The organism is Flavobacterium azooxidireducens, from assembly GCF_023195775.1.
Classification (GTDB): Bacteria; Bacteroidota; Bacteroidia; order Flavobacteriales; family Flavobacteriaceae; genus Flavobacterium; species Flavobacterium azooxidireducens.
This window is the reverse complement of record NZ_CP096205.1, coordinates 2364533-2415000: the sequence shown is the minus strand read 5'-3', so window position 1 is coordinate 2415000 and position 50468 is coordinate 2364533. Positions and strand designations below refer to the sequence as shown.

The window sequence follows — 50468 nt, the reverse complement described above, 5'->3', positions numbered from 1 at the left end:
GAATATCGGAGTCGAACCGATGACCTCCTGCGTGCAAGGCAGGCGCTCTAGCCAGCTGAGCTAATCCCCCGTCTTTTAGTTGCCAGTTAACAGTTATTAGTTAACAGTACTTATAACGGCTCACTCAACCCCTAGAATTTCCTTTAAGCCTAAAATAGTAGTCCCGCCCAGACTCGAACTGGGGACCCCTACATTATCAGTGTAGTACTCTAACCAGCTGAGCTACGAGACTCTGTATTTTTGCTTAATTGTATTATTTGAATTAACAGCGAGAGTAAAATCAATCTCTTGATTATTTTCTTTTACCCAGAAACTTCTTATGTCTCTAGAAAGGAGGTGTTCCAGCCGCACCTTCCGGTACGGCTACCTTGTTACGACTTAGCCCCAGTTACCAGTTTTACCCTAGGCAGCTCCTTGCGGTCACCGACTTCAGGTACCCCCAGCTTCCATGGCTTGACGGGCGGTGTGTACAAGGCCCGGGAACGTATTCACCGGATCATGGCTGATATCCGATTACTAGCGATTCCAGCTTCACGGAGTCGAGTTGCAGACTCCGATCCGAACTGAGAACGGTTTTGTAGATTCGCTCCAACTTGCGTTGTGGCTGCTCTCTGTACCGTCCATTGTAGCACGTGTGTAGCCCAAGGCGTAAGGGCCGTGATGATTTGACGTCATCCCCACCTTCCTCACAGTTTGCACTGGCAGTCTCGTTAGAGTTCCCGACATGACTCGCTGGCAACTAACAACAGGGGTTGCGCTCGTTATAGGACTTAACCTGACACCTCACGGCACGAGCTGACGACAACCATGCAGCACCTTGTAAATTGTCCGAAGAAAAAACAGTTTCCTGTCCTGTCAATCTACATTTAAGCCTTGGTAAGGTTCCTCGCGTATCATCGAATTAAACCACATGCTCCACCGCTTGTGCGGGCCCCCGTCAATTCCTTTGAGTTTCAAACTTGCGTTCGTACTCCCCAGGTGGGATACTTATCACTTTCGCTTAGCCACTGAGATTGCTCCCAACAGCTAGTATCCATCGTTTACGGCGTGGACTACCAGGGTATCTAATCCTGTTCGCTACCCACGCTTTCGTCCATCAGCGTCAATATATTGTTAGTAACCTGCCTTCGCAATTGGTATTCCATGTAATATCTAAGCATTTCACCGCTACACTACATATTCTAGTTACTTCACAATAATTCAAGCCCTACAGTATCAATGGCAGTTTCCTAGTTGAGCTAGGAGATTTCACCACTGACTTATAAGGCCGCCTACGGACCCTTTAAACCCAATGATTCCGGATAACGCTTGGATCCTCCGTATTACCGCGGCTGCTGGCACGGAGTTAGCCGATCCTTATTCTTACGGTACCGTCAAGTCACTACACGTAGTGGTGTTTCTTCCCGTATAAAAGCAGTTTACAATCCATAGGACCGTCTTCCTGCACGCGGCATGGCTGGGTCAGAGTTGCCTCCATTGCCCAATATTCCTCACTGCTGCCTCCCGTAGGAGTCTGGTCCGTGTCTCAGTACCAGTGTGGGGGATCTCCCTCTCAGGACCCCTACCCATCATCGTCTTGGTAAGCCGTTACCTTACCAACTAACTAATGGGACGCATGCTCATCTTGTACCGATAAATCTTTAATATCATGTTGATGCCAACTCGATATACTATGAGGCATTAATCCAAATTTCTCTGGGCTATTCCTCTGTACAAGGTAGATTGCATACGCGTTACGCACCCGTGCGCCGGTCTCAAAGGAGCAAGCTCCTTCTACCCCTCGACTTGCATGTGTTAGGCCTGCCGCTAGCGTTCATCCTGAGCCAGGATCAAACTCTTCATCGTATATTTTTTTGAGCTAATTGCTTAGCTACATTTTTTTAGACGAAGTTTAACTAGGTATATTCTTTAATCTTTCGATTAACCTTACTCTCTCTTTTTTTTCGATTCTATTTTCCGGACAACTCTCGAGTTGTCCCTACCGATAAAATCGTGCTGTCAATTCAATATGTCTATGAACGTGTCTTCTTGTTTTTCTTAAATGCTCCTGCGATTAAAATCGTAAGCTAGTCATCTAAGCGGGTGCAAAAGTACAACTTCTTTTTGATTAGGCAAGCTTTTCGAAAAAAAAATTTATTTTTCTTTTTTTCTGACAAGTCTCGACTTGTCACTACACCTTTTTTTGTCGTTTGTGGAGGGCAAAGATACTACTCTTTTTTCTCTCCTACCAAATCTTTTTATAGATTTTTTTTAACTTCAATTTTCTGTAGAACGTCGCTCTGAATGCGGGTGCAAAAGTAGTACTCTTTTTGGGCTTTCCAAATCTTTTTTAAACTCTTTTTGAAAGTTTTTTTTAACTCGTTGGTTGTGAGATGGAAATAATCGAAAGTTTTTTGTTTAGCGTTTGGGGTTTCTCACAGAAAGCACGGAATACACAGAATAGGATTGCTTCGCTATGGTTGTTTGCCACTAAGAAAGAAAGGCACGAAGCTTTTGACTAGTGGCTCCAGTTTTGCCTGCTTCGCAGGAGATTCCTTCGCCAGTTCGCTATCGCTCGTGTCCTATTTCGACTTCGTCTTCTTGCGGAATGACAAAACTGCAACTGATGACTGAAAACTGCAAACTGACCACTGCTCCCCTAGCCCCGATTGAAATGGAAAGCCTTGTGAAGGATTGTTGTATTTTTTCTTGGCGAAAAAAAGCGACCAACGGAAGCTCTTTTTTGGCCTTAGAAAAAAACAACAAGACAAACAAGCTTGGAATGGAAAGCGGGAAATGGCTTCTGAAAATTCTTGTTTTAATATTACCTATATATATTGTGTGGGATTTTGTAATCTTATATATTTGCAGTCCATAAAAATTTAGGCATGATAAAAATTAGTTTACCTGACGGTTCGGTTAAGGAGTTTGAGAAGAATTCGACTCCGATGGATGTTGCGAGAAGTATTAGTGAAGGTTTGGCGAGAAATGTGATTTCTGCGTCTTATAACGGCACTATTGTGGAAACGACGACGGAATTGACCACGGACGGTTCACTCATATTATATACGTGGAATGACAAAGAAGGCAAAAAGGCTTTTTGGCATTCGACTTCGCACGTGATGGCTCAGGTTTTGGAGGAGCAATATCCGGGAATTAAGTTAACGCTTGGTCCGGCGATTGATAATGGGTTTTATTATGATGTGGATTTTGGTGATACGAAAATTACGGAAGCCGAATTTAAAGCGATTGAAGACCGAGTTTTAGAAGTTTCGAGAGAGAAGCACGAGTTTAAAATGCGTTCGGTTTCGAAAGCGGAAGCTTTAGAAGTGTATAAAAATAATGAATATAAGACGGAATTGATTTCGAATTTAGAAGACGGAACGATTACGTTTTGTGATCACGCTAATTTTTTTGATTTGTGTCGTGGTGGTCATATTCCGAATACGGGATTGATTAAGGCGATGAAAATTATGAGTGTTGCCGGTGCGTATTGGCGTGGTGACGAAAAGAACAAGCAGTTGACACGTGTTTACGGTATTTCGTTTCCGAAGCAAAAAGAGTTGACAGAATATTTGGAATTGCTGGAAGAAGCCAAACGCAGAGACCACAGAAAGTTAGGAAAAGAGTTGGATTTATTTGCTTTTTCGCAAAAAGTGGGTCAAGGTTTGCCGTTATGGTTGCCAAAAGGTGCTGCTTTGCGTGATCGCTTGGAGCAATTTTTGAAAAAAGCTCAGAAAAAAGCGGGTTATGAGCAAGTGGTGACGCCACATATTGGTCAGAAAGAGTTATATGTGACTTCGGGACACTATGCTAAATATGGTGCTGATAGTTTTCAGCCGATTCACACTCCGGCAGAAGGTGAAGAATTTTTGTTGAAGCCGATGAATTGTCCGCATCACTGTGAAATTTACAATACAAGACCGTGGAGTTATAAAGATTTACCGAAGCGTTATGCAGAATTTGGAACGGTTTATCGTTATGAGCAAAGTGGTGAATTGCACGGATTGACACGAGTTCGCGGATTTACGCAAGATGATGCCCATATTTTTTGTACACCAGACCAATTGGACAGCGAGTTTAAAAAAGTAATTGATTTGGTTTTGTATGTTTTCAGTTCGTTAGGATTTGAGAATTTTACGGCTCAGATTTCGTTGAGAGATCAAGAGAATAGAGAAAAATATATTGGTAGCGATGAAAATTGGGAAAAAGCAGAAAATGCTATCATCAATGCAGCTCGAGATAAAGGTTTAAATACGGTTGTAGAATATGGCGAAGCTGCTTTTTACGGACCGAAATTAGACTTTATGGTGAAAGACGCTTTGGGAAGACAATGGCAATTGGGAACGATTCAAGTAGATTATAATTTACCGGAGCGTTTTGAATTGAATTATAAAGGAGCGGATAATGAAATGCATCGTCCGGTGATGATTCACCGAGCACCATTTGGTTCGATGGAACGATTTATTGCGATTTTATTGGAACATACAGCAGGAAATTTCCCACTATGGTTAATGCCTGAGCAAGCTATAATCTTGTCTTTGAGCGAGAAATATGAAAATTATGCCGAAAAAGTTTTAACTTTGCTAGAAAATCACGAAATTCGCGGCCTGCTTGACAACCGCAACGAGACAATTGGCAAGAAAATCAGGGATGCGGAAGTGAAGAAAATTCCGTTTATGATTATCGTTGGCGATGAAGAAGAGAAGAACGGCACGATTTCTGTTAGAAGGCACGGTCAAGAAGGAAAAGGAAATATCACGGTTACAGTTGAAGAATTTGCTAAAATTGTAAACGAAGAAATAAGCAAAACATTAAAACCATTTGTAGTTTAACTTAAAAATTAAAAGTCATAGCAATTAGAAACAACAGGGGATATCAACCCAGAGTAGAAAAGAAGGCAGCACATAGAATTAACAATTTAATTCGTGTTCCCGAAGTGCGATTGGTAGGTGAAAACATCGAGCCAGGGGTTTACAAAATCTCTGAAGCTTTGCGTTTAGCCGAAGAATTCGAGGTGGATTTGGTAGAAATTTCTCCCAATGCAGAGCCACCGGTTTGTAAATTAATGGACTACGGTAAATTTATCTACGAGCAAAAGAAAAGAGATAAAATGCTCAAAGCCAAATCGACTCAAATTGTAGTGAAAGAAATTCGTTTTGGACCACAAACGGATGAGCATGATTATGAGTTTAAAAAGAAAAATGCTGAGAAATTCTTAAAAGAAGGAGCAAAATTAAAAGCTTTTGTATTCTTTAAAGGACGTTCGATTATTTATAAAGAACAAGGTCAAATTCTTTTATTACGTTTGGCTCAAGATTTAGAAGATTTAGGAAAAGTGGAAGCTTTGCCTGTTTTAGAAGGAAAGCGAATGATTATGTATCTCGCTCCTAAGAAGAAGAAGTAAGCAGTTTTCAGTTTTCAGTCGCAGTAAGCAGATGAAAAATGAAAGTAAAATAAGTAAGTAAGTTGAATCACAAATAAATTTGGGAAATTATGCCTAAAATGAAAACAAAATCCAGTGCTAAGAAGCGATTCAAAGTAACTGGCTCTGGAAAAATCAAGAGAAAGCACGCTTTTAAAAGTCACATTTTGACTAAAAAATCTAAAAAGCGTAAATTAGCTTTAACTCATTCGACTTTGGTTCACAAAACCGATGAGAAAAGCATTAAACAACAATTAAGAATCATCTAATTTAGTTTGCAGTGATCAGTACTTAGTAAGTAGTTTTAGAACTGAATACTAAAAATCTGAAAACTGAACACTTTGTTAAAAATTCTTTAGGTTAAAAATTATTTAATAACCTTGGAGTACGGCCGATAAGTTCCCTTGATTAAATTCGGGACGCCTGCTACAAAAAAACAAGAAAATTATGCCAAGATCAGTAAATTCGGTTGCTAAAAGAGCACGAAGAAAAAAAGTATTAAAGCAAGCCAAAGGTTTCTTTGGTAGACGTAAAAACGTTTGGACGGTTGCTAAAAACGCGGTTGAAAAAGCCATGGTTTATGCATACCGTGACAGAAGACAAAACAAAAGAAACTTCCGTTCGTTATGGATCATGCGTATCAACGCTGGTGCTCGTTTGGAAGGAATGAGTTATTCTCAATTCATCGGAAAAGTAAAATCTAACGGTATCGAATTGAACCGTAAAGTGCTTGCAGATTTAGCAATGAATCATCCGGAAGCTTTTAAAGCAATTTTGAATAAAGTAAAATAAACGTTTTAACAATCCGATTTTAACTTACTTATATAGAAAAGAGTTGTCTGAAAAGGCAGCTCTTTTTTTATTATCTTTATACGGTATTATACTCTTTAAAATCTCAACTTATGTTACGAGTAATTTTAGGCTCTGTTTTGGTAATTATAACGATGCTACTTGTTCCTTCAGTAGAAAAAGCGTTGTTTTTCCTACCACTCATTTTTGCACTTTCAGTAAGTTTAGTGAATACTGACAAACTCAAACTAAACAAAGCTATGGGAATTGTTTTAAGTGTTGGTCAAAGTTATTTGGTTTTTCTTGGATTAGGTATTGTGATTTACTTTTTTGATGAATGGATTCAAAACATTACCAATGGAGATAGTTCAGAATTAGAAGGCGTAGCATTGATAACTATTGGCGGTTATTTAGCAGCATTGTTGCTCTTTTATTTCCACTCATTTTTGTTTAAAGTAATCGATTTTAAATTTAGTTTTTGGGCAATTAGTATATGCCACACACTTGTTGTAATTGTGATGTTTGTTTTTTCTAAAAATGAATATCTTCAGTTTGGAGTAGAAAAATTTCCAGCCTATTTAATTTCATGGTGCATTTTCATTAGCTTAGCCTATAGTATTTCGCTTAATAAAGAACTTTTCTACAAATCATCAAAAGTATTAACCAGCGAGTCTCAAAATGCTTAAATCAATGGTGCTTTTCTTCTAAATTCAAGAAAAATAATTAATTCTGATTTCGAAATTTCTCCGTAAAAAAATGTTTTTAGGATATACTTAATCTTTCTATCTTTGAGAAAAATATAAACTCATGCCACAAATTACGATTCTTTCACATCAGGAAATTGAGCATAAAATTAAACGAATTGCTTATCAAATCTACGAAACATTTGTAGATGAAGAAGAAATTATTCTTGCCGGAATTGCTAAAAATGGATATATTTTTGCAGAAAAATTGGCGGCAGAATTAAGCAAAATTTCTTCATTAAAAATAGCATTGTGTGAAGTTTATATTGATAAGCAAGATCCGTTTAAGCCAATAACTACTTCCCTTTCGAAAGATGATTATCAAAACAAAGGCATAATTCTGGTTGATGATGTTTTAAACTCCGGTACAACATTGGTTTATGGTGTGAAGCACTTCTTAGATGTTCCGTTAAAAAAATTCAAAACAGCAGTGTTAGTGGATAGAAATCACAAAAAATATCCGGTAAAAGTCGATTTTAAAGGCATTTCGCTATCTACTTCACTACAAGAACATGTGCAAGTGGTTTTTGAAAATGATAGTAGTCATGCTTATTTAAGCAACTAATTTCTTAATTTCCTCCACAACATCTTCAATTGATTTGTCGTCAGTAGAAATTATATATTTTGCTTGATGATAATAAAAACTTCTATCAAAAAGATGTTTGGCTATAAATTCTTTTAAGTCCTCCTCAGCCATTTCTGAAATAATTGGTCTAGCTGATTTGTTTTTATTCAAACGTCTATAAAGCTCTTCTACGGAAGTTTTTAAATATACTGAAACTACACCCTCATTTTGCAAGAAAAGGTGATTATTCGCATAGCAGGGCGTTCCTCCACCCAAACTCAAAACAAATTCGTCGTCCGATTCAATTAATTTTTTAAAAACTTCATGTTCTAATTTTCTAAAATAAAGTTCTCCTTTGGTTTTAAAGATAGAATTGATTGATAAATTTTGTTCATTTTCAATTAAAACATCCAAGTCCAAATGATTTTTTTTTAAAACATTTGATAGTTTTGAAGCAATGATACTCTTTCCTGAACCCATGTAACCAAGTAAAATAATTTTTTTTTGCATAATAAATCCCTGTATAATAAGGCATTAAGAAAGATTAAATTAAAAATACAAATTTAAGACAATTTTGCTTTGAAAAATAAATAATAAGACCGTATATTTGCACCCGCATTCAAGAAATTGTATTTGACTCGATAGCTCAGTTGGTAGAGCACAACACTTTTAATGTTGGGGTCCTGGGTTCGAGCCCCAGTCGGGTCACAAAGAGATGTTGCAGTGCAACATCTTTACAGGTTTTGAAGGATGCATTGACTCGATAGCTCAGTTGGTAGAGCACAACACTTTTAATGTTGGGGTCCTGGGTTCGAGCCCCAGTCGGGTCACAAAAGAGACGTTGCAGTGCAACGTCTTTACTTTTTTAGGTTACAAGGCCACGTGGAGAAATTGGTAGACTTGCCATCTTGAGGGGGTGGTGCTGAAAGGCGTGTGGGTTCGAATCCCATCGTGGTCACATAATAAACTTTAAAAAACGTTAAGTGTTCTTAGCGTTTTTTTGTTTAATAAATTGAATTTCTAAGCCCAATTTAATTTCATTTTGCAATCGATTATCCTTCAAATTTCAATTATTGTATTATTTTTCCTTATTAATTATATAAATTTCTAAAATAAACAATAAAAAAATAGTTCATTAATTAATAATTACTAATTTTGTTTAACAAATATAGTGAAAGAATGAACAATGTAAAAAACGTTTTCAGTATCAAAGATCTTGAAAATTTATCTGGCATCAAAGCTCATACAATTAGGATATGGGAAAAACGATACAACGTTTTAGAACCAATGCGAACAGACACCAACATTCGCTATTATGATTTACCGGCTCTTCAGAAGCTTTTAAACATCACATTGCTTCACAACCACGGCTACAAAATATCAAAAATATCAAAACTAACTCCTGATAAAATAAGTATTTTAGTTAGAGAAATCGTGAATGAAAAAAGCGTTAAACATCATGCCATTAATGCGTTCAAAATGGCCATGATGAATTTTGATCAAACGTTATTTTTTAATACTTATACTAATTTACTATCCGAAAAATCATTTCGAGAGGTTTTTTATGAGATTTTCATTCCGCTTATGAATGAAATTGGTTTGCTTTGGCAATCTGAAACCATTTCACCCGCTCATGAACATTTTATCAGTTATTTGGTAAAGCAAAAATTATTAGTCAATACCGAAAAAATTCAGCTTTTAGAACCAACCAAAGACGATCGTGTATTTGTACTTTTCCTTCCATTGAACGAAATTCATGAACTAGGATTGATGTATCTTAACTATGAAATTATTCTAAATGGATATAAAACGATATATTTGGGAGAAAGTGTTCCCATTGAAAGTTTAAAAGACATTAAAAAATATTTTGACAAAGTAACTTACATATCATATATGACCGTTGAACCATCAAAAGATGATATCAATAATTATCTAAAAGAAATTCATACCGAAATTTTAGAAAGTCATGGATCTGAATTATGGACAATTGGCAGACTAACCGAATTTATAAAAGAAGAACAACATCCCAATGTAAAAGTGTTCAGCTCGATTTTAGAAATGTCAAATAATCTTTAATTTTTACTTAAATCTTTTTTTTGTTTAACTTTTTACCTATATTTGTTAAACAATATGAAAAAAGATATATTTATAATCGGATCCGGATTTTCAGCTTTAGCTGCTTCTTGTTATTTAGCTAAAGAAGGTAACACTGTTACTGTTTTTGAAAAAAATTCCACTATTGGCGGCAGAGCCAGGCAACTCAAAAAAGAAGGTTTTACATTCGATATTGGTCCAACTTGGTATTGGATGCCGGATGTTTTTGAACGTTTTTTTAATGATTTTGGGAAAAAGCCTTCCGATTATTACGAGTTAATTAAACTTTCTCCGGCCTATCAGGTTTATTTTGGTATTCAAGATTTTGTAACTATTGCAGATAATTTAAAAGACATCATCAAAACCTTTGAAAGTATAGAAAAAGGAAGCGGTGCCGTATTAGAAAGATTCATGTCCGAAGCAAAAAGTAATTATGATATTGCTATAAAAAATTTAGTTTACAGACCGGGAGTTTCGCCACTTGAATTAATTACGCCAGAAACTGCTTTAAAAGTAGGGCAATTTTTTTCAAACATTAGTAAGGAAGTTAGAAAGCGATTTAAGAATCAAAAATTAGTTCAAATACTTGAATTTCCGGTATTATTTTTAGGAGCAAAACCTCAAGATACGCCGGCATTTTACAGTTTTATGAATTTTGCCGATTTCGGAATGGGAACTTGGCATCCTAAAAACGGAATGTATAGCGTGATTTTAGCCATGGAAGCATTGGCTAACGAATTAGGCGTAAAAATTCAAACCAATTCAAATGTTGAAAAAATAATTGTAAAACAAAAAAAAGCAGTCGGTATCAAAGTGAATGGTGAAGAAAAGTTTTGTGATGTTGTACTCAGTGGTGCAGACTACCATCATTCGGAAACATTACTGGATATAGAACACCGAGCTTATTCTGAATCGTATTGGGAAAAGAAAACGTTTGCTCCTTCTTCCCTCCTCTTTTATGTAGGTTTTGATAAAAAAATTGAGAAAGTAGAACATCATACCCTATTCTTTGATGTATCTTTCGATAAACATGCCGAAGCGATTTATGATAATCCAGCATGGCCGGAAGAACCGCTATTTTATGCTAGTTTTCCATCTAAAACAGATGATTCTGCAGCACCTACTGGTAAAGAAGCCGGAATATTTCTAATTCCACTTGCACCCGGAATTGATGATACGGAAGAGATTAGAGAAAAGTATTTTAATATTATCATCAACCGATTTGAAAAACTAACAGAGCAATCTGTCAAAGAGAATGTTATATTTAAAGAATCGTATTGTGTGAATGATTTTATAAAAGACTATAATTCATACAAAGGAAATGCCTACGGAATGGCCAACACATTATTTCAAACTGCATTTTTAAGACCAAAACTGAAAAGCAAAAAAGTTGAAAACTTGTTTTTTACCGGTCAGCTAACAGTTCCAGGTCCGGGAGTACCACCTTCTTTAATTTCAGGGAAATTGGCTTCTGAATTGATCCAAAAAAATTCAACAAAACGTTAAAAATTCTTGCTATGAAATCTATTTTTGACAATATATCTTATGAATGCAGTAGAAATGTAACTAAAACGTATAGCACATCATTTTCTTCTGCAGTAAAAATGTTGGCTCCTTCCATCCGTCAGGATATTTATAATATTTATGGTTTTGTTCGATTTGCCGATGAAATTGTAGATTCATTTCATGATTATGATAAAGAAACCTTATTTACTTTATTTGAAAGTGATTTACAAAATGCTCTTCACCATAAAATTAGTTTAAATCCTATTTTAAATTCATTTCAACACACTGTAAATCGTTATGACATTCCAAAAGAATTGATAGACGCGTTTATGAAAAGTATGAAATTAGATTTGCATAAAACGGAATATAAAACTTCTGAAGAATACCAAGAATATATTTATGGATCGGCAGATGTAGTTGGATTAATGTGTTTAAAAGTGTTTGTAAATGGCAACGACAGTAAGTTTGATGAACTAAAAGAAAGTGCTATGCGGTTGGGTTCTGCTTTTCAAAAAGTGAATTTTTTGAGAGATTTGAAAGCAGATTACGAAGAGCTAAATAGAACGTATTTCCCTAACACAGATTTAAGTCAGTTGGATGAAACATCAAAACAAATCATTATTGCTGAAATCGAAGCCGATTTTGAAGCCGGTTATGAAGGAATTCGTAAATTGCCAATTGAAGCAAAATTTGGTGTTTACACAGCGTATGTTTATTACAAAAAATTACTTTCTAAACTTAAAAAAACACCTTCATTAGCCATAAAAAACACCAGAATTAGAGTTTCTGACTATCAAAAAGTAGGATTATTGGCAAAATGTTACATTAATTACAGATTAAAAACAATATAATATGCACATTGCGATTCACATTTTAGTCTTCTTTTTAACCTTTTTCATGATGGAATTCATGGCTTGGTTCACACATAAATATGTTATGCATGGATTTTTGTGGCATTTGCATGCCGATCATCACAAAAAAGATCATGATTCATGGTTTGAACGAAATGATGCGTTTTTTATTTTTTATGCTATTGTGAGCATTAGTTTCTTTTTGCTTTGGAAATACAACATTTTAGAAATCGGTTTAGCCATTGGAATAGGAATCTTTGCTTATGGATTAGCTTACTTTTTCGTACACGATATTTTTATTCATCAACGCTTCAAATTATTTAGAAATGCCAACAATATTTATGCAAAAGCTGTGAGAAGAGCTCATAAAATGCATCACAAACATCTTGGCAAAGAACATGGAGAATGTTTTGGAATGTTGGTTGTACCGTGGAAATATTTCAAAAAATAAAAAAATCCACATCAAAAAATAGCAAATTCACATTAATTAATAACTTGCAGAAAAAGTAAACGGTTTTTGAAAAATAATTTAGCATAAACTATTATTTTTTACTTACTTAGCAAAAACAATTTTTATGCATTTCAAAACCATTCTATTTCTCTTTTTTTTGGGAAATTTGTCTGTTTGGAGTCAAAAAAACATTGACCCAACTCCCAATGATATTGAGCTCGCCAAAACCATTCGCGGAAAATACAGTAAGCAAGATGTTGCTATTTTAGAAAGTACTGAAATCGTAAATTTTGGTTTCAACAAATCAACTTCAAATGTCACGGTAGATTTATCTGTTAAAGAACTTTTGATGAACATCAATCACCGAGCAGATATCTATAAATATGAGTTTTATGATAGTTCGTCAAAAATTGAAACTTTTTTATTGAAGTATCGGAATGAAAAAACTGCAACATTTCCCGTTAAAGATGAATTCTACAAGGATAAAGACTTGTTTTACAACGATGCTCGGGTGAAACATGTTCAAATTGATTTTCCGGTTCAAGGATACACCTATAATTATGCGATGAACAAGAAATTTGAAGATGTAAAATATTTTACTTCGCTTCATTTTAATGATGAATTTCCTGTAATTGATAAAAAAATTGAAATTACAGTTCCGGATTGGCTGGAAGTTGAATTAAAAGAAATGAATTTCAACGGACACAATATTATCAAAAGCCAAACAAAAGACCCTAAAAACAAATCAACCACTTACTTATACACATACAAAGATATTCCTGCTGTTTTTGATGAACAAAGTAGTCCCGGAAGATCTTATTTATATCCGCATATTTTGGTTTTAGCCAAATCGTATGATTATAATGGAAAGAAAAGTAATCTTTTTAAAACCACTGCTGATTTATATGGTTGGTATAAATCGCTTGTAGATCAGATGAAAGATGACACTGAGCAATTAAAAAGTAAAGTAACAGAACTTACTGCAAAAGCAACATCAGACGAAGAAAAAATAAAAAACATCTTTTATTGGGTGCAAGACAACATCCGTTATATTGCCTTTGAAGATGGTATTGCCGGATTTAAACCGGACGATTCACATCAAGTTTTTTCCAAACGATATGGCGATTGTAAAGGAATGGCAAACCTGACAAAACAAATGCTCAAAATTGCCGGTTTTGATGCTCGATTAACGTGGATTGGAACTAAACACATTGCTTACAACTATTCTATTCCTTCTTTGGTTGTTGATAATCACATGATTTGCACCGTTTTTCAGAATGGGAAGAAAATTTATCTTGACGGAACCGAAAAATTTAGTTCATTAGGAAATTACGCCGAACGAATTCAGAACAAAGAAGTGATGATTGAAAACGGAAGTGAATTCATTATCGACAAAGTTCCTTCGAGTTCTGCCGAATTAAACAAAGAAACATTTAGAGCAAAATTAGCTATAGAAAAAGACAAATTGAAAGGAACGTGTAACCGAACATATAATGGCGAAAGCAAAAGCATGTTTTTAAACATTTACAACAGTTTTGAAACCGACAAAAAAGCACTCGCACTAGAAAATTTTTTGGCTAAACAAGATAAAAACAATAAAGTAAAAGAGATTAAATCAAGTGATTTAAAAAACAGAGACGCAAAACTCACGATTGATTACACCTTAGAATCTTCCAATAGAATTAGTGAATTTGATGACGAAATTTACTTAAATTTTGAATTTATGAACGAATACAAAAGTTTTTCGTTCAAAGAGCGTGAAACTGACTATGAGTTAGACTATAAAACTTGGTATGATTCCGAAATAACCATCACACTTCCGGAAGGTTATAAAATAGATAAATTACCTGAAAATTTGAGTCAGAAAAACGAAGATTATGAGATAGAAGCAAGTTTTTCGTTAAAAGGAAAAGACCTTGTTTATAAAAAAGTATTCGTTTTTAAAAATGCCATCATCCGAAAAAATCAACAAGAATCGTGGAATGCGGCTCATAAAAAATTAACCGAACTTTATAACTCATCCATTACTTTATCAAAATCATAGTCAAAATGAAAAAAATTCTACTTATCTGTTTTTTTGTAACCACTTCGTTATCTGCTCAAGAAGATAAAATACGTGATTTCTTTTGGGGAAAAGACGATCCGCATTCCAAAACAATGACTATTCCTGATAAATGGAAAAACGAATCGGCGGTAATGATTTATAAATATGAATTTCACGATTATCATAAATTCGGATCAAATGTTAATTATACTTCTGCTTTGCGTAATAGAGTAAAATTGCTCGATGAAGCTGCGGTAAAAGAGTATTCTGAATTCACATTTAAAGAACGATTTTCTTCAGACAAAGGCTGGAGCAGACGTGCCGGAAAAAACATTTTAGGCATAAAAGTGGTAAAGCCGGATGGTAAAGAAACAATTATTAATGTAAGCAAAGAAGCCGTTGATGCCGATAAAGAGAAAAAAATTGCCATTCCAAATTTAGAAATTGGCGATATTATTGATTATTATTTGCATTCCGAAGAGCCCTTTAAATCGCAATTGGAAATGGGGTTTGATCCGGTAGAAAGAACCTTGGGCGATGTTTACCCAATTATGGATTACAAGTTAATTTTTCAAACAGAAAATGATTTTTTCTTAAACTTTGCCACCTATAACGGAGCACCGGAACTCAAAGAAATTCCGAGTAATAAGGGTGGCGAACGTCATTATGAATTTGCAGCCAAAGACATTGAAAAAAATGAATTTCCAAGATGGTTTTATCCTTTAATCGAATTGCCTTGTTATAAATTTCAGGTGTTTTTTGCCCGTTCAGGTAAATTTGAAAAAAGAGCAGAAGCCTTTCTTTCGGAAAAAGAAAGTATAGTAAAATCAACCGTTTCTAAAGAAGATGTTTTTAACTATTATAATACAAAATTCAGACCTTACGGAGATTTAGGTCACATTGAAAAATTCCTAAAAGGAAAAAGTTTCAGTTCTGATGAAGAAAAAGTACGAGAAGTTTATTATTTCACAAGACATCAATATTTTACACAATATATAGAAGCTTTTGTTGCGAAAGATGCCAACATTTTCTATCCATTTGATTTATATCCAAATGCTATATTTTTTCAAAAGGAAGAGGAATTTATTAATCACTTCATGGCGTTTCTAAAAGACAACAAGATTCCGTATGATATCGTGATTGGTACAGCTCGTTATAATGGTCCTATTACCGATTTACTGATACAACAGAATATTACCATTCTACTTCGTGTGAATACGGCAAATCCTGTTTACCTTGAATTTTTTACACCTTTTTCTTCTGCAGATCAATTTAATTATCAACTTGAAAACACAAAAGCCTATTTACTTCAAATTTCTAAAAATAAAAAAGTGGTAGATTCTGAGATGATTACACTTCCCGGTTCAACCAAAAAAGACAATATTTCAAGAAGTATAACTAAAATTAAACTTAACGAAGATTTAACCAGCATTAAAGTAGACAGAGAAAATTTTAATTTTGGTCAATACAAACCCAGTGAGCAATCAAATAAATTATACTTTTTTGATTATGTGTATGATGATTATCAAAAATATGGTACTACTTCGTTATTGGAAAAAGTAAAAAACAAAAAGAAAAAAGACCAATATCAAAAAGAATTTGATGCATTAATTGCTAAATATAAAGACAAACAAAAAGAAAACTTTACAAACAGCGTGAAAGAAGAATTTGGTCACGATATAGAAGATTATACCATGGATGTTGAAAATTCAGGAAGATTTGGAAGTAAAGAACCAATGGCGTACAAAGAATCTTTCACAATAAAAGACCATTATATCAAAAAAGCCGGCAATAATATAATTCTGGAAGTAGGAAAGTTTTTAACTTCTCAGATTGAACTTTCTGAAAAAGAAAAAAACAGAACAAACAACGTTTATATGAGCTTTCCAAGACAAATTGAACATGAAATTCAGTTTGAAATACCGGAAGGTTACACTGCTTCGGGGTTGGATAAATTTAATAAAAATGCAGAAAATGAAACCGGCGGATTTGTGAGTTCAGTTTCGCAAAATGGAAATTTAATTACCATCAAAACTACAAAATCATATAACAATTATTACGAACCAAACAGCAATTGGAACAAGATGATTGACTTTTTAGAAGATGCTTTTCAGTTTACTCAGGAAAAAATTCTGTTGAAAAAGAATTAAAATTAAATGCCCCGTTCGATTTAAACGGGGCATTTTTTTTATCTACTCAAATACATTTTTCTTCTCGAATACAATTCATAGAATTGATCGTCTTTCAAATCTTCAATAAACAGAATACTTTCTCCCGTTGATTTCATTTCCGGGCCTAATTTTTTGTTTACGCCGTGAAACTTACCAAAAGAAAAAACAGGTTGTTTGATGGCATATCCTTTAAGTTGTGGATTAAAAGTAAAATCGGTTACTTTATTTTCACCTAACATTACTTTTGTAGCATAGTTTACATACGGTTCACCATAGGCTTTTGCAATAAAAGGAACTGTGCGAGATGCTCTTGGATTTGCTTCGATAATGTAAACGGTGTCGTCTTTAATGGCAAATTGAATATTGATTAATCCAACCGTTTTTAAAGCCAATGCAATCTTTTTTGTATGATCTTTTATCTGTTGCATCACAAATTCACCTAAATTAAACGGTGGTAAAGTGGCATTACTATCTCCTGAATGCACACCACAAGGCTCAATGTGCTCCATGATTCCGATGATGTAGACATTTTCTCCATCGCAAATGGCATCGGCTTCGGCTTCAATTGCTCCATCTAAATAATGATCTAAAAGCAATTTGTTTCCCGGAATATTTTTTAATAAATCAATTACATGTTCCTCTAATTCTTGCTTGTTGATGACGATTTTCATTCCTTGTCCGCCTAATACATAAGAAGGTCTAACCAACAACGGAAAATCTAAAACATCAGCCAAAGCGGAAGCTTGATCGGCATTTTCAGCCACACCAAATTGTGGAAAAGGTATTTTTAATTCGGATAAAAGTTCAGAAAAACGTCCTCTATCTTCAGCCAAATCCAACGCATCAAAACTAGTTCCGATGATTTTTATACCGTAACGATCTAGTTTTTCAGCTAATTTCAAAGCCGTTTGTCCTCCTAATTGAACAATCACTCCTTCCGGTTTTTCGTGTCGGATGATGTCATAAATATGTTCCCAAAAAACAGGTTCAAAGTATAGTTTATCGGCTGTGTCAAAATCGGTTGAAACGGTTTCCGGATTGCAATTGATCATAATTGTTTCATAGCCACATTCTTTGGCTGCCAAAACGCCGTGAACACAAGAATAATCAAATTCGATTCCTTGACCAATTCGGTTTGGACCTGAACCAAGGACAATAATTTTTTTCTTTTCTGATACTACGCTTTCGTTGTGAACATATTTTTCGCCTTCAGCAGTTTCAATTTCAGCCTCAAAAGTGGAATAATAATAAGGTGTTTGAGCTTTAAATTCTGCCGCACACGTATCAACTAATTTATACACACGACTAATTGATAATTCTTCTCTTTTGGTATAAACCTGACTTTCTAAACAACGAATCATATGAGCGATTTGTCTGTCTGCAAAACCTTTTTGTTTCGCTTCAAGCAACAATTCTTTCGGTAAAGTTTCGACAGAATATTTAGAAATTTCTTTTTCTAATAAATGAAGTTCTTCATATTGTTTTAAAAACCACATATCAATTTTAGTGATTTCATGAATTCTACTCAAAGGAATTCCGATTTGAATAGCATCATAAATCACAAAAACGCGATCCCAACTGGCATACGTCAGTTTTTCAATGATTTGTTCGTAATTTTTATATCCTTTCCCATCGGCACCCAAACCATTTCTTTTAATTTCAAGTGATTGGGTAGCTTTATGAAGAGCTTCTTGGAACGAACGACCAATTCCCATCACTTCACCAACCGATTTCATTTGAAGACCTAATGTTCTGTCTGCTCCTTCAAATTTATCAAAATTCCATCTCGGAATCTTCACAATTACATAGTCTAATGTTGGTTCAAAAAGTGCCGAAGTAGATTTGGTAATTTGGTTTTGAAGTTCATCCAAATGATAACCTAAAGCTAATTTAGATGCAATTTTAGCAATTGGATAACCCGTCGCTTTTGATGCTAATGCCGAAGATCTTGAAACACGTGGATTGATTTCAATCGCCACTATATCCTCTTTTTCATCAGGAGAAACGGCAAATTGTACGTTACATCCTCCGGCAAAATTTCCGATACTTCGCATCATCAAAATCGCCATATCTCGCATTTTCTGGAAAGTTGTATCCGATAAAGTCATCGCCGGAGCAACAGTAATACTATCTCCGGTATGAATTCCCATCGGATCCATATTTTCAATCGAACAAATAATAACAACATTATCATTTTGATCGCGAAGTAATTCTAACTCATATTCTTTCCAACCCAATAAAGCCTTGTCAATCAACACTTCGTGAATAGGTGAAGCTTCTAAACCTCTGGTTAATAATTCGTCAAATTCTTCTTTATTATGAACAAATGCAGCACCTGAACCACCTAAAGTGAATGAAGGACGAATCACCAATGGAAATCCGAATTCTTGAGCAATTTCTTTTCCTTTTAAGAAAGAAGTGGCAATTTTTGCCGGTGCTGCTCCTACTCCAATTCGCTCTAATAATTGTTTAAACTGCTCTCTGTCTTCCGTAATATTGATGGCATTGATGTCAACGCCAATTAATCTTACATTAAAATCGGCCCAAATTCCTTTTTCTTCGGCTTCTAAACATAAATTTAAGGCTGTTTGACCTCCCATAGTTGGAAGAACCGCATCAATATTTGGATGCTTTTTTAGAATTTCGATAATAGATTTTGTCGTTAATGGCAGTAAATAAACATGATCGGCCATGGATGGGTCGGTCATAATAGTTGCCGGATTGGAGTTTATTAAAATAACTTCAATTCCTTCTTCTCTAATGGAACGTGCGGATTGTGAACCGGCGTAATCAAATTCGCAAGCTTGCCCAATAACAATTGGGCCGGAACCTATGATTAATACCGATTTTATTGAATGATCTTTAGGCATATTGTTGTGTTATAGTAGTTTAGTTGTTTTTTGAGATGACAAGTTATAAAAAAAAGGCGTTACTAAAAAAAGTAACGCCTTTATTATGATTATTGCTAATCATTATTTTTTGTGTCTTGGTTCGCAGGAAACAGTCAATTTGTGTCTTCCTTTAGCTCTTCTTCGAGCAAGGACTTTTCTACCATTTGCAGTAGCCATTCTATCCATAAACCCGTGTTTATTTCTTCTTTTTCTTTTCGATGGTTGAAACGTTCTCTTACTCATTGTTTTGTATCTTTAAAATCGTGTATAATTTTCTTGTGTTGGGTTTCCTAAAAACCGAGTGCAAATATACAAAGACTTTTTTTTCTCACAAGCAGTTTTATAAAAATATTTTCAATTCGTTTTATTACCTTTGCAAACACAAAAAACAAAGTCATAATTATGTTTCACAAAAATATCAAATTAGTTCTTGCTGCGGTTCTTGTAGCCCTTGGAATTTGGCAGTTTACCGAAAATAATATCGGTAATGGTATCTTTCTTATTCTGTTAACTGTATTTCCAATTTTTTTATACTTTAAAAACGAATTTATTCTTTTAGCCTTCCTAAAGTTGAGAAAACAAGATTTTGCAGGTGCTAAAAATTGGTTAGACAAGATAAAAAGTCCTGAAACTGCTTTAGTAAAGAAGCAACAAGGCTATTATAATTACCTTCACGGATTGATGCTTTCACAAACAAATTTGAATCAAGCAGAGAAATTCTTTAAAAAAGCAATTGAATTGGGCTTATCAATGGATATGGATTTAGCAGTAGCAAAATTAAATTTAGCCGGAATTGCCATGTCAAGAAGAAGAAAAATTGAAGCAACCAATTTATTAAACGAAGCTAACAAGCTCGACAAACAAAATATGCTGAAAGAACAAATCACGATGATGAAACAGCAGCTGAAGAAAATATAATTCAAAATAAAACTTAATATATTTAAAAATCGATTTGTAACTAAATACAAATCGATTTTTTTTATCGTTATAATTCAAATACCACTAAATAAAATTTAAGCTCAAGCACACACAATTGTATTCAATTTATATTCAATACATCATTTTTAAATTTATACTAAGTTATTCTGTAAAAAGAAAACGTTATAGTTATTAAAACATCCGAAAAAATAACTATACATTACCTATACAAAAGCTAAAGAACACATTGTACACTATGCCTGTAAAAACTAATAATAATCACTAAACATTACATTATTAAAGTCTTTTCAAGAAGTTGTAAAAATAAAAAACAATGTATAGTTAAAATATATAAAAGTGCAACATTCGTAATTAATTAATGGTTAAATTTGGAATTATCAAATATTAACTCAAAAAAATAAATATTATGAAAAAAATTACTTTTTTAATTTTCATTTTAACTGCATCGTTTGGATTTTCACAGAATCTAATTACGAACGGCGATTTTGAAAGTGGCACCGCAGGTTGGTCCGGAAATGCTCTAAACGTTGTAACTGAAGGTGAAAATAGCTACAATGCAGCAAATGTTGTAGCGGCAGGAAATCCATGGGATGTTAACTTAAGTTATGTATTTCCTATGAACACAGCTGGAACAGCATATAAATTAACTTTCCAAGCTTTTTCAGACACAAACAGAACAATGATAGCCGGAATTGGTTTGAATGAAGGTCCTTTTACAAGTATGACCCAAACCATTAATCTAACTGCAACACCTCAAACATTTGAATTAACATTAATCTCAAATTTTGCAAATGCAAATAGTCGGATCATATTTGATATGGGAGCTGCTATAGGATTTGTTGGTATTGATGATGTTATGTTAGAAATTGTTACTACAACTTGTAATAATGGCATTCAAGATGGCGATGAAACAGGTGTAGATTGTGGCGGAACTTGTCCTCCATGTTTAGTTCTACCTACAACAGCAGCACCTACACCTCCAAATAGACCAGCAGCAGATGTTGTTTCTATCTTTAGTGATGCTTATACAAACATAGGTTTTGATAATTTTGACGCAGGATGGTGCGGAGGAGCAGCAACAACTCTTGTAATGATAGAAGGAAATAATACATTACAAAAAAATCCAGGTGTTGTTTGTCACGGAATTGATTTTCAAACAAACAGACAAAACTTAACTGAATTTACACATATCCATTTTGATTTTTATATCACTGATACTGATTTAACTGGAGATGTTTTCAATGTGAAATTGGTTAATTTCAATGGTGGAAATGCTGAAAGCTCAGCTTTAGAAGTAAATATCAATGGCGGAACAACTCCACAATTAGTTGCCAATCAATGGGTTTCTGTTGATGTGCCAATTACTGCTCTTGGTGGTGTGGTTGCAGGAAGTTTAGCTAGAAACGATGTTGCTCAAATCGGTATTACTACTGCAATGGTTGACAATGTTTGGTATGACAACATTTATTTACACAAAAATACATTAAGCGTTTCAAATTTTGAAACAGCAAAAATCAAAATGTATCCAAATCCAGCAACTACTAATTTTACAATTGAAGCACAAGACTTAGTAAGCTCTATAAATGTTTATAATGTATTAGGTCAAGAAGTAATTAAAAACAATCCTAACAATAATCAAGCAACAGTAGATATTTCAAGCCTTCAGGTTGGAGTTTATGTTGTAAAAGCTACGATTAATGGAGCTGTTTCAACTTCAAGAATTATCAAACAATAAATTTAGAAATAGTATTAAAGGCTGCCAACACAAATTTGGCAGCCTTTTTTTATTAATCTAAGTAAAGAAATTGAACTCTTTTAGTTGAATTTACTCAGCTAATTTCTAAATAGTGAAAGGTAAATAGTCAAATATTATTCTGAAAAACAACTATTTCTAAAAGCTATAAATTTCAAGCTAAACACATTTAAAACAAGGTTTCTGATTATTGTTTGCGAAACAACCAAATCTTTTAAAAAATATCAACAAACTTAGTATCTAAAACTTAACAAAAAGCCAAATTAAAACTATACACAACCTCAACATTAACGTTTGAATCCTTTAAAATAAAGCATTAAAAACTATTTATTCATTTTTAATTTATGCTAATCAAATTGTTTCAAATTATTAAAAAAATAGTATTAATTCATTAAAATAAATAATTGTTACACATCTATTTTTAGACTGTTTAGATGCTTATCATTAGGCATTTATACAAAAATTAAAAAATAATTTTAAATCAAAATTCAACTTTAAAGTAAACATTCTTTTTAAACGAATTAAATCAACCTTACAAGCTTGATTTGTGTAAATAAGATAAAACTGGTTTATAATTTTTTAATTTTTAGTGCTGTGTATATTTTTTGTTGAGGTTAATTTATCAATAATGTAATATTTCATTACTATTTTTATAAAATCAAAAATTTAACTAATAACTTTTTACATATTTCATTAATCCTTTTTAATCTAACAAACCAAATGAAAAAAATAATTTTATTACTCCTATTTTGGTGTTATTCACAATCTATTTTTTCGCAAACAGAAAAAGTATATGTCGATACGAATAATTCTCAAATGAAACTTAAAGTCGATGGAAAAGATTTTATGGTAAATGGAATGAATTGGGATTACTTCCCGGTCGGAACTAATTATTCCTACAGCTTATGGAATCAACCTGATGATTTGATCCAAGAAGCTTTAGATGAAGAAATGGGACTGCTTAAAAACATGGGAGTAAATTCTATTCGTGTTTACACAGGAATTCCAAAAAAATGGATTGAATATATTCATACAAATTATGGAATTTATACCATGTTAAACCATTCATTCGGAAGATACGGCTTAACATTAGATGGTGTTTGGACTCCAAATACTGAATATAGCAACGCTAAAACCAAAAAATTACTTTTAGAAGAAGTAAAACAAGTAGCATCCGAATATAAAGATACAAAAGGTCTCTTGTTATTTTTATTAGGTAACGAAAATAATTATGGTTTGTTTTGGGATGGTGCCGAAACAGAAAACATTCCAATTGAAGACAGAAAATCAACTGTTAGAGCTAGATCAATGTATAAACTATTTAATGAAGCTGCCTTGGCCATGAAAGCTATTGACCCAAATCATCCGGTGGCTTTGTGTAATGGTGATTTACTTTTCTTAGATTTAATTGCTCAAGAATGTAAAGACGTAGATATTTTTGGAACAAACGTTTATAGAGGAGTTTCCTTTGGCGATTTGTTTGATCGCGTTAAAAAAGAATATGGTAAACCTGTACTTTTTACAGAATTTGGTGCAGATGCTTTCAACGTAATTACCAATCAAGAGGATCAAAAGTCGCAAGCTTATTATTTAAAAGGAAATTGGAAAGAAATATATGAAAACGCTGCCGGTCTAGGAAAAGCAGGAAACTCATTAGGTGGTTATACCTTTCAATTTAGTGATGGTTGGTGGAAATTTGGTCAAACATCCGGTTTAGATGTTCACGATACAAACGCTTCGTGGTCAAATGGTGGTTATCAAAAAGATTTTACAGAAGGCGAAAATAATATGAACGAAGAATGGTTCGGAATTTGTGCCAAAGGACCTACAAATGAAAAAGGATTATATCAATTATATCCACGTGCAGCCTACTATTTATTGAAAGATTTACATAAATTCGACCCATATGCACCTGGAGCTAATCAAGAAAGTATTAATTTACATTTTGGAGATGCACAAATCATGGATGCAGCCTTGAGAGCAAGAGGCGACAAAGCAGCCATGGGAGGTAATGATTCACAGATTTTAAGAATAAGCAATCTTAGAGCAGAGTTTACCACTTTTAATACAGGCGGAAGCTTAATTACAACGCCAAAATCAGATGATCCGGAAACAACAGGTTATCCTAATCGATTGGGCTTTGATCACATGCAATCTTATTTTATTGGAGTTGAAGGAAAACCTTCTGCAAATATGACAGCCAATGTAAATGTAAATATTTTAGGTCGCGTGGCCGAAAATCCTATCAATGAAATTTTCTATGAAAACAGAGGTAGAGCTCAAAATGTTGTTACAACAGACGGTACAGTACTATCCACTGACATCAATAGAGTACAAATTTACAATGCTTCGTATAATTGGAATGCAAAAGATTTTGATTTAAGAGGTTTCTACAGAGTAGGTCATTATCATTGGGGTTACGAAGGCGATTTCTTTGGTCTTTATCCTGAAGCAAATTACGGCCCCAACTTAGACATATACAACGGTGAAACTCTTGGTTTTGAAGTTGATGGAAAAAGAAGCCTAAAAGGATTAAAAGCCGCTTTCGGACCACAATTATGGTGGGGAGCAAACCCGGCTTATTTATTGAAATATGCTAAACAAATAGGAAAGTTTAATGTGGCTGCCGTTTACCACGAAGATATTAATCAAGCTGAAGTTTCTGAATCAGTTTCATCCATCGCATTTCCAATACCAAAAACACGAAGAGCTACTATTTATGTACAGAGAAAAATAGGAAGCTTAGGAATCGAATTAGGTGGTATTTGGGGAGGAGAACCATTAAATGGAAGAGAGTTCCAAATAATGGACGGTGATGTTGTAAAAGTTGATAAAATTAATTCGAAAGATAATTGGGGAGGAAAAGCAAAACTTACCTTTTCAAAAGGAAAATTTAATGTTTATACGCAAGGAGCTATTCAAGGTTTAGTTGCCAATGGTGGAGCAGATGCTACGCAAACGTTTACCGGTTGGAGATTGAAAGATACAGGAAGCGGAAACCAAATGAATTTCTTAGCTGGTTTAACTTACAACGTAAATACAAATTTTCAAATTGCACCTAACTTTTTATGGCAAAAACCATTAGTAGAAGCAATGCCAAACGGCGTTGATGCTCCAGGAAGATTAAGAAATATCTTAGACGACCCATTTATTGTTAGAGGAAACCGAGAAACTGTTGGTGGTGAGCTTTTACTTACCTACGACCCTACTCCCGGAACATGGATGTATGACTGGAATAATGATATGACAGAAGATGCAAAATTTGCATTCAGCACAGGTTTTGTTTACCGTCATTTACCAACTACACAAGATGCCGCTATTGGATTTTTATCTAATCGTTCGTCATTTGCATTCGAAAGATCTGCTCCGGCAAAAGATTTATGGGAATCTAATACACGAATTGTTTCTAAATTAACACCTGATTTTGGTTTAATTGCAAACATCTACTTCGGAAACGGACAAGCAAACGGTGATTCCGACAGAACCATCAACAGAATGGGTTATGATTTAAGAGCAATTTACAGAAAAGTAAAAGTTGTTACTTCATTAAAATTAAATGACTGGGGACCATTCGATTACCACAGAGATTTTAACTTAACGTATCCTTTACAAAGTGCTTTAGATATTTCAACCTCTGTTGGAAAACCAAATTGGTTTATTTTACCGGATACAAGAATCGGAATCATGGGAATTTGGCGTTCATTAGATCAATATTCACCTAGATACTCTCCTACTGCTATTCCACCAAACACATTCCCTGCTGTTCCGGAAATTAGCCCGGTTGGTTTCGGAAATGGATCAGAATGGGAAATTAGAACCTACATTCACATAAACATTGGTAAATAATTTTAAAAAATGAAAAAAATGAAAAATATAAAATTTAATTATTTAGGAAAGACTCTTCTTGTTGGGTTGGTGCTAATAACCAATCTAAATTGTGAGAGAGATATATCTGATGATGCAGTACTTGCAACATTTCCAAAAACAGCAGAAATATTTACTGATGATTTTGTTGCCATGGGAGGTAATTTTTATTTGCCATATGGTGGCTCTAAACCAACAGCATTTTCTGTTGATTTAGAACAAGGCTATAATAGCAACTCCTCCATAAGAATTGACGTTCCAAACGCTACAGATCCTGAGGGAGCTTATGCCGGAGCAATTTTTAGAATTGATGGTGAAGGTCGAAATTTAACCGATTACGACGCACTAACCTTTTACGTTAAGGCCTCGCAAGGTGTTACAGTAGGGGAATTCGGTTTTGGTGAAGATTTTTTTGACAATAAATACATTACAACAATAACAAATGTTAGTATTGGAACCAATTGGACAAAAATTATCATTCCAATTCCCGATGCATCAAAATTATTGCAAGAAAGAGGTATGTTCAGGTATGCAGCCGGTACACAAGGAACAAATGGTTTTGGCTATACTATTTGGATAGATGAATTAAAATTTGAAAAATTAGGAACTAATAGTCTTTTATACCCATATATATTAAATGGTCAAAATATAACAATTGATGGCTATTTGGACTCTAATATAGAAATTAATCAATTGGGAGCTGTTTATAGTTTAGCTAATGGTCTAAACGTTAATGTTAATGCAGCACCAAGCTATTTTAGTTTTATTTCTTCAAACGATTTAGTCACAGGACCTTTTCAAAATAATATTTCAACCATAATTTCATCAACTGGAACCGCAGTTGTTACTGCTCAATTAGGTAATGAACTAGCCCAAGGATCTTTAACAATAAATGCAACAGGTGCTTTTGATAACGCACCTGATCCTACTACTAATCCAGCAAATGTTATCTCTATATTTAGTGATTTCTACTCAAGTGTACCAGATTTTAATCCCGGCGTTTTTGCAGGTGGTGGTACAGGAAATATTTCTGTTCAGAATTTTGGAAATAATCAACATTTAAGATATGAAAGCATCGATTTTGTAGGTCTAGGCTGGAATGGCCCCATAGATGTTTCAAGTAAGACTATGGTACATTTAGATGTGCAATTGATTAGTGGTTCAAATTTAGTAATGGAGCTTATAGACTTTGGACCTGATGGTGTTGATAATGGCTTAGGAGGGACTGATGGTACAGCGGGAGGAAACAATATTTCTGGTCAATTACAAGTTGGTCAATGGGTTAGCTTAGATATTCCTTTAAATGCTTTTACTCTTACTACTGGTGGAGGTGGTGCTGGTTCACCTAATCTAAATAACTTAGGCTATGTTGTTTTTGTATCAGGCAACGGTGCTTCTTTCTTAGTTGATAACATCTATTTTTACAATAACTAATACCGAATTAATAAAATGAAAATCACAAATCATAAATATAAACTACTAACCCTTACAGTTTTAGGATTAGTTTTGAGTTTTTCTTCTTGTAATGAAGATGATACACAAACCGTTGTCACCAAGTTCAACTTGGTTATGGAAGATAATTTTGATGTCGATGGAGCTCCAAATCCTGCCATTTGGTCCTATGAAACTGGAAGAGGCACCAATGGCTGGGGAAATAATGAATTACAATTTTATACCGATCGACCGGAAAACGTAATTGTTCAAAATGGCTATTTGATAATCACTGCTAAACAAGAAGCTTTTGGAGGTGCAAATTATACCTCTGCACGATTGAAAACTCAAAATTTATTTGATCAAAAATATGGTCGTTTTGAAGCCCGTATTAAATTACCTCTTGGTCAAGGATTATGGCCTGCCTTTTGGATGCTAGGAAGTAACATTGATCAAGATGGCTGGCCAAAATGCGGAGAAATTGACATCATGGAATACTTAGGAAATAGCCCAACTAAAATTTTAGGAACGCTTCACGGCCCAGGTTTTTCAGGAGCAGAAAGTATCGGTAAAACATATACTTTACGAAATAGTCGATTTGATGATAAGTTTCATGTATTTGGTGTAGAATGGAGCGAAAACCACATCAATTGGTATGTGGATGATGTATTATATAATCAAATTACCAGAAAACAAGTTGAGGATGAAGGTGGAGAATGGGTTTTTAATAATTCATTTTTCATGATACTAAATATGGCAGTGGGCGGAGATTTACCGGGTAGTCCAAATGCTAATACATCATTTCCTCAAAGAATGCTTGTAGATTATGTTAGAGTTTATCAATAAAATTATAAATATAAAATCATGAACAAATCAATAAAAATAGTTAGCATACTATTCGTTTTCATAAGTTTTTTCGCCTGCGATAGTGATGATGACTCAGTTCAAAATGACGTTCTAAGTGCTCGATATACATATATTAGAGAAGCTGCACAAGGTGTGATTACATTTATTAATACTTCTGAAAACGCAGATAGTTATGAATGGAATTTTGGAGACGGAACAAGTTCAATAGCCAAGAATCCTGAAAAAACGTTTACAGAAACTGGCGAATATACTGTTACTCTTACCGCCAAAAATAATAGTACAGGTGCTACAAATTCTTTTAGCAGTACCGTTTCTATTGAAGTTTTTCAAGGAGGATTAGTAACCAATGGCGATTTTGAAAGTGGTACTGCACCTTGGACTCTTGGCGTTGCAAATCCAATAGCTCCTTCCCTATTAGTATCTGAAAATGGAAATACCTATTTTTCTGTTAATGTTACAGCAGCTGGGAATCCTTTTGATGTTAATCTATCACATGTAGGAATTAACATGACGCAAGGCAGAACGTATAGATTAACTTTTGATGCTTGGTCAGACGTAAATAGAAGTATGGTTGCGGGAATAGGCTTAAGTGGCAACCCATGGACTAATCAAACCGTTGTGCAAAACATAACAACAACTTCCCAAAATTATAGTATTGATTTAGTGGCAAATTTTACAAACAATAATTCCAGAGTAATTTTTGATTTAGGAGCAGCAGTCGGCAGAGTTAATATTGATAATGTAACTTTGAACGAACTCCCTTAATTTTTAATAACAAATAGTAGAAGTAAGTTTTCATCTAAGAAAAATTTACGCGTCTAAGTTCAACTTTAAAATTGACTTAAAGCTGATTTAAACATAAAAAACTAATTACAATCGAACTGATTTTATGCAATTAATTGAAATAAAAGGCGAAAAATATTATAAAATAGAAAACTCCGATGCCATGGGACCTTTTTTCATGAGTATCGTGAGCGATTCCAATCATTGGATGTTTATTTCCAGTAATGGAGGATTAACAGCCGGTAGAAAAAATGCAGAATTCGCCCTCTTTCCCTATTACACCGATGATAAAATAACCGAATTTGCAGATATAACCGGAAGTAAATCAATTTTTCAAATTCATACCAACGAAGAAACACTCATCTGGGAACCATTTTCAGAACGTTTCAACGAAAAATACAACATCAGTAGAAATCTTTACAAGAATACCTACGGCAATAAAATCATTTTTGAAGAAATTTTTCATGATTTGCAACTCACGTTCAGATATCATTGGAATTCAAGCAATGCTTTCGGATTTGTTCGAACTTCAGAAATCATAAACGATTCAAATAAAAATTATAACATCACACTGTTAGACGGAATTCAAAACATTCTTCCTCATGGTGTAGAAAGTGGTTTGCAAGCCACAACCAGCAATTTGGTAGATGCTTACAAACGAAGCGAGTTAGAAGAAAGTAGTGGATTAGGCATTTTTGCATTAAGTGCCATCATCGTTGACAAAGCTGAACCGAGCGAAGCTCTCAAAGCCAACATTGCTTGGTCGTTGGGATTAGAAAATCCAACTTATTTACTATCATCAAAACAAGTCGCAGCTTTCCGAAAAAATCAAAAACCAAAAGTCGAAACAGATGTTAAAGGTGAGAAAGGAGCTTATTTTGTTTCCACTGATTTGAATTTAGAAAGTAATGCTTCTAAAAGTTGGAAAATCATTGCCAATGTCAATCAAAATCAATCTCAAATTATTGAATTGGCCGATGCCATTTGCAACGATAAAACCATCGAAAAACAAGTTATTGATGATGTTAATCTTGGTACGGAAAATCTAATTGCCTTAAATGCTACGGCAGACGGTTTGCAATTTACTGCCGATTCCCGAAAAGATTCTCGTCATTTTTCCAATGTGTTGTTCAACATCATGCGTGGCGGAATTTTTGACAACAATTATCAAATTGAAAAAAAGGATTTTACCACCTATCTTTCCAAAGCAAATAAACTTGTTTTCGAAAAACATGCTTCATTTTTAAATAATCTTCCTGAAACCTTTGATTATAAGTTCATTCAAGAATTTGCAAACCAAAGCGATGATGCCGATTTAATTCGTCTTTGCACCGAATATCTTCCGCTGAAATTCAGTCGAAGACACGGTGATCCAAGTCGTCCATGGAATAAATTTTCCATCAACACCAAGAGTGAAATTGACGGTTCAAAAATATTAGATTACGAAGGAAATTGGCGAGACATCTTCCAAAACTGGGAAGCCCTAGCCTATGCATTTCCTGATTTTATTGACGGAATGATTCATAAATTTTTGAATGCTTCCACTTTTGATGGCTACAATCCGTATCGCGTAACCAAAAGCGGTTTCGATTGGGAAGCCATAGAACCCGACAATCCTTGGTCATACATTGGTTATTGGGGCGATCATCAAATCATCTATTTATTGAAATTTTTAGAGTTTATCGAAAAATACCAACCCCGTAAATTAAATTCCTATTTTGATAAAGATTGCTTTGTGTACGCTGCCGTTCCTTACATCATAAAATCATACCAAGAAATTCTTCAAAACCCAAAAGACACTATTGGTTATAGCCATGAATGGGAAGCAAAAATTAATAACCGAAAAAGTGTCATTGGTGCAGATGGAGCATTGTTGCGAGACAATAACGACGAGATTTATCATGTCAATTTTATCGAAAAAATTCTGGCTACGGTTTTGGCAAAAATGTCAAACTTTATACCCGAAGCCGGTATTTGGATGAATACCCAACGTCCGGAATGGAACGATGCCAACAATGCGTTGGTTGGAAATGGTGTTTCGATGGTAACCTTATATTATCTGAGAAGATTCTTGAAGTTTTTCGAACAATTATTGGAAAATTCTAACCAAGAAACCATCAAAATTTCAAATGAAATGGTTGAATTTTATCATGCAATCAGAGAAAATCTTTTGGCATTTCAACCGCATCTTTCTTCTTCCATCGATAATGAAAATAGAAAAAAAATATTGGATGCTTTAGGAAATGCTGCTTCCGATTACCGTCATCAAATCTACAACAGTGGATTTTGGGGTAAAAAAAGAACGCACTCCATGGCTGGTTTAAAAACGTTTACGAAAGTAAGTTTAGATTTTATCGATCATGCCATCAAAGCCAATCAACGCCAAGACAAATTGTATCATGCGTATAATTTGATGTCGATTGAAAACAATGGCGTTTCAATTTCCTATTTAGCTGAAATGTTAGAAGGCCAAGTAGCCGTTTTAAGTTCCGGATTTTTAAACGGAAAAGAATCACTTGAAGTACTGAATGCGTTGCGGAATAGTTCGTTATATCGCAAAGACCAAGAAAGTTATATTTTATATCCAAATAAAGAATTACCTAAATTTTTAGAAAAAAATAGCATTCCAAAAGAAAGAGTTGAATCGTCTGAATTGTTGAAAAAACTACTGCAACATCATAATTTTCAATTGATCAATAAAGACATTAAAGGTGGTTATCATTTTAATGGAAATTTCCACAATGCTAATGATGTAAAAAATGCTTTAGAACAATTAGAAAAAGAAGCAGAATATAAAGAATTGGTTCAAAAAGAAGCAGAAACAGTTTTAAACATTTTTGAAGAAGTCTTTAACCATAAAGCGTTTACAGGTCGTTCCGGAACATTCTATGGTTATGAAGGTTTAGGTTCTATTTATTGGCACATGGTTTCAAAATTGCACGTTGCCGTTTCAGAAGTTTGTGAGGCAGCGGTTAAAAACAACGAAAGTCAAGAAGTCATTGATGCCTTAACCGCTCATCATTACGAAATTGGCGAAGGAATTGGCGTTCATAAATCGCCTGAGGTTTACGGAGCTTTTCCAACCGATCCGTATTCGCACACACCATTCAATAAAGGAGCACAACAACCTGGAATGACTGGTCAAGTGAAAGAAGATATTCTTGCCCGAATTAGCGAATTAGGCGTGAAAATGAAAGATGGAAAATTACAATTCCAGCCTGCTTTACTCCAAAAAAAGGAATTTTTATCACACGCTACTGAGGTGACTTTTATTTTGGAAAATAGCAATAAAAAAGTAATGAAGCTTGATGAAAATTCGCTGGCATTTACTGTTTGTCAAGTGCCGATTATTTATAAAATTGACACATCAAATGCTCTGACTGTTTTATATAAAAATGGAACAAAAGAAGCATTTCAAACCTTGGAATTGGATAAAGAAACCAGTGAAAAAATTTTCCAAAGAACCGGTGAAATTGAATCTGTATTCGTTTCATTAACCGAAAATAAGTTACGATAATGAAAAAGTTGATTTACATCATATTCCTCATGGTTCTATCATGTAATCAAAAAGACAATAACAATTTAGTCTCAAAAGAAATTACTGCCCAAATGATTTTAGGAAACGTAAACTATCAAGCTATTTGTTACGGTGGATATCGCACAAATTCTCGCGAAATCCAGCCCACAATTGCTGAAATAAAAGAAGATATAAAACTACTTTCTGCCTTAAACATTAAAGTTTTACGAACCTATAATGTGCATTATGAAGAAGTTTCAAATCTATTAAAAGCCATTACCGAATTAAAAAATGAAGATGCCAATTTTGAAATGTATGTGATGCTTGGTGCTTGGATCGATTGCAAAAATGCGTGGACGGAATTCCCTCCTATTCATCACGAAGAAAGCGAACGAAACGCTATTGAAATTGATGAAGCGGTTCGACTAACCAATCAATATCCTGACATAATTAAAATTATTGCCGTTGGAAATGAAGCAATGGTGAAGTGGGCAACAAGTTATTATGTTACGCCAAACATCATTTTAAAATGGGTGAATCATCTTCAAAATTTGAAGAAAGAAAATAAATTACCCAAAGAAGTTTGGATCACAAGTTCAGACAATTTTGCCTCTTGGGGCGGCGGCGGAAATGAATATCATGTGGAAGATTTGAATCAATTGATAAAAGCTGTTGATTATATTTCAATGCATACGTATCCGATGCATGACACCCATTACAATCCCGTTTTTTGGGGAATTAAAGAAAATGAACAACAGTTGTCTGATAATGAAAAAATTGATGCTGCTATGCTTCGTTCGAGAGATTATGCCATTAGCCAATACGATAGTGTGATGGCTTATATGAAATCAATCGGTGTAAACAAACCAATTCATATTGGCGAAACAGGTTGGGCTACGCAATCAAACGAACATTACGGAAATAACGGTGCAAAAGCTACGGATGAATATAAATCGGCTCAGTTTTACAAGTTGATGCGAGAGTGGAGTAACAATGAAAAAATTTCCTGCTTCTATTTTGAAGCCTTTGACGAAAACTGGAAAGACAGTGACAATCCATTAGGTTCAGAAAATCATTTCGGACTTATTAATTTACAAAACGAAGCCAAATATGCCCTTTGGAATGAAGTGGACAAAGGAACTTTTAAGAGTTTAACCCGAAACGGAAAACCAATTACAAAAACCTATAATGGTGATGAAAAAGCATTGTGGTTGGATGTAAAAATACCTTCATCAATTTTAAAAAACTAAGCAATGAAAAACTGTTTCAACATAAAATTCGATTCAAAATTTTTAACTATTCCGTTACTTATCACCTTTTTTATGGCAAGTTGTTCTGATACTAAAGAAATAGAAATTGAAGTTTATGAAACTTCTGAAGCAGGAAATTCATTAACCAAAATAACTGAATTTTCAGAAATTGAAAATCCGATAATCATCAATATCAATCCGGAAGAAAAATTCCAAACCATTACCGGTTTTGGTGGTTCTTTTACGGAAGCTTCAGCTTATTTACTCAATAAATTAGGCAAAGAAAATAGAAAGAAAATTTTGGATGCATATTTTAGTGAAGAAGGTGCAAAATATTCTTTAACCCGAACGCACATTGCCTCTTGCGATTTTTCATTAAGCAATTACACCTATGCCAAAGTGGAAAACGACACTTTAATGGAACATTTCACCATCGAAGATGATAAAGACGATTTGATTCCGATGATTTTAGAAGCGAAAGCCATTTCTAAAGATGGTTTTAAAATAATCTCTTCGCCTTGGTCGTGCCCGCCCTGGATGAAAGATAACAAAAATTACGTTGGCGGAAAATTATTACCCGAATTCAACGATGCATTTGCCTTATACTTTTCAAAATATTTAGAGGCTTACAAAAAAGAAGGCATCGATATCTGGGGAGTTACTGTTATCAACGAACCTCACGGAAACGGTAACAACTGGGAAAGCACTCATTTTTCACCTGAAGAAATGACACTTTTTGTGCAAAATCATCTCGGACCAAAATTAGAAAAAGATGGCTGGAAGGATGTAAAAATCTTTGGCTACGACCAAAACAGAGCCGGTTTACCGGAATGGGTTGATGCGATGTATAAAAACGAAGAAACCTCAAAATATTTTGCCGGAACCGCCATTCATTGGTATGAAAGCACGTATGATTTTTTTCCGGAACAGTTGCAATATGCTCATAAAAAAGCACCCAACAAATACTTAATTGAAACCGAAGGTTGCGTAGATTCTGAAATTCCACATTGGCAAGATGATGCTTGGTATTGGAAAAAAGAAGCCACCGATTGGGGTTGGGATTGGGCAAGTGCAGAAGACAAGCATTTACATCCAAAATATGCACCGGTTAATCGTTATGCCACTGATATTATTGGCTGTTTGAATAATTGGGTGGATGGTTGGATTGATTGGAATATGGTTTTAGACCGTCAAGGTGGACCAAATTGGTTCAAAAACTGGTGCGTTGCTCCAGTGATTGTTGATCAAGAAAAAGACGAAGTGTATTTCACACCTTTATATTATGTCATGGCTCATTTTAGCAAATTCATGCGTCCTGGAGCTGAAAAAATTGGATGTACGATTAATAATGAAGAGTTGATGACAACTGCAGTTAAAAATCCAGACGGAAGTATTGCTGTCGTTGTTTTTAATCCGACAGAAAAGCCAAAAAGCATTCAATTGAACATTGGAAATCAAATAAAAAACACAACTATAAGTGCAAAAGCATTGCAGACTATAGTTATCAAAATGTAGGTAATAACAAATTAAAACAACAATTTATGTCAAATACGATTTCTAACGGAAAAGTGCCAATGGGACAAAAGATCGCATTTGGATTGGGAATGTTAGCCAATCAAATGTTTCCTGCTGCATTAGGTATATTTATGGTTGTTTTAGTGCAAGATTTAGGATTTCCGACATGGATGTGGGGAGTTTTATTTTTTTTACCTAGAATATTCGATTCTATCACCGATCCAATCATGGGTTTTATTTCGGATAATACCAAGTCTAAATGGGGTCGAAGACGTCATTATGTATTTATTGGTGCAATCGTAATGGCTATTTCTTTTATTTTGATGTGGCAATTGGAAAGAGCGGATGGAATAACCTATAACTTTTATTATTTCTTACTTTGGTCATTGATGTTCTATTTAGGACTCACTATTTTTAGTGTTCCTTACGTAGCGATGGGATATGAAATGAGTAATGACTTTCATGAACGCACAAGTATAATGGCTGTCTCTCAGTGGATTGGTCAATGGGCTTGGGTTATTGCACCATGGTTTTGGGTGGTAATGTATGATCCATCATGGTTTTCTTCAGCAGATGTAGCTGCACAAACATTGGCAATATGGGTTGGGGTTGGTTGTGGTCTTTTGGCAATTGTTCCTGCCGTTTTTATAAAAAGTGAATCCACTATAAATGATGATAATTTAAAGCCTTTGACAATGAAAAACATTGGCTCAAGTTTCAAAGAAATTATCAAAGGTTTTCAAGAAGCATTTAAATTAGAACCATTCAAAAAATTATGTATTGCAACATTCTTTATTTTTAATGCTTTCAATACAGTTGCATCATTTTCATTTTTCATCATTGTTTATTATTTGTTTAATGGCGACGCTGGTGCAGCATGGATTTGGCCAACTCTTTTTGGTAGTGTTGGTGCATTAGCTACAACATTTTTAGTTATTCCAATTGTAGCAAGAATGTCAAAAGCAATGGGAAAAAAGAATGCATTTTTAACCTCTCAAGGTATTTCAATATTTGGTTATATCTTACTTTGGTTTCTTTTTATTCCCGGAAAACCTTACTTATTTTTGATTGCTTTACCTTTCTTTTCTTTTGGAATTGGAGGATTATTTACCTTAATGATGTCGATGACAGCGGATGTTTGTGACTTAGATGAATTAAATTTTGGACAAAGAAGAGAAGGAATATTTGGTGCAATTTACTGGTGGATGGTAAAATTCGGATTTGCCATTGCAGGTGGTCTGAGTGGATTAATCATGTATTTAGTTGATTTTACTCCAAATGCATTAACGCAGCCGGATGGTGCCGTGGATGGATTGCGTTTATTTTTCTCTGCTTTCCCAATACTAGGAACCTTGATTGCCATGTATATCATGAGAAATTATGATATTACGGAAAAAAGAGCGTTAGAAATAAGTGCAGAGTTAGCCAAAAGAAAAGCTTTAAAAAACACAGAATCTTCTTCTTATTTACCGGGTAAATTAAAATCATTAGTAAAAAACAACACTTTAAATAGTGTTAATAGTATTGAATTTAATGAAAAAAACGAATCAGTTTTAAAGATTCTTTATTCTGAAACTTTAAATAAAGGATTACACGGACTTTGTTTTAGCCCTTATGTTGAAGGTCAACAAGCCGGAGATATTCTATCGGCAGAACAAATAAAAAGACGATTGGATATTATCGCTCCACATACAAAGTGGATTCGTTCCTTTTCGTGTACAGAAGGCAATGAATTAATCCCTGAAATTGCTCATCAGAAAGGATTAAAAACAGTAGTTGGTGCATGGATTAGTAACGATAGAAATCGAAACGAAAAAGAAATTGAAACCCTAATTAACTTAGCAAAAGCCGGTTTGGTTGATATTGCTGCTGTTGGAAACGAGGTGTTACACCGAAACGAAATTTCTGAACAAGAACTTATTACTTATCTAAAAAGAGTAAAAGAAGCAGTACCAACTATTCCTGTAGCCTATGTCGATGCCTATTATCAATTTTTAGACAAACCGGATTTAGTTTCAAATTGCGATGTGCTTTTGGTAAACTTTTATCCATTTTGGGAAGGAGTAAATAATGATTATGCTCTCTCCTATTTGCAAAATATGTTGGAATTAACCCAAACAATTTCAATGGGTAAAAAAATTATAATTTCAGAAACAGGCTGGCCAAGCAAAGGAGATGGTGTTGAAAAAGCAATTCCATCCGAAATCAATGCAATGAAGTATTTTGTAGCTTCACAAGAATGGGCAAAGAGTAATGATCTCGAATTATTCTATTTTTCTTCGTTTGATGAATCATGGAAAGTGAAACAAGAGGGAACTGTTGGAACTGCTTGGGGAATTTGGGATAAAAACGAAAAGCTAAAATTTGAATTAAAAACAGATACGTATGTCATTTAGAGAAGGTCACTATTTTTCATTCGATGAAAATAAAAATAATAAAGTTGAGGAAAACGTTCATCAAGAAATTCAAATTGCTCACTATACTTCGGAAGATTTATCCAAACTATGGCTAAAAACTTTAGAAGATGGAATGCATGGCATCTGTTTCAGCATGTATGAAAACAATCAAAAACCGGGTGATATCATTTATGGTGAACAAGTGAACAGAAGAATTCAAATTTTAAAGCCTTATGCAAAATGGATTCGTTCTTTTTCATGTATTGAAGGAAATGAACACATCCCAAGAATTGCTCATGAAAATGGCATGAAAACCTTAGTTGGTGCGTGGTTGAGTGATGATTTAGAACTCAATGAAAAAGAAATCGAAGGTCTTATTACTTTAGCCAAAGAAGGTTGTGTAGATATTGCCGCCGTTGGAAATGAAGTTATGTATCGAAACGATTTAACTGAAGAGCAATTAATTGAGTACATCATCCGAGTAAAAGAAGCTCTTCCGAATATTCCGGTTGGTTATGTGGATGCGTATTATGAATTTTCTCATCGACCGAGAATTACAGAAATCTGCGATGTTATTTTAACCAATTGTTATCCCTATTGGGAAGGTTGTCCGATTGAATATTCTTTTAACCACATGAAAAGTATGTTCGAATCGGCTAAGCATGCCGGAAACGGAAAACGTGTCATCATCACCGAAACCGGTTGGCCAAGTCAAGGTGGTTCGCTCAAAGGTGCTGTAGCTTCACATGAAAATGCAATGAAATATTTTATCGATACCCAAAAGTGGTCCAAACAAAATGATATTGAAATTTTCTATTTCTCTTCTTTTGATGAATCATGGAAGGTTGGCCCCGAAGGTGAAGTAGGTGCCTATTGGGGTCTATGGGATAAAAATGAAGAATTGAAATATCAAAACAATTTATAAATCATAAAATAGACTAAGTTAAAAAATAGGTAAATCAGTTTAACTTTTTTAAAATTCAAAAACAATACCACAAAAAATAAACTCATTTATCATGAAAAAAACATACTATTTCTTCTCTTTTTATCCATTTTTATGACTTCACAATCTAGCAATGCTCAAGTTGATGTAATTTACAACGATCTTGTATGGTCTGATGAATTTGAAACAAATGGTGCAATCAATTCAACTAAATGGCATCATCAAACACAATTGCCAAGTGGCGGAAGTTGGTTTAATGGCGAAGTGCAACATTACACCAACCTCATTTCAAACTCATTTGTAAATAATGGCTTTTTGAACATTGTAGCAAAAAAAGAAAATTATACCAATCAAGGTGTTACCAAACAATATACTTCGGCTCGATTAAATTCAAAATTTGCATTTTTGTATGGTAGAGTTGATATACGAGCAAAAATACCAACCAATCTAGGAACTTGGCCTGCTTTATGGATGCTGGGTAAAAATGTAAACGAAAGTGGAGGTTTTTTTAATAGTCAATTCGGAACTACAGGTTGGCCGGCTTGTGGCGAAATAGACATAATGGAACACGGAATTACGCAATCGCAACCTGCCGGTTACATACAAAGTGCCATTCACACACCTTCTTCACATGGAAATACGGTTAACCATGGCGGAACAATTGCTTCCAATTTAGGAAATAATTTTCATGTTTATTCAGTCAATTGGTCGCCTTTTCAAATTACATTTCTTCTCGATGGTGTCGCATTTTACACGTATAATCCGGCTGTTAAAAATGCAAATACATGGCCTTTTGATGCTGAACAATATCTTTTACTAAATATAGCTATGGGAGGAGTTGCCGGGAATATTCCGTCAAATTTCACACAAGCAGCGATGGAGATTGATTACGTTAGAGTCTATCAAAATTTGGATATTGATACAGAAGCTCCAACTAATTTTACTGCAACTGTTGGAACTGTAACTAGTTCTACTGTTGAATTGTTATTAAATGCAGAGGATAATTCGGATAATGTGGTTTATTCTATTAATTATGATGGTCAAAATATAATTACGGCAAACCCTTCCGGAGAAGAAAAATCAGTTATCGTTCCTAATTTAATGCCAACTACAACTTACGAATTTTCTGTTTCAGCAAGCGATGTTGCCGGGAATCAATACATCAGCAATCCAATACTTTTGAGTGCAACCACCACTGGATTTACTGGCTGTTCCGGAACTGATACAGAAGCTCAACAAGGGAATTTCTCAATTGGATATAATTATGACTTTGAAACCATTGGAACTGATGTAAAAATCACTTTTGAATTATTAGATACGGACAAAGTAGGTGTGGTTGCTTTCCTTTGGAGACAAAATCCCTTTACAGAATATCAAATGACGAATGTTTCAGGAAATGTTTACACTTACACAATTACCGGACAAACAATTGGTTCTACAATAAGTTATGCAGTTAAATTTGCTTATGCCGGCGGATTATCTGTTACACGCTACTTTTCCTATATTGTGGGAGAAGATTGCTCTCTCACCGTTGATTCTTCATACGAACTCGATTTATTTACTTTTGTTAATCCCGCCACGGATTATATGTATTTAAAACCTAATACTACAATTGATAAAGTTGAAATACACAATTCACTTGGTAAATCAGTTTTGGTTTCTTCTAAACCAAATGATACTATCAATATCCAAAACTTATCAAAAGGAATGTATTTGGTAACCGTTTATCAAGGAAATAGAAAAAGTGTCAAAAAAATGATTGTAAAGTAAACGGGCACCAATTTTGTGGCTTATTTTTTACTATTTATCTTATTAACAAGTTATTAACCAATATTTTTTGGTTATGTTAATAAAATTAAATAGCTTTGTTTGAATCAAATTACTTTAAATATGAAAAGAATTATTCTCATATTAGTATTTGTTGCCACAAACTTAGACTTACTAGGTCAAACAGATCAGGAATCTCCTAAACTATTCACGGAGGCTGTTCGAACAAACTTTCTTAAATATAAATTCCAAAGTAGTGAAGCCTATCGTCTTGGCGATTTTGAACGAGGTCAATTTCTTTTTGATAGCTTAGTTCAAAATCAACTCATTGGTTCCAAGTTCAATGATTATTCTTTAAAAAGAGTTTCTAACCGAAAACTCAAAATGAGCAAAGTAAAAAAACCAATTTTTCTGATTACTTATGCCGCTTGGTGCATTCCCGGAAAAGGTGAAATTCCAGCGTTAAACAAATTAGCAAAAGAAAATAAAGACATCGAATTTATCGTAATTGTTTGGGGTAAAAAACAAGAGGTTAAAAAATTCGCAAAAAAATTCAGCAGTAATATCGAAATCTGTTATGCTCACAAAAATTATAAAAACGACAATGAAATCGTAGAAAGCATGCGAGAAACGCTCGGCTTTCCTACTTGCTATATGATTGATGAGCATTTGCAAGTTGTAAATATCAAACGAGGGTCCGCCTCTACTCCACTAAAAACACCAACAAAAAAAGCGGTAGAAATGAATTATTCGCTATTTAATGATCGGCTTTCGGAGTTAATAAAATTCAAACAAGACAAAAAAGAGTTGTTAGTAACCAATTAATTATTTTCCAAAAATAAGTTTTCCGGCAACAAAAAGAAGAATAATTCCAAAGATTTTCTTCAGAATTTTTTGGTCAATTTGAACAGCAAATTTGCTTCCAATGAAACCGCCAATTACAAAAAAAACGGCAATAACTGCGGCATATTTCCAATCCACATAACCTTCTTTATAATAGTTAAAAGCGGCGATAGCTGTTACAGGAACTGCCAATACAGCTAAACTTGTTCCTTGCGATTGATGCTGAGACATCCCCATCATTACCAATAATGGAATCATAATAATTCCGCCTCCAACACCCACTAACCCACTTAAAATTCCGGCTAATAATCCGATACAAAGCAACAAAAACAATGTTGAAATTGTCATTTTCATTTGTTTAAAAATTAATAACCTTCAATCGGAATTTCTAACGTATACACTTTCTTAGACTTATTTTCAAGCTTTTTATCTCTTAACCACGGATTATGAATTTTTAAAATCTTGTAATTAATTCCTTGTTCTTTCGCAAAAATGGCTAAATCGGTAATTGTAGAATCAATTTCAATTTTCTTCACTTCTATCGGATGATATAATTGTTCGTTCGGAATTTCAAATCCGTATTTAGCAGAATTTTTCATGATTTCTTTCAATGCCAAAATTCTGAAAACGTAACGCGAAGTTTCTTCCGTTAGCAACAAATCATAATAATCTGTCACTTGTTGATTGGTAATTTGCTTATTCACACCACCAGATCCTCCATTGTAAGCTGCAGCGGCCAACGTCCAATTTCCAAATTTATTTTTTGCTGCTAAAAGATAACGACAAGCCGCTTCGGTTGATTTTTCAAGATGATAACGTTCGTCTACAAAATCGTTCACTTCCATTCCGTGTTCTTTGGCAGTTTCAGGCATAAATTGCCAAACACCACGAGCTCCCGCTGGCGAAACAACATTGGCTAAACCACTTTCTATAACAGCTAAATATTTAAAATCATCCGGAACACCATATTTCTTTAAAATAGGTTCGATAATTGGAAAAGCACGATTGGCTCTTTTTAAAATTAATGTTGTGGTTGAATGTAAATTGGTGTTGATAACCATTTCTCTATCCAAACGCTCACGAACATCAGCAATATTTAAAGGTGCTTTTTCGCCGGCAAAATCAATTTCCAAAGGAAGTGCTACTACTTCTCTTTTTTCGGTTACAATAACTTTTTTGGAAGTAGAATAAACAAATACTCCACTTAAACCAATTAAAACCGCCGCAATGGCAACATTTCTTATCCTTTTCATACCTTTCATATTATTTGTTAATTGTAAAACTACAAAAATCAGTCCAACTCAGCTATTATTTAAAATAATTTTTGGCAAATTTTCGTTGAGCCATTTAAATTTATTTAAAATCATAATATGTGTGCCGCCTTTAACAACGATAGAATCCTTAATATATTTTATTGGAAAAACATCATCTGCATCACCGTGAATATGAACTATAGTTGGATCCGGTTCAGTTCTATCCCAAAGGATAATTGTTTCAATCGCCCAATCTAAATAACATTTGTCTCGAAAACAAAGATAGCGATCATATAATTTTAATCGTTGCTTAACTGTATCACCGTAGGCAAATTTTGACAATGTTTCTACATTTTGAACCAAGCCAGTTGGCAATAATTTGTAAACTTTGGTAGATTTAGCAATTTTTAATCGTCTGGGAAATTCCTTATTTGATTTTACACTGGAAATGATAATTGTTTTTTGAACCGGAATCACTTTTGCCATTTCCTGAACAATCACACCACCAAACGAAACACCAATTAAAACCGGATTTTTGTGTTTTATATTTTTTGAAAGTCGGATACAATAATCGGTTAATGATTCTTTTGGATTGGGAAGTATCCATTCAAGCAAAAACACTTCAAAATGATCTTTTGGCAATTCGATACGTTCAAAAATCGACGTACTTGCTGCCAATCCGGGCATGAAATAAACTGGAATTTTTTCCATAACAATTATTTAAGTCCTAAAATTAAAACTTTACTATGAAACTGAATTGAATTGGTAGTTAATTTACTGATAATTTTAGAAATGGTAGACATTAACATTCTTTTTGAAAGAAAAAAATTTTAAAAAACGTATCTTTGCTTAAACTAATTTCATTTTTCCTATCCCAACAAAAGTATGGAAATCAAAGACAATCAATTATTAAGACAATTTGAAACCCAAACCGACTCAGGTTTATTGGTAATGGAATATGCTATGCAAGAGCGAAAATTGTTTTTAACAAAACTTCATCATTCTGAAGAGTTAGATTTGGATTACATCAATGATTTCATAAAAGCAGTACTTGCAATTGCCGAAGAACGAAAGTTTAAAGTTGTACCAACCCACCCAAAAGTGGCTCATTTTTTCAGAAAAAATCCTATTTACAAAGAATTACTTCCTCCCGGAATAAAATTGTAAATTATGAAATGTCCGCTTTGTTCTTCGCCATCCAATCATTTTTACAGTCATAATTCGAGAGAATTTTATTTCTGCACCAATTGTTTTTCTGTTTTCTTAGATAACAAAAATTACATTTCTGAAGAAGAAGAAGAAAAACATTATGAACACCATAATAATGATGTAAACGACTTAGGTTATCAAGAATTTGTATCACCTATTGTGAATGCCATAAAAAAAGATTTTACAACAAAACATAAAGGATTAGATTTTGGTAGCGGAACCGGACCGGTCATCACAAAAATGTTAACTGATGAAGGTTTTTCTATAATGGAATACGATCCATTTTTTGCAAACAATCCTGAAGTTCTAACCGAAAAATATGATTTCATTGCTTGTTGCGAAGTGATTGAGCACTTTCATCATCCGTACAAAGAATTCAAGAAATTGTATGATTTGCTTTTACCCGGTGGAAAGTTATACTGCAAAACCGATTTCTTTTCGGAAACTAAGAATTTTGATACATGGTATTATAAAAATGACCCTACTCACGTTTTCTTCTATCATCCTAAAACAATGGAATGGATTAGTAAAAATATTGGGTTTTCAAATTATTCTATTGATGGGAGAATGACTGTTTTTGAGAGGTAAATTAATTAGAAAATTTCTTTTCAATCCTTAATTGTATTTGATTTTCAAACTCTTCAATTATCTCATTTTCCTTTTTACGGTTGACAAACCAGTAAAAAAATAATTTTGTATCGAAACGCCCATACGTAATACAATTAACTAAAATATTTCCATTTTCATAAATTACAATAATCTCTTTACCATAATCAAAGGAAAGACAATTCCAATCAGAAGTAGCATGCGTAAATTGAATATTATCCCTGTAAATCTTCCACTCTAATTCTTCTACAATTTGTAATATTAATTGTTTATTCTCTTTCTGAGACAAACCTTCAATTTTTCTTAATTTATTAATATTAACAAAAGCATAAAAAAACAAAAGTGAAATAAGAAAAGTTACTATAAAAAACATAATAGCATAAAAACTATTTTCTGTTTTTAAAGTATTTATCAAATTAAAAAATGCTAAAAAAGGAAAAGATAATATAAAGAACAAATTATAAAGCAAATCTAATGTTCTATTGATTAACGAACTTTTCCTGAAAATTTTTTGGTGAGCAATCGACTTTTCAACATCAATTTTTTCTAATAACATCTGACACTAATAAAAGTTACATAACCACCAAATCCTTCACAAACTCCATCCTCACCGAACCATCTTCATCAATTTTTGTCAGTTTGATTTCGTGTAATGTATTCACCAATTCAGGATTCCAAGGCGTTTTTACTTTCACATAATTTTCGGTAAAACCGTGAATGTAACCTTCTTTATTTTCAGCTTCAAATAAAACGGTTCGCGTTGTTCCGAGTTGACTTTCGTAGAATGCTCTTCTTTTCTTAACGGATAATCCACGAAGCATTTTACTTCTTTTGGAACGAACATTGGCCGGAATCACATTTTCCATTTCTGCTGCTTCAGTATTATCTCTTTCTGAATACGTAAAAACGTGCAAATAGGAAATATTCAAATCATTCAAAAAATGATAGGTTTCTAAAAAATGTTCGTCGGTTTCACCCGGAAAACCTACAATTACATCCACACCAATGCACGCATTAGGCATCACTTCGCGAATTTTATTCACCCGATCCACATACAATTCACGCAAATAACGACGTTTCATTTTCTTTAAAATGTCATTACTTCCCGATTGCAACGGAATGTGAAAATGCGGCACAAACGTTCGGCTTTTTGAAACAAAATCAATTGTCTCATTTTTCAATAAATTGGGTTCGATGGAAGAAATTCGCAATCGCTCAATGCCTTCCACTTCATCCAAAGCCTGAACTAATTCTAAAAAAGTATGTTCGTGTTTTTTATTACCAAATTCGCCTTTTCCGTAATCACCAATATTCACACCGGTTAATACAATTTCTTTGATGCCTTGCTGCAAAATTTCCTTTGCATTATTCAATACATTTTGCAATTCATCACTTCGAGAAATCCCACGAGCTAACGGAATTGTGCAATACGTACATTTGTAATCGCAACCGTCTTGCACTTTCAAAAACGCACGAGTTCGGTCGCCAATGGAGTAACTTCCCACATAAAAATTAGCTTCTTCAATCTCGCAAGAATGCACTTCTCCCATATCATTTTTACTCAAATCGTTGAGATAATCGGTAATTTTGAATTTTTCGGTCGCACCCAAAACCAAATCTACACCATCCACGGCAGCCAATTCTTCAGGTTTCAATTGAGCATAACATCCTACTGCAGCAATAAAAGCTTTTTCGTTGTGCTTCAAAGCCTTCTTTACAATTTGCTTAAACTGTTTATCTGCGTTATCTGTAACAGAACAGGTATTAATCACGTAAATATCAGCAACTTCCTCAAAATCAACTCGTTCAAAACCTTCTTGTTGAAAATTTCGAGCAATAGTAGATGTTTCTGAAAAATTCAGTTTACAGCCAAGCGTGTAAAAAGCGACTTTTTTATTATTTTTCATAGCTAGCGTCCATTAATGAAATCGTTGTCAGAGAATGAACGTGGCAAATTTACAAACAATTTTAAAATACTCTGATTTTTTCAAAACTGATTTAGTCGTAATTATTAATTATATAACAATTTCTCAAAATAATGTAATGCAAAATGTACAAAAATGATGGAATTTTGAAAGTAACAAAAATTACAAAATCGTTTAAAAATCTATAATTATGTCTAAAGAAAATTTATTTAATAAAGAAGGAATTGCTAAGCTTAAAGAATTAGCTGAAAAAGCCAAAAATTGTATGTTTATTACCAATTTGAAAACCAGTTTACCGTTTAACGCAAGACCAATGAGTTTGCAAGAATGTGATGAAGAAGGAAATTTATGGTTTATTAGTAGTAAGGCAAGTAATAAAAATATGGAAATTCTGCAAGATAATCAGGTTCAACTCTATTTTATGAACAATGGAGATTATGAATACTTATCTATTTTAGGAAATGTACATATTTATGACAATCAATCAATGATAGACGAAAAATGGTCAGTTTTTGCAAATGCTTGGTTTGATGGAAAAGAGGATCCAAACGTTAGCATAATAAGAGTTCAACCTTCTGAAGTTTACTATTGGGATACAAAATCCGGAAAATTTATTTCAATGCTACACTTTTTTGGAGCGATTGTTAGCGGTAAAAAATCGGATAGCTCAGATGGAGTAGAAGGAAGAATAACTGTATAACAAAAAAGAAATCCGGGAAGATTTTATTTTTGTTTGTCATTCCTAAAGTAATCGACTTTCTAATCTATATATTTGTAATCGAGATTATAATTACAAGATGAAGATTACAAGATTTATCCTTTTTTTGTTACTACTATTAACTTTTGGATGCACAGATTCCAAGAAGAATAAAAATGTAAAAGATGTTTTTAGGTATAATGAAAGTGCGAACATTGCCACTTTAGATCCTGCATTTTCGAAATCACAAAACATCATTTGGGCTTGTAATCAATTGTTTAACGGATTGGTTCAGTTGGATGATAGTTTGAAAATTCAACCCGATATTGCCAAAAGTTGGACGATTTCGGAAGATGGAAAAACCTATCAATTCGTACTTCGTAACGATGTGTATTTTCATAAGCATCATTTGTTTGGAAAAGATTCCACTCGAACTGTGAAAGCAAGTGATTTTAAATACAGTTTAAAACGATTGAAAGACGAAAAAATCGCTTCACCCGGAGGATGGATTTTACAGAATGTGGAAAATTTTCAAGCGATAAATGATACTATTTTCGAAATAAAATTAGCCAAATCTTTTCCGGCTTTTTTAGGTTTGTTATCGATGAAATATGCATCGGTTGTTCCAAAAGAAATTATTGAAAGTCCGAATTATGATTTCAGAACAAAACCCATTGGAACCGGTCCTTTTCAATTTAAATTTTGGGAAGAAAATGTCAAATTGGTTTTACGTAGAAATCCGATTTATTTTGAAAAAGATGAAAACGGAAAGCAATTGCCTTACTTAGAAGCTATTGCCATTACGTTTTTACCCGACAAACAAAGCGGTTTTTTAGAATTTATTCAAGGAAAAATTGATTTTGTCTCCGGATTAGATCCTTCCTATAAAGATGAAATTCTGACTCAAAAAGGAGAATTACAACCGAAATATGCCGATGATGTCAATTTAATTAGCGGTTCCTACCTCAACACTGAATATTTAGGTTTTCGAATGGACGGTTCCGATAAAACGATTTTGGACAAACGCATTCGTCAAGCATTAAATTATGGTTTTGATAGAGCTAAGATGATTATCTATCTTCGAAATAATATGGGAATTCCGGCAACAAGTGGAATAATTCCAAGCGGAATGCCGAGTTTTAATAATCAAAAAGGGTACGATTTTGAGCCTGAAAAAGCTAAATCGTTGGTCGCAGACTATGTCAAAGAAACAGGCATTAAAAAACCTAAAATCGTTTTAAGTACGAATGCGACTTACATTGATATTGGTGAATTTTTACAACGCGAATGGCAAAAAATTGGTTTGGATGTTGAAATTGATGTGAATCCGCCGTCGACATTACGACAAGCGATTGCAACCGGAAAAGTGACATTTTTTAGAGCGAGTTGGATTGCCGATTATCCCGACGCGGAGAATTATTTATCGCTTTTTTACAGTAAAAACTTTGCTCCAAATGGACCGAATTACACGCATTTCTCAAATGCAAAATTTGATGCTTTATATGAAAAAGCGTTTTTAGAAACCGATGACGCCAAGCGATTTGAATTGTATCAACAAATGGATAAAATCATCATTGAAGAAGCTCCGGTTATTTTACTTTTTTATGATAAAGTAGCGAGGTTTACACGAAAAAATGTGGAAGGTTTGGGGATTAATCCGTTGAATTTGTTATCTTTAAAAAGAGTTAGAAAGCTTTAAACCTAAGCTCGCAAAAGTAATTTCTCGCAAAGACGCTAAGTCGCAGAGAAAAAAACTTGGCGTCTTTGCGTCTTTGCGAGAAAACTAAAACATAAAATAAAGGTTATGCCCGGAGAAGGTTCAATGTTGCACGCTTTAATCAGTTCGAGAAACAACAAACGCAATCGAATTGACAAATTAAAACGTTTGGAAAACACGTCCAATGAAACATCTGAATTTGTGGATCACGTTCAAGCGACACCTGAATTATTGGAATCCATTCGTAAAAAAATGCAGGCGGAACGAAAAGCTGAACGAACAAAATTAATTATTAAAACCATTATTTTTTTGATTTTGCTTTTTAGTGTACTTTATATTTTCAATCATAATTGGAAATGGATTGAAGGATTTTTTTATAAGGTAAAATGGATGATTTAACCACAAAGGTCGCTAAGGTTTACGCAAAGGTCGCAAAAGATTTATCAAACTTTTTTAGCATTCTTAGCGTAAACCTTAGCGACCTTTGCGGTTAAGTTTAATTTATTCCTTCCTCCACTTCTTCGTCTCCTCAAACACATGTTCTAAAATTCTTGCATCTTCTTCTGTAAATTCTACATGACGGCGGGACATTACGATTCGAGCTGTTTCAAAGGCTTTTTTGGTGATGTAAGTTGAAAATCCGGCTGCTCCACCCCAACTGAAACTTGGTACAAAATTTCTTGGAAAGCCGCTACCGAAAATGTTGGTAGAAACTCCTACGACAGTTCCGGTGTTAAACATGGTGTTGATGCCGCATTTACTGTGATCGCCCATCATGAGTCCGCAAAACTGCAAGCCGGTTTTTTCAAAACCTTCGGTTTCGTAGCTCCATAATTTTACTTCTTCGTAGTTGTTTTTTAAGTTGGAATTGTTTGAATCGGCTCCAATATTACACCATTCGCCTAAAACGGCATTTCCTAAAAATCCGTCATGACCTTTGTTGGAATACCCAAAAAGAACAGAGTTATTGACTTCACCACCAATTCGGCAATGTGGGCCAACTGTGGTTGCTCCGTAGACTTTTGTTGCCAACTTTACTTGTGCTTCTTCGCACAATGCAAATGGTCCGCGAATCACCGAACCTTCCATGATTTCGGAATTAAAGCCAATGTAGATTGGTCCGGTGGATGCGTTTAAGGTGACAAATTCGAGCTTTGCTCCTTTTTCAATAAAAATATTTTCAGGATTAATGACGTTCACGCTTTTTGGAATCGGTTGTGATGTTCTTCCTTCGGTTAAGAGTTCAAAATCTTCACGGATGGCTGCATCATTTTTGGCAAAAATATCCCATGTGTGTTCGATGCGTAAACCGTCTTCGTTATAATCGATGATTTCATACGTATCAAAATCTACTTCTTCTTGTGTATCATTCGTATAAAAAGCAACTACTTCTTCGCCTTTAAAAATGGCTTGATTTTTTTCTAAACTTTTAATCATTTCTACCAATACTTCGTTAGGAAGAAAAGAGGCATTGATGAGAATATTTTCTTCCATTTCAACCATTGGATATTTTTCTGATAAATATTCTTCGGTGATAGTTGTGGTGGTATAGCCTAAATATTTCTCCCACTTTTCACGAATGGTTAAAATTCCGATACGTATGTCTGCTACCGGACGGGTGAATGTAAAGGGTAAAAGTGCATTGCGAACCGGTCCGTCAAAAAGTATGTAGTTCATTTTGTTT

40 protein-coding genes, 5 tRNA genes and 1 rRNA gene (1 of these 46 cut by a window edge) are annotated in these 50468 nt (G+C 34.1%); 34 read left to right on the top strand and 12 right to left on the bottom strand.

What is annotated here, in order from left to right; all coding sequences use genetic code 11:
• From M0M57_RS10560 to M0M57_RS10550, 3 genes are all read right to left on the bottom strand, one after another.
• A tRNA-Ala gene (locus M0M57_RS10560) sits at nucleotides 1–70 on the bottom strand; it reaches 4 nt to the left of the window's first position.
• A gap of 88 nt (nucleotides 71–158) precedes the next feature.
• Nucleotides 159–232, bottom strand: a tRNA-Ile gene (locus M0M57_RS10555).
• 97 nt (nucleotides 233–329) lie between these two features.
• Nucleotides 330–1845, bottom strand: a 16S ribosomal RNA gene (locus M0M57_RS10550).
• Between the two features lie 760 nt (nucleotides 1846–2605).
• On the opposite strand from M0M57_RS10550, the gene M0M57_RS10545 reads away from it, so the two are divergent.
• The 7 genes from M0M57_RS10545 to M0M57_RS10515 all read left to right on the top strand — a co-directional run bounded on the left by M0M57_RS10545 (nucleotide 2606) and on the right by M0M57_RS10515 (nucleotide 7501).
• Nucleotides 2606–2857, top strand: coding sequence for a hypothetical protein (locus tag M0M57_RS10545; RefSeq protein ID WP_248432994.1), 252 nt, complete (start codon nucleotides 2606–2608; stop codon nucleotides 2855–2857).
• Between the two features lie 10 nt (nucleotides 2858–2867).
• A complete protein-coding gene (gene thrS / locus M0M57_RS10540; protein ID WP_248432993.1) occupies nucleotides 2868–4814 on the top strand; it encodes a threonine--tRNA ligase in 1947 nt (648 codons plus the stop codon).
• A 77-nt stretch (nucleotides 4815–4891) separates the two neighbouring features.
• Nucleotides 4892–5386: a translation initiation factor IF-3 gene (infC, locus tag M0M57_RS10535; protein WP_220086207.1), complete on the top strand. Its 495-nt coding sequence runs from the start codon at nucleotides 4892–4894 to the stop codon at nucleotides 5384–5386.
• 89 nt (nucleotides 5387–5475) lie between these two features.
• Nucleotides 5476–5673: a 50S ribosomal protein L35 gene (rpmI, locus tag M0M57_RS10530; RefSeq protein ID WP_091398482.1), complete on the top strand. Its 198-nt coding sequence runs from the start codon at nucleotides 5476–5478 to the stop codon at nucleotides 5671–5673.
• 178 nt (nucleotides 5674–5851) lie between these two features.
• Complete coding sequence (rplT, locus tag M0M57_RS10525) at nucleotides 5852–6196, top strand: 50S ribosomal protein L20 (protein WP_112086596.1); 345 nt, start codon at nucleotides 5852–5854, stop codon at nucleotides 6194–6196.
• A 110-nt stretch (nucleotides 6197–6306) separates the two neighbouring features.
• Nucleotides 6307–6879, top strand: coding sequence for a hypothetical protein (locus tag M0M57_RS10520; RefSeq protein ID WP_248432992.1), 573 nt, complete (start codon nucleotides 6307–6309; stop codon nucleotides 6877–6879).
• A gap of 121 nt (nucleotides 6880–7000) precedes the next feature.
• Entirely contained in the window at nucleotides 7001–7501 is a 501-nt protein-coding gene (locus tag M0M57_RS10515) for a phosphoribosyltransferase family protein (RefSeq protein ID WP_248432991.1), read from the top strand.
• Here the strand turns inward: M0M57_RS10515 and M0M57_RS10510 are convergent.
• The gene (locus tag M0M57_RS10510) at nucleotides 7490–8011 is read right to left on the bottom strand and encodes a shikimate kinase (RefSeq protein ID WP_248432990.1); all 522 of its coding nucleotides are present in this window, start codon (nucleotides 8009–8011) and stop codon (nucleotides 7490–7492) included. The genes M0M57_RS10515 and M0M57_RS10510 overlap by 12 nt on opposite strands.
• 125 nt (nucleotides 8012–8136) lie before the next feature.
• Here M0M57_RS10510 and M0M57_RS10505 point away from each other — a divergent pair.
• The 9 genes from M0M57_RS10505 to M0M57_RS10465 all read left to right on the top strand — a co-directional run bounded on the left by M0M57_RS10505 (nucleotide 8137) and on the right by M0M57_RS10465 (nucleotide 16597).
• Nucleotides 8137–8209 (top strand) — tRNA-Lys (locus M0M57_RS10505).
• Nucleotides 8210–8258: 49 nt separating this feature from the next.
• Nucleotides 8259–8331: transfer RNA gene (locus M0M57_RS10500), tRNA-Lys, on the top strand.
• Between the two features lie 46 nt (nucleotides 8332–8377).
• Nucleotides 8378–8459, top strand: a tRNA-Leu gene (locus tag M0M57_RS10495).
• A 221-nt stretch (nucleotides 8460–8680) separates the two neighbouring features.
• On the top strand, nucleotides 8681–9577 hold the full coding sequence (locus M0M57_RS10490) for a MerR family transcriptional regulator (protein WP_248432989.1): 897 nt from the start codon (nucleotides 8681–8683) through the stop codon (nucleotides 9575–9577).
• A 54-nt stretch (nucleotides 9578–9631) separates the two neighbouring features.
• A complete protein-coding gene (locus M0M57_RS10485) occupies nucleotides 9632–11101 on the top strand; it encodes a phytoene desaturase family protein (RefSeq protein ID WP_248432988.1) in 1470 nt (489 codons plus the stop codon).
• A gap of 11 nt (nucleotides 11102–11112) precedes the next feature.
• Entirely contained in the window at nucleotides 11113–11952 is an 840-nt protein-coding gene (locus tag M0M57_RS10480) for a phytoene/squalene synthase family protein (RefSeq protein ID WP_248432987.1), read from the top strand.
• Between the two features lies 1 nt (nucleotide 11953).
• Nucleotides 11954–12403 carry a sterol desaturase family protein gene (locus tag M0M57_RS10475; protein ID WP_248432986.1) on the top strand — a complete coding sequence of 150 codons (450 nt, stop codon included), beginning with the start codon at nucleotides 11954–11956 and terminating at the stop codon, nucleotides 12401–12403.
• A 124-nt stretch (nucleotides 12404–12527) separates the two neighbouring features.
• Nucleotides 12528–14447: a transglutaminase-like domain-containing protein gene (locus tag M0M57_RS10470; RefSeq protein WP_248432985.1), complete on the top strand. Its 1920-nt coding sequence runs from the start codon at nucleotides 12528–12530 to the stop codon at nucleotides 14445–14447.
• Nucleotides 14448–14452: 5 nt separating this feature from the next.
• Entirely contained in the window at nucleotides 14453–16597 is a 2145-nt protein-coding gene (locus tag M0M57_RS10465; protein WP_248432984.1) for a DUF3857 domain-containing protein, read from the top strand.
• Between the two features lie 38 nt (nucleotides 16598–16635).
• On the opposite strand, the gene carB is transcribed toward M0M57_RS10465, so the two are convergent.
• Complete coding sequence (gene carB, locus M0M57_RS10460) at nucleotides 16636–19488, bottom strand: carbamoyl-phosphate synthase large subunit (protein ID WP_248432983.1); 2853 nt, start codon at nucleotides 19486–19488, stop codon at nucleotides 16636–16638.
• 102 nt (nucleotides 19489–19590) lie between these two features.
• The gene (rpmH, locus tag M0M57_RS10455; protein ID WP_026710894.1) at nucleotides 19591–19752 is read right to left on the bottom strand and encodes a 50S ribosomal protein L34; all 162 of its coding nucleotides are present in this window, start codon (nucleotides 19750–19752) and stop codon (nucleotides 19591–19593) included.
• A 159-nt stretch (nucleotides 19753–19911) separates the two neighbouring features.
• On the opposite strand from rpmH, the gene M0M57_RS10450 reads away from it, so the two are divergent.
• The 13 genes from M0M57_RS10450 (at nucleotide 19912) to M0M57_RS10385 (ending at nucleotide 41359) form a co-directional block, all read left to right on the top strand.
• Nucleotides 19912–20427 (top strand): DUF2892 domain-containing protein, encoded by a 516-nt coding sequence (locus M0M57_RS10450; RefSeq protein WP_248432982.1) that lies wholly within the window; start codon nucleotides 19912–19914, stop codon nucleotides 20425–20427.
• A 427-nt stretch (nucleotides 20428–20854) separates the two neighbouring features.
• A complete protein-coding gene (locus tag M0M57_RS10445; RefSeq protein WP_248432981.1) occupies nucleotides 20855–22183 on the top strand; it encodes a T9SS type A sorting domain-containing protein in 1329 nt (442 codons plus the stop codon).
• A gap of 738 nt (nucleotides 22184–22921) precedes the next feature.
• The gene (locus M0M57_RS10440; protein ID WP_248432980.1) at nucleotides 22922–26047 is read left to right on the top strand and encodes a glycoside hydrolase 5 family protein; all 3126 of its coding nucleotides are present in this window, start codon (nucleotides 22922–22924) and stop codon (nucleotides 26045–26047) included.
• 18 nt (nucleotides 26048–26065) lie between these two features.
• On the top strand, nucleotides 26066–27499 hold the full coding sequence (locus tag M0M57_RS10435) for a glycosyl hydrolase family 16 (protein ID WP_248432979.1): 1434 nt from the start codon (nucleotides 26066–26068) through the stop codon (nucleotides 27497–27499).
• 15 nt (nucleotides 27500–27514) lie between these two features.
• A complete protein-coding gene (locus M0M57_RS10430; RefSeq protein ID WP_248432978.1) occupies nucleotides 27515–28342 on the top strand; it encodes a glycoside hydrolase family 16 protein in 828 nt (275 codons plus the stop codon).
• Between the two features lie 18 nt (nucleotides 28343–28360).
• A complete protein-coding gene (locus M0M57_RS10425) occupies nucleotides 28361–29128 on the top strand; it encodes a carbohydrate binding domain-containing protein (protein ID WP_248432977.1) in 768 nt (255 codons plus the stop codon).
• A 124-nt stretch (nucleotides 29129–29252) separates the two neighbouring features.
• Nucleotides 29253–32663, top strand: coding sequence for a hypothetical protein (locus tag M0M57_RS10420; RefSeq protein WP_248432976.1), 3411 nt, complete (start codon nucleotides 29253–29255; stop codon nucleotides 32661–32663).
• Nucleotides 32663–33913: a glycoside hydrolase family 17 protein gene (locus tag M0M57_RS10415; protein ID WP_407647431.1), complete on the top strand. Its 1251-nt coding sequence runs from the start codon at nucleotides 32663–32665 to the stop codon at nucleotides 33911–33913. The genes M0M57_RS10420 and M0M57_RS10415 overlap by 1 nt, the downstream gene beginning before the upstream one ends.
• A gap of 72 nt (nucleotides 33914–33985) precedes the next feature.
• Nucleotides 33986–35428 carry a glycoside hydrolase family 30 protein gene (locus M0M57_RS10410; RefSeq protein ID WP_248436749.1) on the top strand — a complete coding sequence of 481 codons (1443 nt, stop codon included), beginning with the start codon at nucleotides 33986–33988 and terminating at the stop codon, nucleotides 35426–35428.
• Between the two features lie 26 nt (nucleotides 35429–35454).
• On the top strand, nucleotides 35455–37824 hold the full coding sequence (locus M0M57_RS10405; RefSeq protein WP_248432975.1) for an MFS transporter: 2370 nt from the start codon (nucleotides 35455–35457) through the stop codon (nucleotides 37822–37824).
• Nucleotides 37814–38749 (top strand): glycoside hydrolase family 17 protein, encoded by a 936-nt coding sequence (locus tag M0M57_RS10400; protein ID WP_248432974.1) that lies wholly within the window; start codon nucleotides 37814–37816, stop codon nucleotides 38747–38749. The genes M0M57_RS10405 and M0M57_RS10400 overlap by 11 nt, the downstream gene beginning before the upstream one ends.
• A 132-nt stretch (nucleotides 38750–38881) precedes the next feature.
• On the top strand, nucleotides 38882–40537 hold the full coding sequence (locus tag M0M57_RS16735) for a family 16 glycosylhydrolase (RefSeq protein WP_326930572.1): 1656 nt from the start codon (nucleotides 38882–38884) through the stop codon (nucleotides 40535–40537).
• Nucleotides 40538–40657: 120 nt separating this feature from the next.
• Nucleotides 40658–41359 carry a TlpA family protein disulfide reductase gene (locus M0M57_RS10385; protein ID WP_248432973.1) on the top strand — a complete coding sequence of 234 codons (702 nt, stop codon included), beginning with the start codon at nucleotides 40658–40660 and terminating at the stop codon, nucleotides 41357–41359.
• Here the strand turns inward: M0M57_RS10385 and M0M57_RS10380 are convergent, their stop codons facing one another.
• Genes M0M57_RS10380 through M0M57_RS10370 form a run of 3 tightly spaced genes read right to left on the bottom strand, consistent with a single transcriptional unit; the run spans nucleotide 41360 to nucleotide 43341 of the window.
• Nucleotides 41360–41725, bottom strand: coding sequence for a sulfite exporter TauE/SafE family protein (locus tag M0M57_RS10380; RefSeq protein ID WP_248432972.1), 366 nt, complete (start codon nucleotides 41723–41725; stop codon nucleotides 41360–41362).
• A gap of 17 nt (nucleotides 41726–41742) precedes the next feature.
• Nucleotides 41743–42630 carry a lytic transglycosylase domain-containing protein gene (locus M0M57_RS10375; RefSeq protein WP_407647429.1) on the bottom strand — a complete coding sequence of 296 codons (888 nt, stop codon included), beginning with the start codon at nucleotides 42628–42630 and terminating at the stop codon, nucleotides 41743–41745.
• Between the two features lie 48 nt (nucleotides 42631–42678).
• Nucleotides 42679–43341, bottom strand: coding sequence for an alpha/beta hydrolase (locus M0M57_RS10370; protein ID WP_248432970.1), 663 nt, complete (start codon nucleotides 43339–43341; stop codon nucleotides 42679–42681).
• A gap of 174 nt (nucleotides 43342–43515) precedes the next feature.
• On the opposite strand from M0M57_RS10370, the gene M0M57_RS10365 reads away from it, so the two are divergent.
• Nucleotides 43516–43797 carry a GNAT family N-acetyltransferase gene (locus M0M57_RS10365; protein WP_248432969.1) on the top strand — a complete coding sequence of 94 codons (282 nt, stop codon included), beginning with the start codon at nucleotides 43516–43518 and terminating at the stop codon, nucleotides 43795–43797.
• A gap of 3 nt (nucleotides 43798–43800) precedes the next feature.
• Nucleotides 43801–44427, top strand: coding sequence for a class I SAM-dependent methyltransferase (locus M0M57_RS10360; protein ID WP_248432968.1), 627 nt, complete (start codon nucleotides 43801–43803; stop codon nucleotides 44425–44427).
• Nucleotide 44428: 1 nt separating this feature from the next.
• On the opposite strand, the gene M0M57_RS10355 is transcribed toward M0M57_RS10360, so the two are convergent.
• Both M0M57_RS10355 and mtaB read right to left on the bottom strand, forming a co-directional pair.
• Nucleotides 44429–45001, bottom strand: coding sequence for a hypothetical protein (locus M0M57_RS10355; protein ID WP_248432967.1), 573 nt, complete (start codon nucleotides 44999–45001; stop codon nucleotides 44429–44431).
• A gap of 16 nt (nucleotides 45002–45017) precedes the next feature.
• Nucleotides 45018–46352, bottom strand: a complete 1335-nt coding sequence (gene mtaB / locus M0M57_RS10350; protein WP_248432966.1) for a tRNA (N(6)-L-threonylcarbamoyladenosine(37)-C(2))-methylthiotransferase MtaB — start codon at nucleotides 46350–46352, stop codon at nucleotides 45018–45020.
• Between the two features lie 208 nt (nucleotides 46353–46560).
• Here mtaB and M0M57_RS10345 point away from each other — a divergent pair, with 208 nt between their 5' ends.
• The 3 genes from M0M57_RS10345 to M0M57_RS10335 all read left to right on the top strand — a co-directional run bounded on the left by M0M57_RS10345 (nucleotide 46561) and on the right by M0M57_RS10335 (nucleotide 49183).
• Nucleotides 46561–47070 (top strand): pyridoxamine 5'-phosphate oxidase family protein, encoded by a 510-nt coding sequence (locus M0M57_RS10345; RefSeq protein ID WP_248432965.1) that lies wholly within the window; start codon nucleotides 46561–46563, stop codon nucleotides 47068–47070.
• 97 nt (nucleotides 47071–47167) lie between these two features.
• Entirely contained in the window at nucleotides 47168–48766 is a 1599-nt protein-coding gene (locus M0M57_RS10340; RefSeq protein ID WP_248432964.1) for an ABC transporter substrate-binding protein, read from the top strand.
• 105 nt (nucleotides 48767–48871) lie between these two features.
• Nucleotides 48872–49183 (top strand): hypothetical protein, encoded by a 312-nt coding sequence (locus M0M57_RS10335; RefSeq protein ID WP_248432963.1) that lies wholly within the window; start codon nucleotides 48872–48874, stop codon nucleotides 49181–49183.
• 102 nt (nucleotides 49184–49285) lie between these two features.
• Here M0M57_RS10335 and M0M57_RS10330 read toward each other — a convergent pair whose 3' ends face one another.
• Nucleotides 49286–50461, bottom strand: coding sequence for a GlmU family protein (locus M0M57_RS10330; protein ID WP_248432962.1), 1176 nt, complete (start codon nucleotides 50459–50461; stop codon nucleotides 49286–49288).
• Nucleotides 50462–50468: the final 7 nt, after the last annotated feature.

What these genes read in the sequence shown, in the direction of transcription:
- M0M57_RS10545 (WP_248432994.1), top strand. Translation starts at nt 2,606, where the DNA reads ATGACTGAAAACTGCAAACTGACCACTGCTCCCCTAGCCCCGATTGAA.
- thrS (WP_248432993.1), top strand. Translation starts at nt 2,868, where the DNA reads ATGATAAAAATTAGTTTACCTGACGGTTCGGTTAAGGAGTTTGAGAAG.
- rpmI (WP_091398482.1), top strand. Translation starts at nt 5,476, where the DNA reads ATGCCTAAAATGAAAACAAAATCCAGTGCTAAGAAGCGATTCAAAGTA.
- rplT (WP_112086596.1), top strand. Translation starts at nt 5,852, where the DNA reads ATGCCAAGATCAGTAAATTCGGTTGCTAAAAGAGCACGAAGAAAAAAA.
- M0M57_RS10520 (WP_248432992.1), top strand. Translation starts at nt 6,307, where the DNA reads ATGTTACGAGTAATTTTAGGCTCTGTTTTGGTAATTATAACGATGCTA.
- M0M57_RS10515 (WP_248432991.1), top strand. Translation starts at nt 7,001, where the DNA reads ATGCCACAAATTACGATTCTTTCACATCAGGAAATTGAGCATAAAATT.
- M0M57_RS10510 (WP_248432990.1), bottom strand. Translation starts at nt 8,011, where the DNA reads ATGCAAAAAAAAATTATTTTACTTGGTTACATGGGTTCAGGAAAGAGT.
- M0M57_RS10490 (WP_248432989.1), top strand. Translation starts at nt 8,681, where the DNA reads ATGAACAATGTAAAAAACGTTTTCAGTATCAAAGATCTTGAAAATTTA.
- M0M57_RS10485 (WP_248432988.1), top strand. Translation starts at nt 9,632, where the DNA reads ATGAAAAAAGATATATTTATAATCGGATCCGGATTTTCAGCTTTAGCT.
- M0M57_RS10480 (WP_248432987.1), top strand. Translation starts at nt 11,113, where the DNA reads ATGAAATCTATTTTTGACAATATATCTTATGAATGCAGTAGAAATGTA.
- M0M57_RS10475 (WP_248432986.1), top strand. Translation starts at nt 11,954, where the DNA reads ATGCACATTGCGATTCACATTTTAGTCTTCTTTTTAACCTTTTTCATG.
- M0M57_RS10470 (WP_248432985.1), top strand. Translation starts at nt 12,528, where the DNA reads ATGCATTTCAAAACCATTCTATTTCTCTTTTTTTTGGGAAATTTGTCT.
- M0M57_RS10465 (WP_248432984.1), top strand. Translation starts at nt 14,453, where the DNA reads ATGAAAAAAATTCTACTTATCTGTTTTTTTGTAACCACTTCGTTATCT.
- carB (WP_248432983.1), bottom strand. Translation starts at nt 19,488, where the DNA reads ATGCCTAAAGATCATTCAATAAAATCGGTATTAATCATAGGTTCCGGC.
- rpmH (WP_026710894.1), bottom strand. Translation starts at nt 19,752, where the DNA reads ATGAGTAAGAGAACGTTTCAACCATCGAAAAGAAAAAGAAGAAATAAA.
- M0M57_RS10450 (WP_248432982.1), top strand. Translation starts at nt 19,912, where the DNA reads ATGTTTCACAAAAATATCAAATTAGTTCTTGCTGCGGTTCTTGTAGCC.
- M0M57_RS10445 (WP_248432981.1), top strand. Translation starts at nt 20,855, where the DNA reads ATGAAAAAAATTACTTTTTTAATTTTCATTTTAACTGCATCGTTTGGA.
- M0M57_RS10440 (WP_248432980.1), top strand. Translation starts at nt 22,922, where the DNA reads ATGAAAAAAATAATTTTATTACTCCTATTTTGGTGTTATTCACAATCT.
- M0M57_RS10435 (WP_248432979.1), top strand. Translation starts at nt 26,066, where the DNA reads ATGAAAAATATAAAATTTAATTATTTAGGAAAGACTCTTCTTGTTGGG.
- M0M57_RS10430 (WP_248432978.1), top strand. Translation starts at nt 27,515, where the DNA reads ATGAAAATCACAAATCATAAATATAAACTACTAACCCTTACAGTTTTA.
- M0M57_RS10425 (WP_248432977.1), top strand. Translation starts at nt 28,361, where the DNA reads ATGAACAAATCAATAAAAATAGTTAGCATACTATTCGTTTTCATAAGT.
- M0M57_RS10420 (WP_248432976.1), top strand. Translation starts at nt 29,253, where the DNA reads ATGCAATTAATTGAAATAAAAGGCGAAAAATATTATAAAATAGAAAAC.
- M0M57_RS10415 (WP_407647431.1), top strand. Translation starts at nt 32,663, where the DNA reads ATGAAAAAGTTGATTTACATCATATTCCTCATGGTTCTATCATGTAAT.
- M0M57_RS10410 (WP_248436749.1), top strand. Translation starts at nt 33,986, where the DNA reads ATGGCAAGTTGTTCTGATACTAAAGAAATAGAAATTGAAGTTTATGAA.
- M0M57_RS10405 (WP_248432975.1), top strand. Translation starts at nt 35,455, where the DNA reads ATGTCAAATACGATTTCTAACGGAAAAGTGCCAATGGGACAAAAGATC.
- M0M57_RS10400 (WP_248432974.1), top strand. Translation starts at nt 37,814, where the DNA reads ATGTCATTTAGAGAAGGTCACTATTTTTCATTCGATGAAAATAAAAAT.
- M0M57_RS16735 (WP_326930572.1), top strand. Translation starts at nt 38,882, where the DNA reads ATGACTTCACAATCTAGCAATGCTCAAGTTGATGTAATTTACAACGAT.
- M0M57_RS10385 (WP_248432973.1), top strand. Translation starts at nt 40,658, where the DNA reads ATGAAAAGAATTATTCTCATATTAGTATTTGTTGCCACAAACTTAGAC.
- M0M57_RS10380 (WP_248432972.1), bottom strand. Translation starts at nt 41,725, where the DNA reads ATGACAATTTCAACATTGTTTTTGTTGCTTTGTATCGGATTATTAGCC.
- M0M57_RS10375 (WP_407647429.1), bottom strand. Translation starts at nt 42,630, where the DNA reads ATGAAAAGGATAAGAAATGTTGCCATTGCGGCGGTTTTAATTGGTTTA.
- M0M57_RS10370 (WP_248432970.1), bottom strand. Translation starts at nt 43,341, where the DNA reads ATGGAAAAAATTCCAGTTTATTTCATGCCCGGATTGGCAGCAAGTACG.
- M0M57_RS10365 (WP_248432969.1), top strand. Translation starts at nt 43,516, where the DNA reads ATGGAAATCAAAGACAATCAATTATTAAGACAATTTGAAACCCAAACC.
- M0M57_RS10360 (WP_248432968.1), top strand. Translation starts at nt 43,801, where the DNA reads ATGAAATGTCCGCTTTGTTCTTCGCCATCCAATCATTTTTACAGTCAT.
- M0M57_RS10355 (WP_248432967.1), bottom strand. Translation starts at nt 45,001, where the DNA reads ATGTTATTAGAAAAAATTGATGTTGAAAAGTCGATTGCTCACCAAAAA.
- mtaB (WP_248432966.1), bottom strand. Translation starts at nt 46,352, where the DNA reads ATGAAAAATAATAAAAAAGTCGCTTTTTACACGCTTGGCTGTAAACTG.
- M0M57_RS10345 (WP_248432965.1), top strand. Translation starts at nt 46,561, where the DNA reads ATGTCTAAAGAAAATTTATTTAATAAAGAAGGAATTGCTAAGCTTAAA.
- M0M57_RS10340 (WP_248432964.1), top strand. Translation starts at nt 47,168, where the DNA reads ATGAAGATTACAAGATTTATCCTTTTTTTGTTACTACTATTAACTTTT.
- M0M57_RS10335 (WP_248432963.1), top strand. Translation starts at nt 48,872, where the DNA reads ATGCCCGGAGAAGGTTCAATGTTGCACGCTTTAATCAGTTCGAGAAAC.
- M0M57_RS10330 (WP_248432962.1), bottom strand. Translation starts at nt 50,461, where the DNA reads ATGAACTACATACTTTTTGACGGACCGGTTCGCAATGCACTTTTACCC.